50 protein-coding genes and 2 tRNA genes (1 of these 52 running past the window's edge) are annotated in these 55739 nt (G+C 62.4%); 31 read left to right on the top strand and 21 right to left on the bottom strand.

From position 1 onward, the window contains the following. A protein-coding gene (locus ABD654_RS04465; RefSeq protein WP_425552715.1) for a mechanosensitive ion channel family protein crosses the window boundary here: on the top strand, positions 1–1625 show its 3' portion. The gene continues 814 nt to the left of window position 1, outside the view; 1625 of the gene's 2439 nt are visible here — the last part of the coding sequence; its start codon lies off the left edge, out of view; its stop codon occupies positions 1623–1625. Here the strand turns inward: ABD654_RS04465 and ABD654_RS04470 are convergent. Both ABD654_RS04470 and ABD654_RS04475 read right to left on the bottom strand, forming a co-directional pair. Further along, positions 1542–1973: a hypothetical protein gene (locus ABD654_RS04470; protein WP_344702665.1), complete on the bottom strand. Its 432-nt coding sequence runs from the start codon at positions 1971–1973 to the stop codon at positions 1542–1544. The two genes, ABD654_RS04465 and ABD654_RS04470, sit on opposite strands and share 84 nt — an antisense overlap. Before the next feature lie 64 nt (positions 1974–2037). After that, a complete protein-coding gene (locus tag ABD654_RS04475; protein WP_344702667.1) occupies positions 2038–2874 on the bottom strand; it encodes a J domain-containing protein in 837 nt (278 codons plus the stop codon). 187 nt (positions 2875–3061) lie between these two features. Between ABD654_RS04475 and ABD654_RS04480 the strand changes: the two genes are divergently transcribed. Then, positions 3062–4477 carry a hypothetical protein gene (locus ABD654_RS04480; protein ID WP_344702669.1) on the top strand — a complete coding sequence of 472 codons (1416 nt, stop codon included), beginning with the start codon at positions 3062–3064 and terminating at the stop codon, positions 4475–4477. Positions 4478–4500: 23 nt separating this feature from the next. Here ABD654_RS04480 and ABD654_RS04485 read toward each other — a convergent pair whose 3' ends face one another. The 7 genes from ABD654_RS04485 to ABD654_RS04515 all read right to left on the bottom strand — a co-directional run bounded on the left by ABD654_RS04485 (position 4501) and on the right by ABD654_RS04515 (position 9536). After that, positions 4501–5628, bottom strand: coding sequence for an aminotransferase class V-fold PLP-dependent enzyme (locus ABD654_RS04485; RefSeq protein WP_344702671.1), 1128 nt, complete (start codon positions 5626–5628; stop codon positions 4501–4503). A gap of 110 nt (positions 5629–5738) precedes the next feature. Next, positions 5739–6509 carry a deoxyribose-phosphate aldolase gene (gene deoC, locus ABD654_RS04490; RefSeq protein WP_344702673.1) on the bottom strand — a complete coding sequence of 257 codons (771 nt, stop codon included), beginning with the start codon at positions 6507–6509 and terminating at the stop codon, positions 5739–5741. A 39-nt stretch (positions 6510–6548) separates the two neighbouring features. Then, positions 6549–7217, bottom strand: a complete 669-nt coding sequence (gene tenA / locus ABD654_RS04495) for a thiaminase II (RefSeq protein ID WP_344702675.1) — start codon at positions 7215–7217, stop codon at positions 6549–6551. A 62-nt stretch (positions 7218–7279) separates the two neighbouring features. Next, positions 7280–7630, bottom strand: a complete 351-nt coding sequence (locus ABD654_RS04500) for a DUF4870 family protein (RefSeq protein WP_344702677.1) — start codon at positions 7628–7630, stop codon at positions 7280–7282. Positions 7631–7692: 62 nt separating this feature from the next. Next, the gene (locus tag ABD654_RS04505; protein ID WP_344702679.1) at positions 7693–8622 is read right to left on the bottom strand and encodes a lysophospholipid acyltransferase family protein; all 930 of its coding nucleotides are present in this window, start codon (positions 8620–8622) and stop codon (positions 7693–7695) included. A 4-nt stretch (positions 8623–8626) separates the two neighbouring features. Further along, entirely contained in the window at positions 8627–9016 is a 390-nt protein-coding gene (locus ABD654_RS04510; protein ID WP_344702681.1) for a DUF4870 family protein, read from the bottom strand. A 124-nt stretch (positions 9017–9140) separates the two neighbouring features. Then, the gene (locus ABD654_RS04515; RefSeq protein WP_344702683.1) at positions 9141–9536 is read right to left on the bottom strand and encodes a VOC family protein; all 396 of its coding nucleotides are present in this window, start codon (positions 9534–9536) and stop codon (positions 9141–9143) included. Positions 9537–9747: 211 nt separating this feature from the next. Here ABD654_RS04515 and ABD654_RS04520 point away from each other — a divergent pair, with 211 nt between their 5' ends. Beyond that, entirely contained in the window at positions 9748–10740 is a 993-nt protein-coding gene (locus tag ABD654_RS04520; RefSeq protein ID WP_344702685.1) for a lipid A deacylase LpxR family protein, read from the top strand. Between the two features lie 28 nt (positions 10741–10768). On the opposite strand, the gene yghU is transcribed toward ABD654_RS04520, so the two are convergent. Further along, complete coding sequence (gene yghU, locus ABD654_RS04525; RefSeq protein WP_344702688.1) at positions 10769–11629, bottom strand: glutathione-dependent disulfide-bond oxidoreductase; 861 nt, start codon at positions 11627–11629, stop codon at positions 10769–10771. A gap of 282 nt (positions 11630–11911) precedes the next feature. Between yghU and ABD654_RS04530 the strand changes: the two genes are divergently transcribed. From ABD654_RS04530 to ABD654_RS04540, 3 genes are all read left to right on the top strand, one after another. After that, the gene (locus tag ABD654_RS04530) at positions 11912–12340 is read left to right on the top strand and encodes an OsmC family protein (RefSeq protein ID WP_344702690.1); all 429 of its coding nucleotides are present in this window, start codon (positions 11912–11914) and stop codon (positions 12338–12340) included. Between the two features lie 197 nt (positions 12341–12537). Beyond that, positions 12538–13332 (top strand): MotA/TolQ/ExbB proton channel family protein, encoded by a 795-nt coding sequence (locus ABD654_RS04535; protein WP_344702694.1) that lies wholly within the window; start codon positions 12538–12540, stop codon positions 13330–13332. Positions 13333–13334: 2 nt separating this feature from the next. After that, positions 13335–14186, top strand: a complete 852-nt coding sequence (locus ABD654_RS04540) for a flagellar motor protein MotB (protein WP_344702696.1) — start codon at positions 13335–13337, stop codon at positions 14184–14186. A 77-nt stretch (positions 14187–14263) separates the two neighbouring features. Here the strand turns inward: ABD654_RS04540 and ABD654_RS04545 are convergent, their stop codons facing one another. Continuing rightward, positions 14264–14575 carry a YqfO family protein gene (locus tag ABD654_RS04545; RefSeq protein ID WP_344702698.1) on the bottom strand — a complete coding sequence of 104 codons (312 nt, stop codon included), beginning with the start codon at positions 14573–14575 and terminating at the stop codon, positions 14264–14266. Positions 14576–14714: 139 nt separating this feature from the next. Here ABD654_RS04545 and ABD654_RS04550 point away from each other — a divergent pair, with 139 nt between their 5' ends. From ABD654_RS04550 to ABD654_RS04570, 5 genes are all read left to right on the top strand, one after another. After that, entirely contained in the window at positions 14715–15554 is an 840-nt protein-coding gene (locus ABD654_RS04550) for a fructosamine kinase family protein (protein ID WP_344702700.1), read from the top strand. Positions 15555–15671: 117 nt separating this feature from the next. Further along, positions 15672–17126 carry a TolC family outer membrane protein gene (locus tag ABD654_RS04555; RefSeq protein WP_344702702.1) on the top strand — a complete coding sequence of 485 codons (1455 nt, stop codon included), beginning with the start codon at positions 15672–15674 and terminating at the stop codon, positions 17124–17126. Between the two features lie 110 nt (positions 17127–17236). Further along, positions 17237–18499, top strand: a complete 1263-nt coding sequence (locus ABD654_RS04560; protein ID WP_344702703.1) for an efflux RND transporter periplasmic adaptor subunit — start codon at positions 17237–17239, stop codon at positions 18497–18499. Continuing rightward, positions 18499–21678: an efflux RND transporter permease subunit gene (locus tag ABD654_RS04565; RefSeq protein ID WP_344702705.1), complete on the top strand. Its 3180-nt coding sequence runs from the start codon at positions 18499–18501 to the stop codon at positions 21676–21678. Before ABD654_RS04560 ends, ABD654_RS04565 begins: the two co-directional genes overlap by 1 nt. 224 nt (positions 21679–21902) lie before the next feature. Further along, complete coding sequence (locus ABD654_RS04570; protein ID WP_344702707.1) at positions 21903–22556, top strand: hypothetical protein; 654 nt, start codon at positions 21903–21905, stop codon at positions 22554–22556. Positions 22557–22567: 11 nt separating this feature from the next. On the opposite strand, the gene ABD654_RS04575 is transcribed toward ABD654_RS04570, so the two are convergent. Further along, positions 22568–23203: a TetR family transcriptional regulator gene (locus ABD654_RS04575; protein ID WP_344702709.1), complete on the bottom strand. Its 636-nt coding sequence runs from the start codon at positions 23201–23203 to the stop codon at positions 22568–22570. 90 nt (positions 23204–23293) lie between these two features. Between ABD654_RS04575 and ABD654_RS04580 the strand changes: the two genes are divergently transcribed. Beyond that, positions 23294–24337, top strand: a complete 1044-nt coding sequence (locus ABD654_RS04580; RefSeq protein ID WP_344702712.1) for a succinylglutamate desuccinylase/aspartoacylase family protein — start codon at positions 23294–23296, stop codon at positions 24335–24337. Here ABD654_RS04580 and dusA read toward each other — a convergent pair. After that, complete coding sequence (gene dusA, locus ABD654_RS04585; RefSeq protein ID WP_344702716.1) at positions 24315–25331, bottom strand: tRNA dihydrouridine(20/20a) synthase DusA; 1017 nt, start codon at positions 25329–25331, stop codon at positions 24315–24317. The two genes, ABD654_RS04580 and dusA, sit on opposite strands and share 23 nt — an antisense overlap. Positions 25332–25549: 218 nt before the next feature. On the opposite strand from dusA, the gene ABD654_RS04590 reads away from it, so the two are divergent. The 3 genes from ABD654_RS04590 to ABD654_RS04600 are packed head-to-tail and all read left to right on the top strand — an operon-like array spanning position 25550 to position 28194. Then, positions 25550–26383, top strand: a complete 834-nt coding sequence (locus ABD654_RS04590) for a redoxin family protein (RefSeq protein WP_344702718.1) — start codon at positions 25550–25552, stop codon at positions 26381–26383. A 44-nt stretch (positions 26384–26427) separates the two neighbouring features. After that, the gene (locus ABD654_RS04595) at positions 26428–27582 is read left to right on the top strand and encodes a L,D-transpeptidase family protein (RefSeq protein ID WP_425552720.1); all 1155 of its coding nucleotides are present in this window, start codon (positions 26428–26430) and stop codon (positions 27580–27582) included. Positions 27583–27594: 12 nt separating this feature from the next. Further along, positions 27595–28194 (top strand): hypothetical protein, encoded by a 600-nt coding sequence (locus ABD654_RS04600; RefSeq protein WP_344702720.1) that lies wholly within the window; start codon positions 27595–27597, stop codon positions 28192–28194. Here ABD654_RS04600 and ABD654_RS04605 read toward each other — a convergent pair. After that, complete coding sequence (locus tag ABD654_RS04605) at positions 28179–28715, bottom strand: helix-turn-helix domain-containing protein (RefSeq protein ID WP_344702722.1); 537 nt, start codon at positions 28713–28715, stop codon at positions 28179–28181. The two genes, ABD654_RS04600 and ABD654_RS04605, sit on opposite strands and share 16 nt — an antisense overlap. A 221-nt stretch (positions 28716–28936) precedes the next feature. Here ABD654_RS04605 and gltX point away from each other — a divergent pair, with 221 nt between their 5' ends. From gltX to ABD654_RS04620, 3 genes are all read left to right on the top strand, one after another. Continuing rightward, positions 28937–30418: a glutamate--tRNA ligase gene (gene gltX / locus ABD654_RS04610; protein WP_344702724.1), complete on the top strand. Its 1482-nt coding sequence runs from the start codon at positions 28937–28939 to the stop codon at positions 30416–30418. Between the two features lie 136 nt (positions 30419–30554). Next, positions 30555–30630 (top strand) — tRNA-Ala (locus tag ABD654_RS04615). A 48-nt stretch (positions 30631–30678) separates the two neighbouring features. Beyond that, a tRNA-Glu gene (locus ABD654_RS04620) sits at positions 30679–30754 on the top strand. A gap of 588 nt (positions 30755–31342) precedes the next feature. On the opposite strand, the gene gltA is transcribed toward ABD654_RS04620, so the two are convergent. After that, on the bottom strand, positions 31343–32629 hold the full coding sequence (gene gltA, locus ABD654_RS04625) for a citrate synthase (protein WP_344702726.1): 1287 nt from the start codon (positions 32627–32629) through the stop codon (positions 31343–31345). A 473-nt stretch (positions 32630–33102) separates the two neighbouring features. On the opposite strand from gltA, the gene sdhC reads away from it, so the two are divergent. The 9 genes from sdhC to sucD all read left to right on the top strand — a co-directional run bounded on the left by sdhC (position 33103) and on the right by sucD (position 44906). Further along, complete coding sequence (gene sdhC, locus ABD654_RS04630) at positions 33103–33480, top strand: succinate dehydrogenase, cytochrome b556 subunit (protein WP_344702728.1); 378 nt, start codon at positions 33103–33105, stop codon at positions 33478–33480. After that, entirely contained in the window at positions 33474–33821 is a 348-nt protein-coding gene (gene sdhD, locus ABD654_RS04635; RefSeq protein ID WP_344702730.1) for a succinate dehydrogenase, hydrophobic membrane anchor protein, read from the top strand. Before sdhC ends, sdhD begins: the two co-directional genes overlap by 7 nt. A gap of 3 nt (positions 33822–33824) precedes the next feature. Further along, positions 33825–35600: a succinate dehydrogenase flavoprotein subunit gene (gene sdhA, locus ABD654_RS04640; protein ID WP_344702732.1), complete on the top strand. Its 1776-nt coding sequence runs from the start codon at positions 33825–33827 to the stop codon at positions 35598–35600. A gap of 26 nt (positions 35601–35626) precedes the next feature. Continuing rightward, entirely contained in the window at positions 35627–36337 is a 711-nt protein-coding gene (locus ABD654_RS04645; RefSeq protein WP_344702734.1) for a succinate dehydrogenase iron-sulfur subunit, read from the top strand. A 240-nt stretch (positions 36338–36577) separates the two neighbouring features. Then, positions 36578–39406, top strand: coding sequence for a 2-oxoglutarate dehydrogenase E1 component (locus ABD654_RS04650; RefSeq protein ID WP_344702736.1), 2829 nt, complete (start codon positions 36578–36580; stop codon positions 39404–39406). Between the two features lie 54 nt (positions 39407–39460). Continuing rightward, entirely contained in the window at positions 39461–41074 is a 1614-nt protein-coding gene (gene odhB, locus ABD654_RS04655; protein WP_344702737.1) for a 2-oxoglutarate dehydrogenase complex dihydrolipoyllysine-residue succinyltransferase, read from the top strand. Between the two features lie 108 nt (positions 41075–41182). Beyond that, positions 41183–42622 (top strand): dihydrolipoyl dehydrogenase, encoded by a 1440-nt coding sequence (lpdA, locus tag ABD654_RS04660; protein ID WP_344702738.1) that lies wholly within the window; start codon positions 41183–41185, stop codon positions 42620–42622. A 245-nt stretch (positions 42623–42867) separates the two neighbouring features. After that, positions 42868–44034, top strand: coding sequence for an ADP-forming succinate--CoA ligase subunit beta (gene sucC, locus ABD654_RS04665; RefSeq protein ID WP_344702740.1), 1167 nt, complete (start codon positions 42868–42870; stop codon positions 44032–44034). Beyond that, the gene (sucD, locus tag ABD654_RS04670; protein ID WP_344702742.1) at positions 44034–44906 is read left to right on the top strand and encodes a succinate--CoA ligase subunit alpha; all 873 of its coding nucleotides are present in this window, start codon (positions 44034–44036) and stop codon (positions 44904–44906) included. The genes sucC and sucD overlap by 1 nt, the downstream gene beginning before the upstream one ends. Before the next feature lie 102 nt (positions 44907–45008). On the opposite strand, the gene ABD654_RS04675 is transcribed toward sucD, so the two are convergent. The 5 genes from ABD654_RS04675 to ABD654_RS04695 all read right to left on the bottom strand — a co-directional run bounded on the left by ABD654_RS04675 (position 45009) and on the right by ABD654_RS04695 (position 50570). Continuing rightward, positions 45009–46949, bottom strand: coding sequence for an exoribonuclease II (locus tag ABD654_RS04675; protein WP_344702744.1), 1941 nt, complete (start codon positions 46947–46949; stop codon positions 45009–45011). A 79-nt stretch (positions 46950–47028) separates the two neighbouring features. Further along, positions 47029–48087, bottom strand: coding sequence for a YcjF family protein (locus tag ABD654_RS04680; protein WP_344702747.1), 1059 nt, complete (start codon positions 48085–48087; stop codon positions 47029–47031). After that, positions 48084–49481 (bottom strand): YcjX family GTP-binding protein, encoded by a 1398-nt coding sequence (locus ABD654_RS04685; protein ID WP_344702749.1) that lies wholly within the window; start codon positions 49479–49481, stop codon positions 48084–48086. The genes ABD654_RS04680 and ABD654_RS04685 overlap by 4 nt, the downstream gene beginning before the upstream one ends. Before the next feature lie 4 nt (positions 49482–49485). Then, the gene (locus ABD654_RS04690; RefSeq protein WP_344702751.1) at positions 49486–49683 is read right to left on the bottom strand and encodes a hypothetical protein; all 198 of its coding nucleotides are present in this window, start codon (positions 49681–49683) and stop codon (positions 49486–49488) included. Next, a complete protein-coding gene (locus ABD654_RS04695) occupies positions 49680–50570 on the bottom strand; it encodes an aldose epimerase family protein (protein WP_344702753.1) in 891 nt (296 codons plus the stop codon). Before ABD654_RS04695 ends, ABD654_RS04690 begins: the two co-directional genes overlap by 4 nt. Before the next feature lie 241 nt (positions 50571–50811). On the opposite strand from ABD654_RS04695, the gene ABD654_RS04700 reads away from it, so the two are divergent. The 4 genes from ABD654_RS04700 to ABD654_RS04715 all read left to right on the top strand — a co-directional run bounded on the left by ABD654_RS04700 (position 50812) and on the right by ABD654_RS04715 (position 55131). Continuing rightward, entirely contained in the window at positions 50812–51048 is a 237-nt protein-coding gene (locus ABD654_RS04700; RefSeq protein ID WP_344702755.1) for a GlsB/YeaQ/YmgE family stress response membrane protein, read from the top strand. 124 nt (positions 51049–51172) lie between these two features. After that, on the top strand, positions 51173–53206 hold the full coding sequence (locus tag ABD654_RS04705) for a DUF1266 domain-containing protein (RefSeq protein ID WP_344702757.1): 2034 nt from the start codon (positions 51173–51175) through the stop codon (positions 53204–53206). 83 nt (positions 53207–53289) lie between these two features. Further along, the gene (locus tag ABD654_RS04710) at positions 53290–53916 is read left to right on the top strand and encodes an NlpC/P60 family protein (RefSeq protein ID WP_344702759.1); all 627 of its coding nucleotides are present in this window, start codon (positions 53290–53292) and stop codon (positions 53914–53916) included. A 30-nt stretch (positions 53917–53946) separates the two neighbouring features. Continuing rightward, complete coding sequence (locus ABD654_RS04715) at positions 53947–55131, top strand: MFS transporter (RefSeq protein ID WP_344702761.1); 1185 nt, start codon at positions 53947–53949, stop codon at positions 55129–55131. A 77-nt stretch (positions 55132–55208) separates the two neighbouring features. On the opposite strand, the gene ABD654_RS04720 is transcribed toward ABD654_RS04715, so the two are convergent. Further along, complete coding sequence (locus ABD654_RS04720) at positions 55209–55697, bottom strand: FKBP-type peptidyl-prolyl cis-trans isomerase (RefSeq protein ID WP_344702763.1); 489 nt, start codon at positions 55695–55697, stop codon at positions 55209–55211. Between the last annotated feature and the right edge of the window lie 42 nt (positions 55698–55739).

Here is a 55739-nt window from a genome sequence, read left to right on the forward strand (position 1 = left end):
GCGCGCTGATCGCGCTGGGTGATGCGCTGATTTCCAGCCGACTGGTCGGCATGCTGGGCGAGGACTTTTCCAGCCTGGTCTCGGTGCTGGCCAACATGCTGGCAGCGCTGGTGGCGGCGCGCTTTATTATCAAATTCAAGCGCCCGATTCGTCATTTGATCTGTAATCGCCGCTATCGTCAGCGCCGGGACGCAGGTACCGCCATTGAGCTGAGCCGGGCGCTGGGCGGGCTTTGGCATATTCCGGCGCTGCTGCTGGTGGGCGGCTCGCTGCTGGCGATTTTCATCAGCGTGGGGGATGTGGGTACAGCGCTTGCGCGCTCGATTATCTCGGCGAGCCTGCTGGTGCTGACGCTGGTGGTGACCGGGCTTTTGCGCCGTCACGGCGAGCGGCGCCAAAAGCGCCGGCGTCCGCCGCGCTACCGGGAATATCGCCGCCGTCTGGCGCGGGTGGGCTTTGTGCTGGCACACATCTGTGCCTGGATGGTGTTTGCTGAGCTGTTCATGCAGGTGTGGGGCAGCTCGCTGTTCGGCATTGCCCGGGACGGCGTGGCCGGCGCGCGTATCGGCCAGGCCCTGGTAAGCCTGGGGGCTACGGTGCTGATTGCCTGGCTGGTGTGGATCTTTGCCGACACCGCCATTCAGCGGGCGCTGGTGTCCTCGGCGCGCTCCCAGGGCCGGCGGGTCAACCAGGCCCGGGCCCAGACCATCACGCCTATGATCCGCAACGTGATTTTTGTCACCATCCTGGTCATTGCCGGCATCGCCGGGCTGGCCAATCTGGGCGTTAACGTAACGCCGCTGCTGGCCGGTGCCGGTGTGATCGGTCTGGCCATCGGTTTTGGCGCCCAGACTCTGGTGCAGGACTTGATTACCGGGATTTTTATCCTGATCGAGGACTCATTGGCGGTAGGTGATTTCGTCGAGATCAACGGCCACATGGGCACCGTTGAAGGCTTGACGCTGCGCACCGTGCGCCTGCGCGACCTGGACGGCATTGTGCATATCATCACCTTTAGCCGTTTTGACTCCATTCACAACATGTCGCGCCAGTTCGGCATTGCGCTGATGAAGATTCGCATTCCATACACCATGCGCATCGACGACGCCATCACGCTGATGCAGGAAACCGCCCAAGAGCTGCGTAACAACCCCATGATGCGCCACTACATCTGGGCGCCGCTGGAAATGCAGGGCATTCACGCCTTTGAAGACGGCTGCCCGATTCTGCGCATGCGCTTTCGTACCGCGCCGGAAATGCAGTGGGACGTGGCCCGGGCGTTCAATCTGCTGCTGAAACAGCGTATGGAAGCCCAGCAGGTGGATCTGGGCGTGCCGCGCATCAGCTTGAGCATGGAAGCCAGCTCCGAGCGCTGGGATGACGAAAGCTCAAGCCGCGACGAAGTGACAGCGCTGGACGATACCGTGTCCAGCGAAGCGCCGGCCGGTGCCAGTGAGCAGGCGCCGGAGCAGACCCACCGGCCCACGCCGCCTCGCCCCGCGCCCAAGCCCACAAGGCAGGAGAAGGCCCGCGAACAGGCGCTATATCGCACCCAGCCGCAGACACAGGGCGAGCCCGCCGGCGAAACCCACGCAGGCAGCGGCGATGAGGGCGACGGCAGCTAGCCAGGGGCCGCCCAGGCGTTGCCAGCGGCTGTAGCGCACGGCGGCCTGGCGTACCCGCCGGCGCAGTGCTTGGTGCTGGTCAACGGCCTCGCCCGGTGAGCGGGCAAAATCATGGGCGATACTTCCCTGCCAGTGGGCGCCGTGGCAAAGGCCCAGGCGTGCGCGCAGCCGGCCGATATCGGCGAGCGTGGCGTGCAGCGCGTCATACTCCTGGCGATGTTCAGCCACCGTCAGTACGGCGCTGGCGTCTTTTTGCAGGGCCCGGTTGGAGCAGGCCTCCAGCGCCTGGCGAATCTGGGTGTCGGTGGCGTCCGGCGGCAGGGACAGGCGCTGATACAAATCTCGCATGGGCGGGCTCCGTGTCGGTGTTGATGGCGCCAGGCAGCGTGCGGCAACGCGGTCAGGCGCCGTGTCAGGCAGGCGTGCGCTGCATAAGGTAATCATAGGCCTTTTTGATGCGCTGAAAACGCTGCGACGCCCGGGCTGTGGCCTGCTCGCTTTCGGCAAAAAAACGGTCGGGATGATGCAGCTGGGCCATGCGCCGATAGGCACGGCGAATATCGCGCCGGCTGGCCCCCGGGTCCAGTCCGAGAATCGCCAGTGCTTGCAGGGTGCGATCCGGCGCCGCGGCGGACGCGCGGCCGTGCCGTTCGCGCCGTTCGCGCTCTTTTTGCTGATGCTGGCGGGCCTGTTCCTGCTCCTGCTCCTGCTCGCGCTGCTGCTGCGCGCGGGCCTGTTCGGCGTCTCGCTCGGCCTGGCGCCGGTAGTAGGCGGTGTTGCGCGCGCGCCAGTAGGCCTCGCGGCTGGGGTCGTCCGGGGGTGGCAGGGCGCTGCCGGTGAGCGCCTGGAAAAGCGTTTCCAGCATGGCCGGCGGGATGCCAAGCAGGTCGGCCAGAAAGCGAAGAATGTAGTGGTTGGCAGGCGACAGGCGGCCGTTTTCCACGGCCAGTGCGATGGCCTTTTGAATGATGCCGTGCCCCTGCTCGGCGCTACATTGGCGGTGCAGCACCTCGGCGGCGAGCTGTACGGCGTGGGTGTCGCGCTGGCCGGCAATGCGCAAAAGCGGGGCCAGATCATGCCCGTGGGCAAGCCCTTCAGCCTTTCGCGCCAGCCGCCAATAGCGCTGATGCGGGGTGAGCGTGGTGCAGTGATCAAGCACCCAGGCCAGCAGCAAAAGCGTTGCCGTATCCGCTTGTTGGTGGCTTTGTAGCAGCACCAGCTCAAAGGTTGAAAAGCGGGCAATCGGCATTCCCTGGCTCCCGGCGATCATTGGCCAAAACCGTAGTCAAGACCGTAGGCAAGGCAGTAGATAAAACAGTAGGCAAGACGCGAATAGTCGGCAATGGTGGCGTGACCGGCGGCGGATGGCAAGTCTGCCGAGCGGCGGATGGCCCGCCGATAACCGACAAGCCCGCTAACCCACAAGAGAGGCCCAAGTGGTTCACGTAGAGCGTAAAGACAGCTTTCAACTGCGTTTGTCGCGGTATCTGAAAGAAGAAACGTCCCACACGCTTGACGTGTATCTGTTTGTGCCCGGCGAGCTGGGGCTTAGTACGCGGCTGATCGCCGAGGAAGTGTTTTATCACAGCGCCATTCATACCGCGCGCACCTATTACAGCGACGAGCACCATCTGCCGCTGGTGCATAGCCGGCTTGCCAGTCGTAACCGCCTGGACAGCGCCTCCTACCGTTTGAGCCTTAGCCTTTATGCCTACCAGTACGTAGAGGCGCTGGAGCGCACCACGCGCACGCTGCTGGACAGCGCGCGCAAGCTTAAGCAGGCGTCGACGGCCGAGGAAGACGCGCCGACCAAAGCGCCCAGCACAGAGGCGTTTGCCCAGTCGCTGCGTGAAATGCAGGCGCTAAGCGACGGTATTCTCAAGCGGCTGCGGCGTAACCGCCCCAAAGACGAGCGGCTGTATAAATACTTTGCCAATATCGATAATTACGTGTCGTGGTTTACCGAACAGCAGCTTTTAGCGCTGGTCGCCCACATGCCGCGCCGCGCGGCGCTTACGTCGCTGAAGCGCGAGCTGATTGCCATCTGCGAAAGTGAAAGCGACTACCGCCGGGCCCAGCAGTATAACGCCGAGCGGGTAAGGCAGGACGCGACGCGGATGTCGAACAAGATGCGCCTGCTGCGCCGGCTGATCGAGCATCCGATTACGCTAAGGCAGCGCACCCGAGAGCTTGGCAGCGGCGAGCAAAAGGCGGTCAAGGCGCTGGCAACGGCGGTCGCCATGGCGTTTGTATCGTTTGGCGTGCTGCAGGTGCGCGATCAGCTGGGTGATATTACCGTTTTATTCATCCTGGCAATGGCGGTGCTGTATGCCATGCGCGAGGTGTTCAAAGACGACTTGCGCAATACGCTGTGGCACTGGCTGCGCAAGGGGCGGCCCAAGTGGCGGCGGGAGTATCGCGACGCTACGCGCAACGAGCCGGTCGGGCGCCAGCTGGAATGGTTTGATTACAAGCGCTATGCCGCGCTGGATAGCGACGTGCGCGATATGCGCCGGCGCAAGGTGACTCAGCGTGAAGAAATGGTGCTGCACTACCGTTCCCGCTCGCGGATGTCGCCGACGCGCTTTTTAAGCGGCTACCGCCATACCCGGGAAACCCTGACGCTGGACATGTCGCTGCTGACCCAGCTGATGAGCCGCAGCGCCCATCACATATATCGGCTTAAAAACGGCCAGGCCGTGCGCGAGCGGGTGGAGCGCCGTCATCTGTTCAATCTGGTGGTGCGGCAAACGGAAAACCACGGCCGCGCGCGTCTGGCGCGCTGGAAGGTCGTGGTCAGCCGGTCAGGCATCGTCGATGTGGAAAAGGTGGCTGACAGTGACGATGCCTGAGCGGGTCGGTCAAAGCCGGGGAGCTATTCCTTGAGGGCGTCCAGCGCGCGTTCCAGATGGCGTACGCTGCGCTCGGGGTGGTGCAGTTTGTCCAGCCCGAACAGGCCAATGCGGAAGGTCTGGAAATGTTCGCCTTCGTCGCAGGCCAGTGCCACGCCGCCGGCGACCTGTACGCCCTGCTCGGCGAGCTTGGCCGGCAGGCCCGGGTCTTCGGTATAGCACACCACCACGCCCGGCGCATCGAAACCGTCGGCGGCCACGCTGATAAAGCCGTGGCGCTTGAGCATGGCGCGAACCGCCTCGCCGACCACCTGCTGTTCTTGCTTGACGCGGGCAAAGCCGTAGTCGCGAGTCTCGAACATGATATCGCGCAGGGTCTGCAGCGCATCGGTGGGCAGGGTCGCGTGGTAGGCGTGGCCGCCGTTTTCGTACGCCTGCATGATGCCGTGCCACCGGGCGAGATCGCAGGCAAAGCTTGTGCTCCGGGTCTCGGCCAGGCGCTTTTCGGCGCGCTCGGAGAGCATCACCATGGCACAGCAGGGCGAGCCGCTCCAGCCTTTCTGCGGCGCGGTGACCACCACGTCGATGCCCAGATCGGCCATGTCGACCCAGAGGGTGCCGGCGGCAATGGCGTCGAGCACGAACAGGCCGCCGACTTCGCGGGTGGCCTTGGCCACCGTGCGCAGGTAGTCGTCGGGCAGCTGCATGCCGGCGGAGGTTTCCACCTGAGGCACAAAGACCACGGCGGGTTTTTCCGCGCGGATGCGTGCGGCGGCTTCGTCAGCGGGTACGGGCAGAAACGGCGAGCGCTCGTCGCCGGGAACCTGACGGCGGGCCTTGAGTACGGTGTGCTGCTCGGTCAGCCGGCCCTGCTCGATGATCTGGGTCCAGCGGTAGCTGAACCAGCCGTTGCGGATCACCAAAACGGACTGATCGGTAGCGAACTGGCGGGCGACGGCTTCCATGCCGAACGTGCCGCTACCCGGCACAATCGCTGTGGCGTGGGCGCAGTAGACGTCTTTCAGCGTGGCGGAAATGTCGCGCATGACGCCTTGAAAACGTTGCGACATGTGATTCAGCGCGCGGTCGGTATAGACCACGGAATATTCCAGCAGTCCTTCCGGGTCGATGTTGGGCAGCAGGCCGGCCATGATGCTCTCCTGAGTGGCTGCGCGCCGGCGAACGGCGCGCTGGATAAGGGATAATGCAAGAATACGAGCAATGCCGCCCCGGGAAAAGAGAGACCGGGGCGTAGATGCCGTCAGGCGATGTCGGAAGCGCCTGCCAGCGTGGATACCAGATGAGGCAGCAGCGTCGTGGCGCCCAGGCGGAAATGGCGCGGGGTCATCCATGCCGGCCCCATGATGTCGCTTGCCAGCGTGAGGTAGACGGCGGCGTCTTCGGCGGTATGGATGCCCCCGGCGGCCTTGAAGCCCACGTCCTGCCCGCTGTTCTTGATGGCGTTGAGCATAACGGTTGCGGCCTCGGGCGTGGCGCCCACGCCGGCTGTGCCGGTGGCGGTCTTGAGAAAGTCGGCGCCGCCTTCAATGGCAAGCTCGCAGGCGCGCTTGATCAGCGCCGGGTCTTTGAGCTCGCCGGTTTCAAGGATGACTTTCAAAAGCGCCTGGCCGCCGCACGCTGCCTGGCACATTTCGACAAACTCCAGGCAGGTCTCTTCGTCGCCGTCGAGCAGGGCGCGCCAGGGCAGCACCACGTCGACTTCGTCTGCGCCTGAGGCCACCGCTTCGCGGGTTTGTCGCGCCGCGGCCATGATGTCGTCGTTGCCGTGGGGAAAGTTGGCGACCGCGGCGATCTTGACCTCGCCGTTGAGCTTGTGGGCGGTCAGCACGCGCCGCGCGGCCACCACAAACTGAGGATACACGCACACCGCGGCCGGGTGGCCGAAAGGCGTTTTGGCCTGCTGGCACAGCGACTCGATATCGGCGTCGCTATCCGCCGCCGCAAGGCGGGTCACGTCCAGCAGCGCCAGCGCCTGGCGCGCGGCTTGAAGCAAGTTGATCGAAGCAGGCATGGGAGTCTCACTGGTTGATGTTAGGTAGCAGACGGCGGGCTATTCGGCGCGATCAAGCCCCATCTGCCAGAAATCGATTTCCAGACGCGTGGCGTCGTTGAAGATGGTGGTAAGCTCGGCAAAGCGCGCCGGGGATACTTCGCTCAGGCGTTCGTTGAGCCAGGCAACCTCGGCCTGCATGGCCTGCTGGAACTCGTCGCTTTCGTACATGGCGATCCAGGCGTCAAAGGGGTTGTCGGCCCCGCGCCGGGTGAAAGGCTGGGCGTTGAGCCAGTTGGCGATCTCACCGTAGCCGACCAGGCAGGGCGAAAGCGCTACGTGCAGGTCGAGCAGATCACCGCGGCTGCCGGTATCCAGCACGTAGCGGGTGTAGGCCAGGGTGGCGCGGGCTTCGGGCAGCGCGGCCAGTTCCTGCTCGCTGACGCCCCACTGGCGGCAGTAGTCGATATGCAGACCCAGTTCGATATCGATGATCGCCTTCATGCCCTCCAGCGCCTGGCGCAAATCGGCAAGGGTGGGGCTTTTGTATGCGGCCAGCGCATAGGCGCGGCCGAAATGAATCAAAAACAGATAGTCCTGCTTTAAATAGTGGCGAAAAGCGCCGTCTTCCAGCGTGCCCGCACCCAGCTGGCGGACGAAATCATGCTCGATGTAGGCGCGCCAGTTACGCGGGCAGGCGCGGGTCAAATCGCTGAACTGATACCCCATGTGTTGCAGTCTCCCTGTCTATTCATCTGTGCCGGGCAGCGGCCCGGGGCGGCGCGCCCAGCTTACCAGAGCCAGCTGCCCGGGCGTGCCGGCGGCAGGCCCCGGCGCACGGCGATAAACCCGGTGATGCAGCGCACGACCAGCCATACCGCCAAAAGCGGCCACAGGATGGCACCCAGTGCAAAGACGCTCAAGGCGAAGACGGCACAGAAATACAGCGTGCCGATCCAGAACGTGCGGATCAGGTAGCGATAGTGGGCCTGAAGCCAGGGGGCGGCGCCCTTGCGGTAGACGTAGGCGATGATTACGCCGATCAGCAGCGTCACGTTGGCCGTCACGATGCCGCCGAGAAACAGGGCGTAGACGATTTGCGGCGTACGCGTGTTCACGTATGGGGTATCGAGGTTGGTCATGCGGGCGGTCTCACATGCAGAAGGTCTCAAATAGACGGCAGCGCGTCGGCTGCGCTATGGCGTCAATACAGCTGGAAATCACGGTAGTCGGCGCGTCCCTGCTGCTCTTCGATGACTTTGCGGTAGCGCTTGTATTCCCATTGATACTGCGCCGGGTCAAGGCGGATGGCGGCTTCCACGCAGGCGTTGACGCCGGTGGCGGAGGTGACGTCGTCGGTGCTGTAGACGCGTACGTCGGCGTCAAGAAAATGGATGGCAAACCCCTTGCCGGGTACGCGCCGGGCCACGCCGGTCACCACGCGCGCCTGAGTGCGGGCGACCAGCCTGGGCAGCAGCGTAGCGGTGTAGGCATCGCGGTGGAAAAACGGCGCAAACACGCCGCTGCCCCAGCCGGGTTCCTGGTCGGGCAGAATGCCCACGGCTTCGTGGCGTTTGAGCGCTTTGAGCAGTGCGGCTACCCCGCGGGCGTTGGTGGGCACAAGCGCGGCGCCCTGGCGCTGCCGGCCGTGGCGGATGATCGGGTCCAGCGCGGTCATTTTGGGCGGCTCATACATGGCGGTGAACGGGAAGTGGCTCGACAGCCAGAAGTTGAGCACCTCCCAGTTGCCGAAATGCGGGGCGAGCACGATCACGCCGCGGCCGTCACGTCGAGCGTCGTCGAGCTTTTCGCGGCCGTGCACGGCGATGATGCCGGCGGCTACGCGCGCTGGCGGTGCCATCCAGGCGTGCCCCAGCTCCAGCATGGTGGCGGCGGAGTGGCGCAGGCTGCGCCGGGTCAGCGCGCGGCGCTCCCGGGCAGCAAGCGCGGGGTAGACGACGGCCAGATTGCGCCGGGTTACCTCGCGTTCGCGCCGGCTGAAGCGGTAGACCAGCGCACCGGCCAGGCGTGCCAGGCGCCACAGGCGAGCGAGCGGCCAGCCGGCCAGCCGCTGCCACAGCCAGGCAACGGCGCCGGCGCGGGTACGGCGTGGCGGAAAAGAGGGATAAGGCATGGTATTACAACAGCCAGCTATGTACGTTGTGCGGTGCGCGCTTTTCCTGCAGGCCCTTAAAGCCCTTTACGCAGCGCACGATCAGCCATACTGCAAGTGCCAGCAGCAGCGGAAAGCCGATCAAGACCAGCGTCAGAAGAGTGGCAACCAGCGCGTACAGCAGCCCTATCCAGAAGGTGCGGATCTGATAGCGATAGTGCGCATCCAGCCAGTCCGGGCCGTCACCGCGATGGAGATAGGCGATGATCACGGCGATAATGGAGGTAAAGCCGACGACAAAGCTTGCCAGATACAGCGCATATACCACCGTTGCCAGGGTGGTGTCCGGCGAGCGAGGCGCTTGCCGTGCCCCCGCGTCTTCGCGATACACCGGTTGCCGGGTATCTTCATCCATGTGCCTACCTCGTCGTGTCTTGATCGTCTGCGTGCCGGCGTTGCTGGTCGTGTCCTGGCGTCTCGCCCGGCCTGTGCCGGCCATATTACCCCGGTGCGCGGCGCGGTGCATCGGCCCGGGGCGCCTAGGTTTTTTCTGCCTGCCGTACCGGGCGGGCAATTTCCAGCAGATTGCCGTCGGGATCGCGCAGATAAAGCGACTGGATAGGGCCGTTGGCGCCCTGGCGATCGACCGGGCCCAGTTCGACATCAATGCTCAAGGCGTCAAGGTGCTGGCGAAACGCCTCCAGCGGCAGCTGGCAGCGCAGGCACAGATCCAGACTGCCCGGCGTAGGCGTGGCCGAGGTGGGCGCGATATCGGTATCGGTCTGGTGCAGGCGCAGCGCGGTGTCGCCAAGCATCAGATCAACGCGCTGGGCGTCGCGATAGCGTACGTCAAGCCCCAGCACGCGGGAGTAGAAATCCACAGCGCGGGTCATGTCGGTGACGGTTACCACCAGATGGTCCAATCCTGAAAGCATGGCACTTTCCTTACGTCAAACGTCTTAAGGCGAAAACGGATGACGTCAAGAATACGCTGACGGGGTATGAAGACGCAAAAGCCGTGCCATGTGTGAGCGCGCAGAACGGCCACACCGGCGCGAAAAGGGCCCGGCAAGGCGCTGAGCCGGCTAAGGACTTTTGCATCCAATCATGATTTACTACGACGTTTTATTTTTCAAGGAGCAGGGTATGAAGCAAATGTGTAGCGTCAGGCAGGCGTTGACGCTGGTAGCGGCGGGGCTGGCCATGGCCGGTCTGCCGACTGCGGCCCGGGCGAGCGATGCCTTTAGCCTAACGATTGCCAACGACGGCACGGTCAGCACCGATGACGGCCACTATACCAGCGGCGTCACGCTGCGCTACGATTTTACACCAGCCCCCGAGCACTGGACCCAGCGGGTTGGACGGGCCTTGCCTGACGAACTGGTGCAGCGCACTCAGCGGGCCGAATATCGGCTGGCGCACCGCATTTACACGCCCAACGATATCGAGACATCCGCGCTGATCGAGCGTGATCGCCCCTATGCCGGGCTGATGCTGGGCGGCGTGTCGCTGTTTGATAGCCAGGCGACAGCGTACGGCCATACCGCCACAGACCTGCATTTGGATGTAGGGGTGGTTGGGCCGTCGTCGCTTGCCGACAGCATTCAGCAGGAAGTGCATCGCCTGGTCGGCAGTGATCGCCCCCAGGGCTGGGAGCATCAGCTCGACGACGAGGCCATTGTGAATCTGGGCCTGCGCCGCCAGTGGTGGCAAAAGGCGCCTTTTGCCGGCAAGCAGCTGGCGTCCGGCCCGCTGGTCACCGCGGCGCTGGGCAATTTGCGCACCCATGCCGGCATCGGCTATAGCGTGCGCTTTGGCGATGCCGCGCGCAGCATTCCCAGCCTGGCGCCCAGCCCGTCTAGCAGCGCCGGCTTTCTCAACGAAAGCGGCGTTAACTGGTATGCGTTTGCCGGGGTGGAAGGCTATTACGTGGCCCACAACCTGCTGCTTGACGGCAACACGTTTTCCAGCAGCCACTCCGTTGACCGGCGCGAATGGGTCGGCGACGTGACAGCCGGATTTGCTGTTGGCTGGGACGCATGGCAGATGCGTTTTGCCGCCGTTCAGCGCAGCCGGGAATTTCACGGGCAGCAAGATCCCGATCGCTTTGCTGCGCTGACGCTGAGGACAGCGCTCTAGCCAAGGCCAGGCGCTGTCGGCGGCAAGATCAGCCGATCTTGTCCTGGGTTTTGTGTTCAAAGTCGCTGGCGCTGTGGCGCTCAAGCAGCTGTTCGTGGGGCTCGCCGAAGGCGCGGTTCACCATGCAGCCGCGCTTGACGGCGTCGCGCTCGGCGATATCCCGGGCCCAGCGCATGACGTGCTGATAGTCATGGGTCTGGAGAAATTCCGCGGCGTCGTAAACGCGGCCCAGGGCCAGCTGGCCAAACCATGCCCAGCTGGCAATATCGGCAATGCTGTAGGCGTCGCCGTTGAGGTAGCGAGTTTCGGCCAGCCGCCGGTTGAGCACGTCCAAAAGGCGCTTGGTTTCCATGGTGTAGCGGTCGATGGGGTATTTCATCGCCTCCGGGGCGTAGGCGTAAAAGTGGCCAAAGCCGCCGCCTACAAAGGGTGCGCTGCCCATCTGCCAGAATAGCCAGCTGAGCGTTTCCGTGCGCGGCGCTACAGCCCGGGGCAGCAGGGCGTCGAACTGCTCGGCCAGATATAAAAGAATCGTGCCGGACTCAAACACCCGCTGGGGCTGGGCCTGGCCGTAATCGAACAGGGCCGGAATCTTGGCGTTGGGGTTGGCCTCGATAAAGCCGCTGCTGAACTGTTCGCCCTCGCCGATATCGATCCGCCAGGCGTCGTACTCGGCGTCGTGGCCCAGGGCCAAGAGCTCTTCGAACATGATGCTGGCCTTGACGCCGTTGGGCGTGGCCAGCGAATACAGTTGAAAGCGGTGTTCGCCCACGGGCAGCGCCTTGTCGTGGGTCGCCCCGGCAGTAGGACGGTTGGTGCCGGCAAACTTGCCGCCGTTATCGGTTTCCCACTGCCAGACACGCGGCAGGGTGTAGGATGTATCGTGCATTATGGTCTCCTTGCAGCGGCTCTGTATCGATCACAACGAGCGGTATCACAGCCTGCAGTATTACAACAGGGGAACCATTACGTCGGGCATCGTGTGATCGCGGTACGAAAGGCATAACATACGCGCGAAAAAGCCGCAAAAACATCGCCAGGCGTTTGCGCCGCCTTGATAAAGCCCGACCTTCGCTGCAGGATGAAAACGCCGGACGCCGTTTTCTCGCAGCGCTGACCTGGGCGCGAGAAGGCGGACGTCAATCGACGACTAACGCTGAGGAGTATCGCTATGGATCGTCACGCAAGCGCACACTGGGAAGGTGGACTGAAAGACGGCAAGGGCACGGTTTCAAGTGAAAGCGGCGTGCTCGACGCGCGCCCGTACAACTTCGGCCAGCGTTTCGCCGATGAAAAGGGCACCAACCCCGAAGAGCTGGTGGGGGCCGCCCACGCCAGCTGTTTCTCCATGGCGCTGTCGTTGGTGCTGGGCGAAGCTGGCTACACGCCGGACGCCGTTGACACCCGAGCCACGGTCACTATCCAGGAAAGCGACGACGGCTTTGAGATTCCGGCGGTTCACCTGGATGTGACGGCCACCGTGCCCGGCGCTGACGATGCGGCCTTCCAGAAGGCGGCTGAAGGCGCCAAAGCGGGCTGCCCGATTTCCAAGCTGTTCAACGCCAACATCACCATGAACGCCACGCTGAATAACGCCTGAGTGTGACGCGGTGCCGGCTGACGAGCCGGCTACACGTAAAGCCCTGATCGCCTCAGGGCTTTTTTGCGCCAGGCGATTGCGGCCCGCAGTACAATCCCCGGGTGCTGCCGTGCTAGTGTTTCACGCATTGGCTCATGCGGTTATGACCCATCTGCGTTCCGGCGACGGCCGTTGAACGCGACTATTCAGGAGAGACTGTGGATCTCGCAACGCTAATAGGACTGCTGGGGGCGGCCGTGCTGGTCAGCGCCTCGGTTATTATGGGCACCTCGCCCGAAGTGTTTCTCAACCCTACAGGGCTTTTGCTGGTGGTGGGCGGCACGCTGTTTGTGGTGCTGGCCAAATTCAGCATTACCCAGTTCAAGTTTGCCTTCAAGGCGGCGGCTCGGGCGTTCAAGTTTCAGCTGCCGAGCACCCAGGAGAGCATCGATGAGCTTATCGAGCTGTCAAAGCTCTCGCGTAAACAGGGGCTTTTGGTGCTGGAAAGCCAAGAGGTCAACTCGCCGTATCTGGCCAAAGGGCTGCAGATGCTGGCGGACGGCTTCAGCGCTGAGATGATAAAGGAGATGATGGCCAAGGAACGCCTTTTGACCCTGGAGCGCAACGAAGCCGGCGGGCGGGTGTTTTCCGCGTTTGCCGAGGTGGCGCCGGCCATGGGCATGATCGGCACGCTGGTAGGGCTGGTGCAGATGCTGGCCAACATGGACGATCCGTCAAAGATCGGCCCGGCCATGGCAGTGGCACTGTTAACCACGCTCTACGGGGCGATGATCGCCAACATGATTGCCAGTCCCATTGCCGACAAGCTGTGGCTGCGCATGAACCAGGAAGCCAAGATGCAGCAGCTGTGGATCGATGCGGTGTTGGCGATCAAGGGCGACAAAAACCCGCACGTGCTCGAGCAGATGCTGGCGCTTTATTTGCCCCCGGAAAGCCGCGCCCGTGACGAGGACGCCGAAGCCGCTGCCAACCCCACCGGAGGGCGGGGCTAGCCATGAGCAAAAAGCCGTCGATGGACATTCCGCAGTGGATGATTACCTATGCGGACCTGATGTCGCTGCTGCTGTGCTTTTTCGTGCTGCTGCTGTCGTTTTCCGAAATTGACGCGGAGAAATTCCGTCGCATTGCCGGCGAGCTGTCCCAGGCCTTCGGCGTGCAGCGTGACATTGAAGCCATGCAGATTCCCAAGGGTACCAGTGCCGCGCTGGACAAGTTTTCCCCGGCGGTGCCTGATCGCACCTTGCTGGATGAAATTCGCCAGCGCACCATGGAGGAGCGGCCGCAGCTTGAAGCCATGCGTCAGATGCTGGAAACCCATCACCGGGAACAAACGCAAGAGCTGGCGCAGCAGATCAAATCGCTGCTGGAGGCCTCGGGCAACAGCGATGTCACCCAGGTTGAGGTAGACGGCTTTCGGGTCGTGATCCGCATCGAAGAGAGGGGAACGTTCATGTCGGGCTCAGACCGAGTGACCGGCTCGTTTGCCACGCTGCTGGAAGACATGGCCGAAGTGTTTGCCGGGCTGCCGGGCAATATCGCGATTGGCGGGCATACTGACGACGTGCCCATCAATACCGAGCGCTTTCACAGCAACTGGGATCTTTCTGCCCTGCGCGCCGCCTCGGTGGCCAATATCTTGCAGAAAAACCGGGCGCTGTCGCGACAGCGCCTGGTCGTTCAGGGGTTTGCCTCCACGCGCCCGCGTGCGTCCAACGACACGGCCGCCGGCCGGGCGAAAAATCGGCGGGTAGAGATTACCATTGACCTCACCGAGGCAACCGAGGAGCGCGGTACCCAAGGGATTAACACGCTTGGTGAAGCGTCTTCCGCCCCGGCCGAATCGTAGCGGCAAAGCCGAAGCAATAACGTTGAATCAGGGCGTACGCTGCTGTCTGTGAAGCGAGACAACACCGCTCGCCGGCTTTATATATCCGCCAGCTGCCAGACATCAAAGGCCGGCTCTTCGTACGGGTGGGCAAGCCTGAGTGCCGCGACGGCGGCGTGGATAGCGTCGTCGGCGCACACCAGCTCTATTTTGAGCTCCTCGACGTGGGTTAGCGCATCAACGCGGCCGATGTGCGGCTCGGCGCCGGCCAGCGGGCGAAACTGCCCGGTGCCCCGGGTTTGAAAGCAGCACGCCTCGTAGTGGCCCAAACGCCCCGCGCCGGTTTCAAACACCGCTTCCTTGACGCTTTCTGCCGCGTCGACGGGCACATAAAACGCCAGCTTGTACATATCGCCTCCCGGCATGGTTGAGCAATGACGACTATCTTGCCAAAAAAGCGGGGAGAAAAGCGACGCCTGTCACGCCCGGCCGCGGATAAAAATACCGCGGGCCACTTGCGATTTCGGCGTCGAGCACAAGGAGAGCACCATGGAAAGCGGACTGCGCGCCCTGCTGGAAGAGCAGGGACTTGCCGCCGATGAAGCATCCATTCGCCTGATCAGCGCCGCGGACAGCAACGCCGTGTACCGGCTGACGACCGCGGAAGGCGACGTTATCGCCAAGCGCGATGCGCCCGAGCGGCTGGAAGGTGAAGCCGAGGGCCTGGCTGCGCTGGCCCGGGCGCAAAGCGGGCTGGTGGTGCCCGAGGTGCTGGGCTGCGGACACGGCTGGCTGTTGACCGAGGCGCTGGAAACCGCCGCCAGCGGTGACGCTGCTGCGCTGGGCACGGGCCTGCGGCGTCTGCATCAGACGCCTCGGCAGCAGCACGGCTGGCATCGCGACAACGCCTGCGGGCAAACGCCTCAGCCCAACGCTTCGCTGCCGGACGGCCGCGCTTTTCAGCGTGACCGGCGCCTGCTGCCGTTGGTGGACGCATGCACCCGGCAGGGCCTGCTGGACCAGGCAACAGCGGATCGCCTGCGCCGCCAGGCAAACGCGCTGGAAGACTGGCTGGCACCGGCGGCTCCCCGGCTGATACACGGTGACCTGTGGGCGGGCAACGTGCTGTATACGCCTTGTGGCCCTGGCGTGATTGACCCGGCGGTATACGCCCACTACCCGGAAGTGGATATTGCCATGCTGACGCTGTTCGGTGCGCCCGGCCCGGCCTTTTTCGAAGCGTACTGGCAAGGCAGTGCGCCGGACGACTGGCCGCGGCGGGAAGCGCTGTTTCAGCTTTATCCGCTGCTCAATCACCTGCTGCTGTTCGGTGCCGGGTATCTCGGCGGCGTACGCCGTGCGCTTTCCCGTCTGGAGTGCGCCGGCTAGCGGCGGGGCCGGGTATCGCTGCGTAAAAGCGCTGTGCTTGCCATGCTAACATGCGATAATGTATGTAAATTCCGGCTCAAAGCCGATCTGTAACCATCATGTAACGAGGAAGACGCCATGCTGCGACAGCCCCTCTCTTCTGTTCTGGTTTCGGTGCGTCGCGCGCTGTTGCCTTCGTTAGTGGCGGCGGCCTGGGCAACGCCTGCCCTGTCGGCGGATCTGCTGACCATTGCCCAGGACGCGCTGGACAATAACGCAGCGTTAGGGGCCGCCCAGGCCACCACCCGGAGTACCCGAGCCGCTCGGGACGCCGAGCAGGGCAATCTGCTGCCGCAGCTCAGCGCCCAGGGCAACGCTGCCCATAGCGAGCAGTTCGAGCGTCAAGAGCAGAGCCGGCGCCGGCCCGGAACGGCCGGCACCGGGGCCGCCGTAGACGACAGCATCAACAGCGTAAGCCTTAGCCTGGAAGCCACCCAGGCGCTGTTTGATGCCATCAACAGCCGCGAGGTGGAAAGAGCCGAGCGTCAAGTCAATCAGCAGCTTTACCAGCTGGCCGCCACCGAGCAGGAAGTGCTGATTAACGTGGCCTCGGCCTATTTTGAGATCCTGCGCGCCTACGAAATCCTGGAAGCCCGCCGCGCCCAGGAGCGCGCCATCGGCCGCCAGCTGGAGCAGGCCCAGGAGCAGTTTGACGTTGGCCTGATCGCCATTACCGAAGTTGAAGAGGCCCAGGCCCGCTTTGACCAGTCCCGGGCCGAGCGTATCGCCGCGCAAAGCGATCTGCAGGTGCGTTTTGAAGCCCTGGAGCGTTTGACCGGCAAGCGCTACGCAAGCATTGAAGCGCTGCAGGACGACGTGCCCATTCAGGCGCCGACTCCGGCCGACCGCCAGCACTGGGTTGAGCTGGCCGTGGAAAAAAATCCCCGAGTACTGGCCAGCCAGGCCGGCGTTGAAGTCAGCCAAAGCGACGTAGCCATTGCCCGTGCCAACCGCTTGCCGACGGTCAACGCTTTTGCCAACTATAACTACGACGATAACGACGCCGACGGCGTGGAAGGGCACAGCGCCGAAGGCCGGGTCGGTGTGCAGTTTAGCCTGCCGCTTTACACCGGCGGCACCACCACGGCCAGAATCCGCCAGAACACCTACCGGCTGGAATCCACGCAGTATGACTTTGAAGACCAGCGCCGCGAAGCCGTCCAGCAGGTGCGTTCGCGCTATACCCAGGTGAGCAATAACGTCTCCACGGTAGAGGCGCGCCGCCAGGCCATTGTGTCCAACCAAAGTGCGCTGGACGCTACGCGGGCCGGCTATGAAGTGGGCACGCGCAACATTGTGGACGTGCTCAACGCCGAGCAGAATCTGTATAACGCCATGGCGGACTACGCCAGCGCCCGCTATGACTACGTGATCAACCTGCTGACCCTGCGCCAGCGCTCCGGCGTGCTCGACGTCGATGCGCTGAACGAGGTGAACGGCTGGCTGGGCAAAGACAGCGTCAGCTTCACGCTGCCCGAAGAGAACGCGGATAGCGTCACCCGCATCGGCAAGCGGCCTACGCGCACGCCCTGAGCGATCCACGTGCCACCGGGCAACCCCGGCGGCACGTGTATTTACATTCAACCATGTATGGTTGTAGGCTTCGCCCATTCTGTCAGGGCGTTAACGGATACAAGGACATCATGAAAACATCGTTGAGTAGCGTGGGCCGTACGGCACTCGCCGTGGCGGCCAGCGTATTGCTGGCCGCCTGCGGTAGTGAAGAGCCGTCGGAAAATGGCCAGCAGCAGGGCAGCCAGCAGCAACCCCGGCCGGTGGAAGTCACAACGCTTGAGCGTCAAGACATCGCGCTGGATAAATCCTATCCGTCGCTTCTGCGCAGTGACGATGCCGTTACGCTGGTGGCCCGGGTCAGCGGCACGCTGGAAGACAAGCTCTTTGAGCCCGGCGAAATGGTAGAAAAAGGCGCAACGCTGTACCAGATCGAGCCGGACCGCTATCAGGCAGCGGTCAACCAGCGCGAGGCAGACCTGCAAAGCGCCCGGGCCACGCTTGCACGCGCCCAGCGCGACGCCGAGCGCTTTGAACGCCTGCTCAGCCAGAATTCGGTAAGCCGCCAGCAGTACGATCAGGCCCTGGCCGACCGGCGCGTTGCCCAGGCAAGCGTAGCCCAGGCGTCCGCGGCGCTGGAAAGCGCGCAGATCGATTTGGACTACGCAGACGTTCAGGCACCGGTATCCGGCATGATCAGCCTGAGCCGGATCAACGTTGGCAACCTGGTCAACCCGGGTACTGAACTTGCCACCATCACCCCGCTTGATCCGCTGGAGGTGCGCTTTCAGCTGCCCCAGCGCGACGCCTTTGAGCTGCGCCGCCAGCTACAAGACGGCATGGTGATTGAAGATATCGGTGCGCGCCTTGAACTGCCCGGCAGCGCCAGTGCGCTGACCGGCAAGCTGGACTTTCTCGGCGCTACCGTCGACGAGGCCACCAGCACCGTGCAGGCCAACGCCAACTTTGCCAACCCTGACGCCCGGGTGCTGCCCGGCCAGTACGTGCGCGTATACCTGGAAGGGCTAAAGCGCTTTGACGTACTGGCGGTGCCGGAAATTGCCCTGACCCAGGGCCTGATGGGCCCGCAGGTCTTCGTGCTCGACGACGATAACGCCGCTCGGGCGCGCACCGTTGAGCTGGGCGAGCTGGCCGGCCCCTGGCAGGTGTTAAACGGCGGCGTGGAGGCCGGTGATCGCGTGATCGTCGGCGATCCGGCCGGCATCACGCCGGGTACGCCGATCAAGCCCCAGCCGTTTGACGGCGATGCAGCGGCGCTGATGCAAGCGTCAAAAGCGCAGCAGCAGGCCCAGGGCCAGCAGGCACAGGGTAACGGTGCCAGCACCGATGGCACATCGTCAGAGGCCGCGTCGGGTGGCGAGGACGCGTCGTAATGAATTTTTCCAACTTTTTCATCAAGCGGCCGATTTTTGCCACGGTCATCGCCATTATTCTCACCGTTGTCGGCATAATGAGCATGCGGGTGCTGCCGATCGAGCAGTACCCAAGCATTGTGCCGCCCACGGTATCGGTCAGCGCGCAGTTTCCCGGCGCCGACGCCGAAACGGTAGCGCAAACCGTCGCCGCGCCGCTGGCCGAGTCGATCAACGGCGTCGAGGACATGCTCTACATGACCTCGACCAGTGCGGACAACGGCTCAATGAGCCTGTCGATCGCCTTTGACATCGGCACCGACGGTGATATCAACACCATCAACGTCAACAACCGCGTGCAGGGGGCGCTGTCGCAGCTGCCTGAAGCGGTGCAGGATCAGGGCGTTACCGTAGAGCTGCGCTCAAGCTCGATTCTGATGCTGGTCTCGCTGATTTCCCCCCAGGGCGACTACGACCGGGTCTATCTGCAAAACTACGCAACGCTGAATATCCTCGACGAGCTTCGCCAGGTGCCCGGCGTGGGCGAGGCCGAAGTGCTGGGCGGCGGCGAGTTCGCCATGCGCGTATGGATGAACCCCAACAAGCTGGCGCAGTATGATCTGACGCCGGCGGAAGTCGCCTCGGCCATTCGCGCCCAGAATACCGAGGTGCCGGCGGGCAGCCTGGCGGCCACGCCGCAGAGCGAGCCGCGGGCGTTCACCTACACCATTACCGCCGGCGGGCGACTGAACAATGTAGATGATTTTCGCAACATCGCCCTGCGCACCAACCCTGACGGCTCATCGCTGACCCTTGACGATGTGGCGCGTATTGAGCTGGGAGCGTCGTTTTACGGCGTCGAGGCGCGCCTTAACGGCGGCACGATGGCGCCGATTATCATCAACCAGCAGCCCGGTGCCAACGCCCTGGAAACCTCAGGGGCGGTCAAAAGCACCATGGAGGAGCTCAAAAAGCGCTTCCCCGAAGGGCTTGACTACGTGGTGCCCTACGATACAACGCTGTTTATCGATGCCTCGGTGGAAACCGTGGTGCACACCTTTATCGAAGCCTTCCTCATCGTTGGCGTGATTCTGTTTATTTTCCTGCAGAACTGGCGCTTTACGGTGATCGCCATGTCGGTGGTGCCGGTTTCGGTGCTTGCGACCTTTGCCGGTTTTTATATTTTCGGCTTTTCCATCAACCTGCTGACGCTGTTTGCGCTGGTGCTCTCGATCGGCATCGTGGTGGACGACGCCATACTCGTGGTGGAAAACGTCGAGCGGGTGCTTGGCGAGGAGGACCTGACCGTGCGTCAGGCCACCGTGCGCGCGATGCAGGAAGTCGGCGGGCCCATCATTGCCACTTCGCTGATCATGGCGGCGGTGTTTGTGCCGGTGGCTTTCCTTGGCGGCTTTACCGGGCAGATCTATCAGCAGTTCGCGTTGACCGTGGCCATTTCGGTGATGTTCTCGGCGCTGATGGCGCTGACGTTTACCCCGGCGCTGTCGGCGATTTTCATCAAGCGCAAATCAGACGGTGAAGAGTCCAAGCTAAATCGCGCGCTGCACACGCCGCTGCGGCTTTTTGATCGGCTCTTTGCCGGCATTACCGCGGTGTACATGGCAGTGGTCAAGGTACTGGTGCGCTTTTGGGGGCTGGCGCTGCTGCTGACGGTGCTCGTCGGCGGTGCTACCTGGTGGCTGTATGAAAGCACGCCCGCCTCGCTGGTGCCGGAGACCGACCAGGGCATCGTGCTGGCCAGCGTCTCGCTGCCGGATTCGGCGTCGCTGGCGCGCACCCGGGACTATATGTCACGGCTTTCCGAGCGTATCGAGGCGATTCCCGGCGTGGAATATTCCTCGGCGGTAGCCGGCTACGACATGCTCTCAAGCGCGGTCAACACCGCACGCGGCATCATGTTTATCAACATGGTGGACTGGGCCGAGCGTGACCTGACGGCAGAGCAGCTGGTCGGCAAAATCATGCAGCTGGGCGCCGAGGTAGAAGGCGGCACGGCCAGGGCGTTTAACGTGCCGCCGATTATCGGGCTGTCGACGACCGGGGGCTTTACCGGCTATCTCCAATCGTTTGGCGGTGCGTCGTCCAAGGAGCTTTATGAAGCTTCAATGAAGGTGATGCAGGCGGCCAACCAGCATCCGGGGCTAAGCCAGGTCTTTACTACCTTTAGCGTTAACGTGCCGGGCTATCGCGCCGAGATCGACCAGCAAAAAGCGCTGAGCTACGGGGTATCGCTGCCGGCGCTGCACTCCACGCTGTCGAATACGTTCGGCAATGGGTTTGTCAACTATTTCAGCTACCAGAACCGTAACTTCCAGGTGTATCTGCAAAACGAAGACGAGTTTCGCAAGACACCGGACGATATCAACAACGTCTACGTGCGCGGCGGCAACGGTGAGCGTATTCCGCTGGCCGAGTTTGTAACGCTGAAGCGTCAGGTCAAACCGTCAGTGGTGTCACGCTTTGGCGTGTACCTGGGCGCGCAGTTCCAGGGCCAGCCGGCAGAGGGCTACAGCTCCACGCAGGCCATCGACACCATGGAACAGATCGTTCAGGAAACGCTGGGCGACGGCTGGGGCATGGGCTGGACCGGTACGGCCTATCAGGAATCGACCCAGGGCAGCGCGGCGGCTCTTGCCATCGTCTTTGGCATGCTCATGGTGTTTTTGATCCTGGCGGCCCAGTACGAGAGCTGGTCGCTGCCGCTGGCGGTGCTGACCGCGACGCCCTTTGCCCTGTTTGGCGGCATCGGCGGCATTGCCCTGCGCGGGCTGGACAGCAGCGTGTACGTGGAAATCGGCATGCTGGTGGTGGTTGGCCTGGCGGCGAAAAACGCGATCTTGATCGTGGAATTCGCCGAGCTGCAGCGCAAGGAGCTGGGCAAATCCATTCGCGAAGCCGCGATCATCGCCGCTGAGCTGCGTTTTCGCCCCATCGTCATGACGTCCTTCGCGTTTATTCTGGGTACGCTGCCGCTGGCGCTGGCGACCGGGGCAAGTGATACCAGCAGCCACCATATCGGCACTACGGTGTCGGTGGGCATGGCAACGGTTGCCATTGTGTCAAGCTGCTTTGTACCGACCTTTTACGCCATGATTGCCAGAGTGGCCGACTGGATGCACCGCAAACGCGGCGCCCAGTCGCACGACCACGCGGAACAAAACGGCAATGCGTCAGCGTAACGGCTGAAGGGCTACCCGGCGTAAACGGACCGGGTGTTGCAGCAAGAAAGAGCACCGGCTATATGGCCGGTGCTTTTTATGGTATGAGTGGAATAAAGCAGGCTAAGGTGTATCGCCGATTCGCGGCCTATGCTGACGGGGCCTGTCGCGGCAGGGACAGCCGAGTGCTGAGAAAGCGGCCAGGCGATGGGGATCCGCCAAGCGATGGAAAGAGGGGGTAAGGAATGGAAGGGGGTAGCGCACTGTTTATCAGCTTTCCGATGGTGCTGTTCACCTTGCTGGTGGTGGTATTGGGGCTTTATTGGCTGCTCGTCGCTGTGCGGTTGGCACCGCTTGAGCTGTTTGAGCGCGACAGCCTGGGATACGAACATACTGCCAGCACGCTGGTATCGCTGGGATTTGGCGGGGTGCCGGCCACTTTTGCGCTTAGCGTGCTGATTCTGCTGGCCGGACTGGTGACGCTGGCCGTGGAATTTTTGCTGCTTAGCCGGCTGTCGCTGGGACTTTTTCGCATACCCGTGGGCATCGCCGTGCTGTGGGGCGCCTTTGCGCTGGTATCACCGCTGGCCGCGCGCCTGTGCCACAGGGTTCATCGCTGGTTCCACGGTCAGCGTCGTACGCTGCTGGGAGAGGTTGTAAAAGTCATCGATGAGCCGGATGCCGATGGCTGGGCCGGCGCCGTTTTGCTCAGTGACCCGGGCTGTGAGGTGCGCCTGCACGGCAAGCCGCAAAGTGATGCGGCCGCAAATGCAGGCGAGCATCGCGTGCTGGTGAAGTTTCTCCCCGGGGAAAACGCCTATCGCAGCGTGTCCCAAAGTGCCTACTGCAGCGCGCGGGTTCATGCCAAGCGCCTGCTGCTTAGGCGCAAGGCGCGCTAGCACGCTGTGTGCTAGCCGGTGGCCGGCGGGGCAGGGGCGTGCTGCATGAGCGCAAGCTGTGTTTCGACCAGGCGCGCGCCTTCACGATAGATGGAGTAGCGTTCGTGGTTGCGCAGCCAGTCGTGAAACAGCCCGGCCAGCATGGCCTGCATCAGCTGGGCGGCAATGTCCGCAGCCAGGCACGGCCGCAGCTGGTTGAGCGTCTCGGCCATATGAAAGTACTTGCTCAGCGCACCGCAGGTTTCTGCGGCCATCTCGTTTTGCATGGTGAGCGGGTCAATATCGCCAAAGGTCTCGCAGTGGTGCAGCAAAATGGCGTGTACGCGCCGGTAGCGGGGCTGTTCCAGATGGATAAAGCCGCTCAGGCAGGCCAGCCGCACCGCTTCCAGCGGCTGCTGGTCGACGGTTGTATCATCGAGCTTGTCTACGAGTTCTTCAAACGGCAGCCGCACGCGCTGGAGCATGGCATGGAACAGGTCGGCCTTGTTCTTGAAGTGCCAGTATACGGCCCCCCGGGTCATGCCTGCGTGACGGGCAATCTGGTCAAGCGAAGTGCGGGCAACGCCGTGCGCCATGAACATGTCTTCGGCCGCATCCAGCAGCGCTTCCCGCGTGGCGGCCGCTTCGGCTTTGGTTTTTCGGGCCATGAGTAAGCAACCTGAGCAATAAAGACAGCCGCCGTAGTTTACCCGATTGCCGGCTGTTTTACATTCAAAAGTGTATGGATGGCGCCAACCATGACAAGCCCCTCTTCGCCGGCGCGTGCGCCTTTTCATCTGGGTCAGGAAAGCGTCGCACCCGGCACGCGCCGGCAAATCGACGTGCCGGTGGCACGGCTTTATACCCATACGCCGCTGCATATTCCGGTGGAGGTGGTACACGGGCGCAGAAGCGGCCCGGTGCTGCTGGTGTGCGGGGGGATTCACGGCGATGAAATCAACGGCGTGGAAATCGTCCGCCGGCTGCTGCACGTGAAATCCATTGCCGCTTTGCGCGGTACGCTGATTGCCGTGCCGGTGGTCAACGTTTTCGGCTTTTTACAGCAAACGCGCTACCTGCCCGACCGGCGCGACCTTAACCGCTGCTTTCCCGGCAGCGAAGCGGGCTCGCTCGGCGGGCGTATTGCTGCGCTGTTTCGCCAGCAGATCGTCGATCACGCCACCCACATCATTGATTTGCACACCGGGGCGCTGCATCGCACCAATTTTCCGCAGATCCGTGCGCGGCTGACGCCGGGCAGTGACACCGAACGCATGGCCGATGCCTTTGGCGCGCCGGTGGTGCTCAATGCTGAGCTGCGCGACGGTAGCCTGCGCCACTACGCCCAGCACCGACATATCCCGGTGTTGACCTATGAAGCCGGGGAGGCGCTGCGCTTTGACGAGTGGGCCATTGGCCCGGGGGTTAGCGGTGTTCTGCGCGTTATGCGCCGGCTGGGCATGCTGACCGGAGAACATCGCCGTCGTCGCCCTGCACCGGCCGAAATCGCCAACGGTTCGGGCTGGGCTCGTGCGCCCATTGACGGCATTCTGCGCCCGCGCGTGCGTCTTGGCGCGCGCGTGGCCCGAGGTGATCTGCTGGGCCGGGTGGCGGATCCCTTCGGCAATGACGAAGGGGAGGTGAGAGCGGTTGCCGACGGTATTGTGATCGGCACAAGCCGCTTGCCGCTGGTCAACGAAGGCGAGGCGCTGTTTCACATTGCCCGCTTTGATGCCATTGAGGAGGCGGAAACCGCCATAGAAACGTTTCAGTCGACGTTTACACCGCCGCCGGCGTTTTAACTCGCTTTGTTTTGATCTGCCCCAGCGCGTCGTCGTAAACGCTCAGGCCGGCGCCTTCGCGGTGGGCGTTTTCCGACAAATGCCGGCGGAACTGGCGCCCGCCGGGGCAGCCCTGAAAAAGTCCCAGCGTATGGCGTGTGACGTGGTTGAGCTTTGCGCCTTCGTCCAGCCGCCTGGCGATATAGGAGCGAAACGCCCGCGCCGCGTCCATGCGAGTGGTCGCCGGGTTGGCGGCCCCGTACAGCCGCCGATCCACGTCGGCCAGAAGCCAGGGATTCTGGTAGGCTTCGCGGCCGACCATGACGCTATCGACGCGCTCCAGCTCGCCGGCGCAGGCGTCGAGGGTTTTCAGCCCGCCGTTGAGGCCGATATGCAGCGTCGGATGGCGCAGCTTAAGGCGGTGCACTCGGGCGTAGTTGAGCGGCGGCACGTCGCGGTTTTGCTTGGGCGAGAGCCCCGCAAGCCAGGCCTTGCGCGCATGAACCGTGAATATTTCGCCGCCGGCATCGGCTACGGTGGTGATAAACCGCTCCAGGTCTTCCTCCTCGTCCTGGTCGTCAACGCCGATGCGACATTTCACCGTTACCGGAATGGACACCGCTGCTTGCATGGCTTTTACCGCGGCGGCCACTTTTTCGGGGTAGGCCATCAGGCAGGCGCCGATCAGGTTGTTTTGCACCCGGTCGCTTGGGCAGCCGACGTTTAAATTGACCTCGTCGTAGCCCCAGGCCTCGGCAATCGCCGCGCACTCGGCAAGCTCGCCGGCGTCGCTTCCGCCCAGCTGCAGCGCCAGCGGGTGCTCCACAGCGTCGTAGCCCAGAAAGCGCTCCCGGGGCGCGCCGTACAAAATCGCCCCGGTGGTGACCATCTCGGTGTACAAAAGCGCGCGGCGGGTCAGCGTACGCGCCAGGGCGCGGTAGTCCCGGGTCGTCCAGTCCATCATCGGCGCCACAGAAAAGCGGCGGGCGGCATTGGCGGGGTACTCGGTGGTCATGGGCATGAGCATGTATCTAGGCGTGCGCGAAAGGGCGTCAAAAAGGGGCGGGCGGCTATTCTACGCAATAAAGCGTCAACGGCACAAAGCCATAGTGCTCCTGGGCCGGCGCTGTCGTTTTTAGGCGAGGTCTTTTTCCGGGTAACCCACGCTTAATTTGGGGTGGCTAGCATGACCGGCCTTGTATTCTGGTTATATCGCCGTTGAGAGGGGGATAAATGTTATCGCTGACGCTGGGGCCGCTGGCCGTTTCCGTGGGGCAGGCACTGATTGTGCTGGCCTTTCTGGTGGCGCTGATCGCCGGGAAAGTTTCCGCCGGGCGACGGGACGTTGCCATCAGCGATACGATTATCAATCTGGCGCTGGTGGGCGTGGTGGCCGCGCGGCTGGTGTTTGTCGGGCGTTATTTCGACAGCTATGGGCTTGATCCGCTGGCGTGGGTTGACGTTCGTGACGGCGGGTTTGATCCTGTGGCCGGGGTGTTGGCCATAGGGATTTGGGGCATGTATCTGGGCTGGCGGCGTCGCGCGCTGCGCCGGCCGCTGTTCATGGCCGCGTTTGCCGGGCTGCTTGCCTGGGGGCTGACCGGCGGCGCCATGCGTCTGATGGAAAACCAGGCCAGCCGGCCGCCCAAAGCGCGGCTGGAAGCGCTGGACGGCACTTCAATTCGTTTGCCTGAACTGCAGCGCCAATCCGGAGGCAAGCCGATGGTGGTGAATCTCTGGGCCACCTGGTGCCCGCCGTGTCGCAAGGAAATGCCGATGCTGGAACGTGCCCAGCAGCAGCGTACGGATGTGCTGTTCGTGTTTGCCAACCAGGGCGAGGCGGCGCCTACGGTGCGCGATTTTCTCGACCATCAGGCGCTGGCGCTGGATAATGTCCTGCTGGATCGCAGCGGCGCCGTCGGCGAAATAGCCGGCTCGGCCGCACTGCCGACCACGCTGTTCTATAGTGCCGACGGTGCGCTGGTAGACAGCCACTTGGGCCAGCTGTCCCGGGCGACGCTGCGCCGTGCGCTGCGTCGCGCCGCGGCGGACGGGCAAAGCCGGTGATCTGCGGGCGCGCGCGGGGTGTGCAGCACTGATACACTGATGCCATGAAACGTTCTGAACAGCATCTGGCGGCGCTGACCTGCAGCGCTGGCAGGTTTTACAACCACGGCAAGACGATATTGATCATGCGTTCTCATTGTTTTTTCAGCGCCGCTTGGCGTTTCCGCGTGCTTGCGCTGGGCGCGGTACTTTTTACCGTGTCCGCGGCGGCCATGGCCAAGGCGCAGCCTGAAGAGGCGCTGCCGAAAGGCCATTATGCCCTGCCGGAAAACGGCAATATGGTGGGCGAGGCGTATCGCGTCACGGTAAAAAAAGACGAGACGCTGCTCGATATCGCCGCTGAGCACCAAGTGGGCTACGAAGAAATTCGCCGGGCAAATCCGGATACCAGCCTTTGGGTGCCCAAGCCGGGTAGCCAGGTGACGATCCCCGCGCGCTATATACTGCCTCCTGTCCGCCGGGAAGGGCTGGTCATCAATCTGGCGGAGCTGCGGCTGTACTATTTTCCTGACGCCGCTCAGAGCGAGACACCGATTGTCGAGACCTATCCCATCGGCATCGGCCGCGAGGGCTACACCACGCCGCTGGGCGTCACCAAAACAACCATGAAGCTGAAAGATCCGGCCTGGTATCCTCCTGATTCCATCCGCCAGGAGGCGGCCGAAAAAGGCGATTCGCTGCCCTCGGTGGTGCCACCGGGACCGGATAATCCGCTGGGCACGCGGGCGATCCTGCTGGATTTGCCCGGCTACTTGATCCACGGCACCAACCGCCCGGACGGCGTGGGCATGCGTGTGAGCCACGGCTGTATTCGCCTGCGCCCCGAGACGGTGCAGTCGCTCTTTACGCGCGTGGGGGTAGGCGAGCGGGTCAATATCATTGATATGCCGGTCAAGATTGGCCGCGACGGCAAGCGTCTTTATGTGCAGTCTTATCCGCTGGAGGAGCAAAAGGCAGGCATGGACGCGTTCATCGGTGCGCTGGAAAAAACCCCCGGCACAGAGCAGGCCGTGTTGGACTATACGCGCCTGGCGGCAACGCTTGACGCCGGCAGCTGGCAGCCTACGCCCTTGGCACCGCTGCCCGAGGCGGTGATCGAGCCCCGAAAGCAGCCGCGTCACTGGTTTGATGCGTTTCGCAGCTGGCGGCAGTCAGTTGAAACGTCATATAAGACACCTGAACAGCGCGGGGACGCGTAAACGGAGGCAGCCATGCTCATGCGGCGTATACGCATCTGGCCTTTACGGATGCTGACCACGGTACTGTTGCTGACCGCGGTACTGTCGGCCTGTGGTGGCAGCGAGGACGCAGCGCCCGATACTTCGCCCACGGCCGACGAGTCGGTGGTACAGGCAGAGCCTGCGCCGCCGCCGCAGGACGTGCAGCCGCTGACGGCTACGCTGCGCGCGGAGGTGACCATGCGCCCGGATCGTCGGCTGATGGTGGCCGGGCATACAAACCTGCCCGACGAGGCACAGCTGGTGGTGGTTATTGAGCGAGAGGCCAGCGGGGCTCGCTGGCAGGAACGCGCGCAGGTTCGCAGCAGGCAGTTTCAGGCCGGTCCGCTGGGGTTTGGCAGCGGCGTACCGGACGGTAGCTACAGCGTGCGAGTGCAGCTGTCAGAGGCCAGCGTGCAGCCGCTGACGGTGCGTCGTCGCATCGGCGATGACGGCGAGTGGCTGGAAGGCGAGCTGGTGCGCGATGCGCCCCACGGGCTGGGGCGTATCATTACCTATACGCGAGACTTCTCGATTGGGAGCATGCCCAAGCGTAGCCAGCGTGAAATCGGTGTGCGCTATTCCCAAGAGTAGGCGCGCTGCCAGTGTGCCAGCAGCACCGCACAGAGCGGCGTGTGCGTTGGCGGCGGCTGGCGGTAATGCGCCAGGTCAACGCGGTCATCCCGGCGCACCAGATAGTGGCCGGCATGCCGAAAGGCGGCGGCCGGGCCGAACAGCGCCAAATCTTTCTGAGCCAGCGGCGCGAAACAAGTATCGGCAGCCGGGGTTGCCATAAAAGCCGGCCCGCTCCAGGGTACATCCAACGGTATGCCGTCTGTATGCGTGGGGGTTACCCAGTGCTGCTCCCAGGGCAGCGGGCCGGTATGGGTCAGCACTGCGAGCGACGCGCCGTTTTTCCCTTCAAGCAGCATCGACAGCGGGCAGCTCAGAGCCTCGGCCAGGGCCACCAGGCGTGCGTGACCGATTTGTCGAATGGCCCCGGACTCCCAGTAGGAAACTGTCACGTCGGAGACACCCACGCGACGGGCAAGAGCGGCCTTGCTGAGCCTGGCCGTAAGCCTTAATTGCTTGATGCGAGCGCCTAGAGGTTCCATACGTCGTCCTGTTGATGAGCCTGACGGTCGTGTGTAGCAACGACATGGTAGGCGATTGTGCCCTAACGCGCATCCTGATAAAGCCCATACCCGCTGACGAGGCGTTATCCTTTTATGCTCGGCTGCGAACTGCGCCACTGTTGGTTGCGGCCGCGGTGCGTATAATGGCGCCACGTTTTTGTCTACGACGCTCACCCCTTTGTGACACTAAGGATTTCACCATGACCGTACGTACCCGTATTGCGCCGTCGCCCACGGGCGACCCCCACGTTGGCACCGCCTATGTGGCGCTGTTTAACCTGTGTTTTGCGCGCCAGCACGGCGGTGAGTTCATCTTGCGCATCGAAGATACCGACCGTGTGCGTTCAACCGCGGAGTCCGAGCAGATGATTCTCGATTCGCTGCGCTGGCTGGGTATCGAGTGGGACGAAGGCCCTGATGTCGGCGGGGCGTACGGTCCTTATCGGCAGAGCGAGCGCGGCGATATCTACGCCGAATATACCCAGCAGCTGCTGGATGCCGGGCACGCTTTCAAGTGCTATCGCACCGCGGAGGAGCTCAATGAGCTGCGCGAGGCGCGCAAGGCCGCCGGCATGCACCTGGCGCTTAAGCCCGATGATCTGGCGCTTGATGCTGACGAGCAGCAGCGCCGCGCCGACGAGGGCTGGCCCTTTGTGGTACGTATGCAGGTGCCCAAGGAGGGCGTATGCGTGGTTGACGATATGCTGCGCGGGCGTATCGAGGTGGACTGGGCACAGGTCGACGCTCAGATTCTGCTGAAATCCGACGGCATGCCCACCTATCATCTGGCCAACGTGGTTGATGATCATTTGATGGCTATTACCCACGTGCTGCGCGGCGAAGAGTGGATCAATTCAGCGCCCAAGCACCAGCTACTGTACGAATATCTGGGCTGGGATATGCCGGTGCTGTGCCACATGCCGCTTTTGCGCAACCCGGACAAGTCCAAGCTCTCCAAGCGCAAAAACCCAACGTCGATCAACTATTACCGTCGCATGGGCTTTTTGCCTCAGGCGGTCACCAACTATCTGGGCCGCATGGGCTGGTCGATGCCTGACGAACGGGAAAAGTTTACGCTGGCAGAAATGATCGAAGTCTTCGACATTTACCGGGTGTCGCTTGGCGGGCCGGTGTTTGATCGGGAGAAGCTGACCTGGCTTAACGGCGTATATATTCGCGAGGATCTGGACGACGACGCCTTTTTGCAGGCGCTGCGCGACTGGGCGTTCAACGAGGCCTACGTCAAGCAGATTTTGCCCCAGGTGCGTCCGCGCGTAGAGACGCTGTCTCAGGTAGCGCCCTTGGCCGGGCATTTCTTCTCCGGCCTGCCGGCGATCACTGAAGCTGCGTTCGACGGCGTCAAGCTTGAGCGCGAGACGCTGGTCAAGCTGCTGCAGTTTCTGGTGTGGCGTTTGGAAACACTGCCCGCCTGGCACAAGGAAGCGCTGCTTGAAGAGGTGAAATATCTGGCCGGCCATTTCGACCTCAAAATGAAAGAATTTCTGGCACCGGTGTTTATTGCGATCACAGGCTCTAGTGCGAGCACTTCGGTTATGGACGCCATGGCGATTCTGGGCTCCGACATGACCCGCGCGCGGCTGCGTCACGCCATCAGTGTGCTGGGCGGCGTGTCGAAAAAGCAGGCCAAGCGTCTGGAAAAGGCGTACCGCGACCTTGGCTGACAGAGCATCAGGCCGGGCCTTTTATGGAGGTCTCTTTATAGAGGCATAGAGCAGCAGGCGCCGCAAAAATAGCGGCGCTTTTTTGTTGACGTGGCCAAAAAGCATACGTATTATACGCTTCGTCTTCGAGACATGTGGGGCCTTAGCTCAGCTGGGAGAGCGCGACACTGGCAGTGTCGAGGTCAGCGGTTCGATCCCGCTAGGCTCCACCATTTTCTTCCCCGAAGCACCTTGCTTCCTGCCATATTCGGCACGACTGCGTCCCATTCGTCTAGTGGTCCAGGACACCGCCCTTTCACGGCGGTAACAGGGGTTCGAACCCCCTATGGGACGCCACTTCTGTCTTGACTGCCGCTGCTTTGCTTTCCTTTATTTTTTCCGCCTGGGCTTCCGGCCGGCTTTTGCGTACCTGACGGTATGGACCTGACGACGCCCTATGGCAGCTTTCCCATGGCGCCGTGCCGGCGGGGCGGTATGCTGGTGCTTGCCTGATTCGTGATACCTTGTCGCGCATCAAAAACAAGGATTTTTGCGGCGTTTTCCCCTTGACTTGTCCACTTCGTCTGTTCCGCTCTCGGCTGCTGTGCACAACTGCCTGTTATTGCCCGAAGAAAAAGATTGCTATCTTTATTTTGTTATAAAACAACGACTTGCTGCAGGTTAAAAAGTGATCAATTTGAGGCAGAGCCGCTCTTAATGCCGACTGCGGGACGTTTTCTAACGGTTGTAAACAGGGTTATCCACAGTTAGTGTGGAAAACCCTGTTCAGCGCCGTCGTGAGGAAAAGTCAAGGCCTATTCGGGCGTTTTCAGATGTTTTGGCAAGACCGATATGCCAAGGCGCTGGCCATAAAAAAGGCCACCCGAAGGTGGCCTGATACGCAACCGGCAGCGGCAGTGGATGCCGCGCGGGAACCGCCGCGATTTAGTTTTGCGGATAGTCGCGCTGGTCGTTGCCGATGTAGAGCTGGCGTGGCCGGCTGATCTTGTAGCTGTCGCTGAGCATTTCGTGCCAGTGGGAAATCCAGCCGATCGTACGCGATACCGCAAAGATCACGGTGAACATGTTGGTCGGGATGCCCATGGCCTTGAGCACAATGCCTGAGTAAAAATCGACGTTGGGGTAGAGCTTGCGCTCGATAAAGTATTCGTCTTCCAGCGCGATCTGCTCCAGCCGCTTGGCGATCTTGAGCTGGGGATCGTTGGCGTGGCCAAGCTCGGCGAGCACTTCGTCGGCGGTTTCCTTCATGACGCGAGCGCGGGGATCGAAGTTGCGGTAAACGCGGTGGCCAAAGCCCATGAGCTTGAACGGGTCGTTTTTGTCCTTGGCCTTGTCGATGAAGCGCTGGATGTTTTCTTCAGAGTCGTCGCCGATCTCATCAAGCATTTTCAGCACGGCTTCATTGGCGCCGCCGTGAGCCGGGCCCCAGAGTGCAGCGATGCCGGCACTGATGCAGGCAAAGGGGTTGGCGCCGGTCGAGCCGGCCATGCGCACGGTGGACGTCGAGGCGTTCTGCTCGTGGTCAGCGTGCAGCATGAAGATGCGGTCCATCGCCTTGGCGTATACCGGATTGACCCGGTAGGTCTCGCTGGGCGTGGCAAACATCATGTAAAGGAAGTTTTCGGCGTAGCTCAGCTCGTTGCACGGCGTATTGAACGGCTGGCCGATGTTATACTTGTACGCCATGGCAGCGATGGTTGGCATCTTGGCAATCAGGCGTACGGCGCTGATGACGCGGTCTTCTTCCTCGGCGATGTTCATGTGGTCGTGATAGAAAGCGGCCAGTCCGCCGGTCACGCTGCACAGAATCGACATGGGATGCGCATCGCGGCGGAATCCCTTGAAGAAGTTGTTGATCTGATCGTGAACCATGGTGTGGTTACGGATGCGTGCCTGAAAGGCAGCGTACTGCTCGTCGTCGGGCAGGTTGCCAAACAGCAGGGTGTAGCACAGCTCGACGAAGTTGGAATGCTTCGCCAGCTGGTCTATCGGGTAGCCACGGTGAAGCAGCACGCCCTGTCCACCGTCGATGTAGGTGATGGCCGACTTGCAGGAAGACGTTGCCATGAAGCCTGGATCATAGGTAAATAGCCCGTTGGCGCCCAGGCTGCGAACGTCGATGACGTCGGGCCCCAGCGCGCCGGAGTAAACCGGTAGCTCAATCGCCTGATCCATACCGTCTACGGTCAGTGTTGCTTTCCTGTCAGCCATGCAGGCCTCCTTTCGAATTCGGGTGGGACGTACGGTGTTGCTGTTGCTTGCCGCGCCGGCGAAAAGGCCGCTCCACTATAAAAGGGCCCCAAGGATTGTCAATTAGCGATCAGGCCAAACAGTACGTGAAAAAAGTAGAATGGCTATACGCAAGCTGTAATATCGAACAGTTTTTGTCTATGATTGGGCCTGTGCCGTTAGCGCATCGCCTGCCCATGTAACGCGTGGTGCAAGCAGATCACGCAGCACGGTGTAGCAGCGACGACCGCGTGGCAAATTTCTTGCACGATGGTCGAGTAACGCCGGGTTTGGTTTGTCAGTCAGGTGTCGGATTTATATAATTTGCATACCACGCTGCTGGCGAAAAGGCGGTGTGTCCGACTTGGCAACGGCCGAGCCCTACCAGCAACCACTGCCCGCCCGGGCAAATGCCTGACCGCCGCCGAGCGGGCCAAGAGAGTGTGTATAGAGCCGTGAATAGCAAACGACCCGTAAACCTCGATCTTACAACGTTCCACTTTCCTTTGCCGGCGCTGACGTCGATCGTGCATCGCATTACCGGTATCATTATGTTTGTGGGCCTGATCTTCGCCTTTTGGGCGCTTAGTGTCTCGCTGTCTTCGCCTGCCGGCTTCGACGCGGCGAGCAGCGCGCTGGCCCACAATATCTTGGCCAAGCTGATTGCTTGGGGACTATTGTCGGTTTTGGCGTTTCACTTCGTGGCCGGCATCAAGCATATGTTCATGGATGCCGACATCGGCGTCACGCATGAAGGCGGCATCCAGAAGGCGCAGGCTACCGTAATTGTCAGCGTCGTTCTGATCATTCTGGCAGGAGTATGGGTATGGTAACCAGTATCACCAGTTTTGGCCGTAACGGCGTCTCTGACTGGCTCATGCAGCGCGTATCCGCTGTTATTCTTGCCGTGTATACGGTGTTTATGGTGGCTTATCTGCTGCTGCATCCTGAGCTGGACTATTACACCTGGAGCGGTCTGTTCGAGCAGACCTGGATGCGCATCTTTTCGCTGCTGGCCTTTGTCTCTCTGGCCGCCCACGCCTGGGTAGGTCTATGGACTGTGACCACCGATTATCTCAACGCTACCTATCAGCGCGTAGGTGTCCAGATGCTTATCATTCTGGCCATCTTTGTCTACCTGGTATGGGGCATTCAACTTCTGTGGGGAGCCTGATTCATGTCTAACCTGCGTAGCCTGACATTTGACGCCATTATCATCGGTGGCGGCGGCTCCGGTTTGCGAGCGGCGCTGGAGCTTGCCAAATCCGGCAAGCAAACGGCGGTGCTGTCCAAGGTGTTTCCCACGCGTTCGCACACGGTTTCGGCCCAGGGCGGCATCACCTGCGCGATCGGCGCTGCCGACCCGGAAGACGACTGGCGGTGGCACATGTATGACACCGTCAAGGGCAGCGACTACATCGCCGACCAGGACGCGGCGGAGTATCTGTGCTCTGAAGGCCCCAAGGCCGTATTCGAACTTGAGCACATGGGGTTGCCGTTCTCACGCTTTGATAACGGCCGTATTTATCAGCGCCCCTTCGGCGGCCAGTCGAAAAACTTCGGCGAAGGCGGTCAGGCAGCGCGCACCTGTGCCGCGGCTGACCGTACCGGGCACGCGCTGCTGCACACGCTTTATCAGAACAACATCAAAAACAACACGACCTTTCTCAACGAATGGTACGCGGTTGATCTGGTAAAAAACGAAAACGGTGACGTGGTGGGCTGTATTGCCATGTGCATCGAAACCGGTGAAGTGGTGCACGTCAAGTCCAAGGCGACGGTGCTTGCCACCGGCGGTGCCGGACGTATCTACGCCTCGACCACCAATGCGCTGATCAACACCGGCGACGGCATCGGCATGGCGCTGCGGGCAGGTTTCCCCATGCAGGACATGGAAATGTGGCAGTTCCACCCCACCGGCATTCACGGCGCCGGAACCCTGGTCACGGAAGGCTGTCGCGGCGAAGGCGGCTATCTGATCAACAAAGACGGCGAGCGCTTTATGGAGCGCTACGCGCCCAACGCCAAAGACCTCGCCAGCCGTGACGTTGTTGCCCGCTCCATGGTCATGGAGATGCTTGACGGCCGCGGCGCCGGCGATGACGGCGATCACGTCTTCCTCAAGCTTGATCACCTGGGCGAAGAAGTGCTCAACAAGCGTCTGCCGGGTATCTGCGAACTTTCCAAGACCTTTGCCCACGTTGACCCGGTCCACGAGCCCATTCCGGTTGTGCCGACGTGCCACTACATGATGGGCGGCATTCCTACCAATATCCACGGCCAGGCGATTAAGCAAGACGACAACGGCAATGATCAGGTGATTAACGGCCTGTTTGCCTGCGGCGAAGTTGCCTGCGTATCCGTGCATGGGGCTAACCGTCTGGGCGGCAACTCGCTGCTGGATCTGGTCGTTTTTGGCCGTTCAGCGGGCAAGTTCATCGAAAGTGCGCTCAACGAAGGCGTCGAATACCTCGATGCCAACGAGTCCGACGTTCAGGCGGCCATGAAGCGTCTGGATCGCTGGAACGGTTCTGCGGAAAACGGCGAATCGATTCCGGAGCTCAAGCGCGAGCTGCAAGAGATCATGCAAAACGATTTCGGCGTGTTCCGCGAAGAGCAAAAAATGCAGGAAGGGGTCAAGCGCCTGGAAGCCCTGCGCGAGCGTATCGACAACGCCTACCTGCCGGACAAGTCCAACGCCTTCAACACCGCGCGGGTCGAGGCGCTGGAGCTGGATAACCTGATGGAAGTGGCCGAAGCCACGGCGATATCCGCCCTTGAGCGCAAGGAAAGCCGGGGGGCTCATTCGCGCTACGACCACCCGGACCGTGATGACGTCAACTGGCTCAAGCATTCGATCTACTGCCCCAAAACGAAAAGCCTCGGCAAGCGTGACGTCAATTTCAAGCCCAAGACCGTCGATACGTTCGAACCGAAGATTCGTACCTACTGATACGCCGCAGACGAGAGGGAGTCACGATGTCACATCTCCAGGTATCGATATACCGCTACAACCCTGAGACCGACGCTGCGCCGTACATGCAGGAGTTTCAGGTCGACACCAAAGGCCGCGATGTCATGGTGCTGGACGTTTTGCACATGATGAAAGAGCAGGATGCCACGCTTGCTTTTCGTCGTAGCTGCCGGGAAGGGGTGTGCGGCTCTGACGGTATGAACATGAACGGCAAAAACGGTTTGGGCTGCATCACGCCGCTTTCCGAAGTGGTAAAAAACGACAAGCTCACCTTGCGTCCGCTGCCGGGATTGCCGGTGATCCGCGATCTGGTCGTGGACATGGCGATCTTTTATAAGCAGTACGAGCGCATCCAGCCCTACCTGCAAAACGACGAGCCGGTGCCGGCTATCGAGCGGCTGCAGTCGCCGGAAGACCGTGAAAAGCTTGACGGTCTCTACGAGTGCATTCTGTGCGCCTGCTGCTCTACGGCCTGCCCGTCTTTCTGGTGGAACCCGGACAAGTTTGTCGGCCCGTCAGGGCTTTTGCAGTCCTACCGCTTTCTCGCCGACTCTCGAGATACGGCGACCCGCGAGCGGCTGACCGATCTGCAGGATCCGTTCTCGGTATTTCGCTGCCGCGGCATCATGAACTGCGTGGCGTTTTGTCCCAAAGGGCTCAATCCCACGCGTGCCATCGGCAAAATCCGTGAAATGCTGATCGCCGAGGCCACCTAGCCCGGGGTTGGTCGTCAGCCTTGTGCTGCCGGTGACTGAGGCGTGCAGCGCCGTGGCGTATGCGACTTGAGTTACGTGACTTAGCACGCTAAGTTGCAAACGACTACTTAAACCGTAGCGCATGGCTTGTTATCATGGTTCATCAAACGGTGCGACGCCACGTCGCACCGTTTTACGCCATCGCGATGTCGCCGCGCCCGGCGCAGCGATACCACCCCATCAGTGCAGGGTGACCGAGAAATGCAACAAGGCATAATGGAGTTGATGTGGCGCTCGTCCCACGTGAGCGGCGGTAACGCTCACTATGTGGAAGCGCTATTTGAGCAGTACCTCGACGATCCCGACGCTATTCCCGAGGAATGGCGTCGCTATTTTGACGAGCTATCGGAGCTTGACGGTGACGCCGTCCAGGACGTGCCGCTCTCACCGGTGCGCGAGCAGTTTTACAAGCTGGGTCAGGCGCAGCGCTCTGGCGCTGTCCCGGCAGATGACGGTGTGAGCAAAAAGCAGGTCAAGGTACTGCAGCTAATTAATGCGTACCGTTTCCGCGGACACCAGAAAGCCAATATTGATCCGCTGGGCCTGCGCGATCCTGCCCCTGTTCCCGATCTTGACCTGTCATTCCATCAGCTGTCCAAAGCTGACATGGATACCGAGTTTCAGACCGGTTCGTTTTTTTTGGGCCTTGATAAGGCGCCGCTTCGGGATATCGTCGACGCGCTGGAGCGCACCTACTGCCGCTCCATCGGCTGCGAATTCATGCACATCGTCGATACCGAAGAAAAGCGCTGGCTCCAGCAGCGTTTTGAATCGGTACGCAGCGCACCGACGTTTCGCAATGAAGCGCGCCGGCACGTGCTTGAACGGTTGACCGCCGCAGAAGGGCTGGAAAACTACCTGGCTTCGAAATACCCCGGGACCAAGCGCTTTGGCCTTGAGGGCGGCGAAGCCTTTATTCCCATGGTGGACGAGCTCATTCAGCGCGCAGGGGGCTACGGTGCCAAGGAAATTGTCATCGGAATGGCCCACCGCGGTCGCCTGAACCTGCTGATCAATATTCTGGGCAAGAACCCGGCCGACTTGATCGACGAGTTTGACGGCAAAAAAGTCATTGAACGCGGCTCGGGCGACGTCAAGTATCACCAGGGCTTTAGTTCCAACGTCATGTCACCGGGTGGCGAAGTCCATCTGGCGCTTTCGTTTAACCCCTCGCATCTGGAAATCGTCGCCCCGGTAGTGGAAGGCTCGGTGCGTGCCCGCCAGGATCGTCGCCAGGACCCCAGCGGTGAAAAGGTCGTGCCGATCAACGTCCATGGGGACGCATCCCTGGCCGGGCAGGGCGTGGTGATGGAAACATTCCAGATGTCCCAGACCCGCGCGTACCGCACCGGCGGCACCGTGCATATCGTGATCAACAACCAGATCGGGTTTACCACCTCACATCCGGAGGATGCGCGCTCCACGGAGTACTGCACCGACATCGCCAAGATGGTGCAGGCGCCGATTTTCCATGTGAACGGTGACGATCCCGATGCGGTCATCCATGCCACCCAGGTAGCGCTTGACTACCGCCACCAGTTCAAGAAAGACGTAGTCATTGATCTGGTTTGCTACCGCCGTCGCGGCCATAACGAGGCTGACGAACCCTCCGGCACGCAGCCGATGATGTATACCAAGATCAAAGACCATCCCTCGGCACGCGCTTTGTATGTCGAAAGGCTGGTGAAGCAGGGTGTTATCGGCGAAGACGAAGCCGCTTCGATGGTGGAAAAGTACCGCGACGACCTGATGGCGGGCAATCATGTGGCAAATGCCCTGGTGCAAAAACCCAACGAAGCGCTTTTCGTCAACTGGCAGCCCTACATCGGCCATGAATGGACCGGCTACGCCGATACCTCCTTTGACATGCAGCGCCTGCAGCAGCTGGCCAAGCGCATGTGCGATATTCCCGAAGGCGTCGGGGTGCAGCGCCAGGTAGAAAAAATCTATGCCGAGCGGCGCAAGATGCAGGCCGGCAAGCAGGCCGTCAACTGGGGATTCGGTGAAACTCTGGCCTACGCCACGCTGCTGGATCAGGGCCATCCGATACGGATTACCGGCCAGGACACCGGGCGCGGCACGTTCTCTCACCGCCACGCCGTGGTGCACAACCAGAAAGACGGCAGCACCTATGTGCCGCTGCAAAATATCAGCGACGGCCAGCCGCGCTTTACCATCCATGACTCATTTCTATCCGAAGAGGCCGTGTTGGCCTTTGAGTATGGCTACGCAACCACCGCGCCCAACGATCTGGTGATCTGGGAGGCGCAGTTTGGCGATTTCGTCAACGGCGCCCAGGTCATGGTGGACCAGTTTATTTCCTCCGGTGAAACCAAGTGGGGGCGGCTGTGCGGGCTGACCATGCTGCTGCCTCACGGCTATGAAGGCCAGGGGCCGGAGCACTCCTCGGCGCGTCTTGAACGGTTCTTGCAGCTGTGTGCAGAGAACAATATGCAGGTCTGCGTGCCGACAACGCCGGCACAGATTTTCCACCTGCTGCGTCGTCAGGTGATACGCCCGCTGCGCAAGCCGCTGGTGGTGATGTCGCCCAAGTCGCTGCTGCGCCACAAAGCGGCCACCTCAAGCCTGGAAGATTTGGCGTACGGCAAGTTCCACATGGTGATTCCTGACCAGGCAGACTTGGTGGCCGAAGAGGTAACCCGCGTGGTGCTGTGTGCCGGCAAGGTCTATTACGATCTGGTCAGCTGGCGTGAGGAAAACGAGCGCTACGACACGGCCATTATTCGCATAGAGCAGCTTTACCCCTTTGCCCAAGACGCCTTGCTGGACGTGCTGCAGGTTTATCAGCACGTTGAAGATATCGTCTGGTGCCAGGAAGAGCCGCTGAACCAAGGGGCCTGGTACCCCAGTCAGCATCATATGCGCGCCGTTGCCGAAAGGCTGCGTGAAGGGCTTGGCGGCAGGCTCAAATTTGCCGGCCGTGCCGCATCTGCCGCGCCGGCAGCGGGGTATATGTCCGTGCATGCCGAACAGCAGCGCCAACTGGTGGAAGACGCCTTCAACCTGTAAGCGCCCGTCCGGTTGATGAATCTACCGGTTTAGCGAACACATTAGGGGAACGATATGGCTATCGAGATCAAAGCGCCGAATTTTCCAGAGTCCGTAGCGGAAGGCACGGTGGCTACCTGGCATAAAAAGCCCGGTGATCGCGTTGAGCGCGACGAACTTGTCGTGGAAATTGAAACCGACAAGGTCGTACTGGAAGTGGTCGCGCCGCAGGCAGGCACGCTAGGCGATGTTCTCGCCGATGAAGGGGACACCGTCGAGTCCGAGCAGGTGCTGGGTAATCTTGACGAAACTGCGTCCCAGGGCGGTAGCAGCAAGCAAGGCGACAAGGCATCGTCCAACGATGCAGGTGCCGATACGCCGAGCGCAGAGCAGAAAGCGGATACGCAAAAGACCGACGGCGGCCAGCAGCATGATATCAAGGCGCCCTCTTTTCCTGAGTCGGTACAGGAAGGCACGGTAGCCGGCTGGAAGAAAAAGGTCGGCGAAGCGGTCAAGCGCGATGAAGTGCTGGCCGAGATCGAAACCGACAAGGTCGTGCTCGAAGTGGTTGCTCCGGCCGACGGCGCGCTTACCGAGATCAAGGCCGAGGCCGACAGCCAGGTCGAATCCGAAGAGCTGCTGGCTGTATTTACCGAAGGAGCCGGCAGCGCAGACGGCGGCGATGCCCAGCCGCAGGCAGCGGCCAGCGACGATGCTGAAAGTGAGGGCAGCGCCAACGAAGAGCTCGACGGCAAGATCCTGGCGCCGGCAGCGCGCAAGATGGTCGCCGAGAACGATCTTGACGCCTCGCGCATCAAGGGAACCGGCAAGGGCGGACGCATTCTTAAAGAAGACGTGCAAAAAGCGCTGAACGACGGTAGCGCCAAGAAGGCATCCGGCGGCGAGCAGAAAGCCAAGGGCCAAGCGGCATCGAAGGCGAACAAGCCAGACGCCGCAGCCCAGGCAGCGCCGGCCCCGGTGGAAGGCCAGCGTCCGGAAAAGCGCGTGCCCATGAGCCGGCTGCGCCAGACCGTCGCCAAGCGTCTGGTCGAGGCCCAGCAGACCGCGGCCATGCTGACCACCTACAACGAGGTGGACATGAGCGCGATCATGGCGCTGCGCGCCGAGTACAAGGAAAGGTTCCAGAAGGCCCACGACGTCAAGCTCGGTTTCATGAGCTTTTTCGTCAAGGCAGCTTCCGAGGCGCTCAAGCGTTTCCCCGACGTCAACGCCTCCATCGACGGCAAAGAGATCGTCTACCACGGCTATCAGGATATCAGCGTTGCCGTGTCGACCGACCGCGGCCTGGTAGTGCCGGTGCTGCGTAATACCGACCAGATGCAGATGGCCGACGTGGAAAAAACCATCGGCGATTTTGGCAAGCGCGCCCGCGACGGTAAGCTGGGCATCGATGAAATGCAGGGCGGCACCTTTACCATTACCAACGGCGGCATTTTCGGCTCGCTGCTATCCACGCCGATTCTCAACCCGCCGCAGACGGCTATCCTGGGCATGCACAAGATCCAGGAGCGGCCCATGGCAGTAGACGGCAAGGTCGAGATACGGCCGATGATGTATCTTGCGATATCCTATGACCACCGTATGATCGACGGAAAAGACGCCGTGCAGTTTCTGGTGGCGATCAAGGAGCTGCTGGAAGATCCCGCGCGCCTGCTGCTCAACGTATAAGCCTGCATCTGAGAGCAAGCAGATAGGATACTGACGCGCCAAGAAACTTCATTTACGATTGTCATCGCCCCGGGTGCGGGGCGAGGCAGCCCGGACAAAGGAGCCGAAATGGCTGACAAGTTTGATGTGATCGTTATTGGTGCCGGCCCCGGCGGCTACGTCGCCGCTATTCGCGCAGCGCAGCTGGGGCTGAAAGCCGCCTGCGTAGAAAAGTGGCAAGACAAGCAGGGCAAGGTCGCACACGGCGGCACCTGTCTGAACGTGGGCTGTATTCCGTCCAAGGCGCTGCTGGAAGCCTCGCACAAGTTCGTGGAAGCCCGCGATGATTTTGACGAGCTGGGCATCGTCGGTGGCGATGTGTCCATGGACGTCAAGAAAATGATGGCGCGCAAGGACAAGATCGTCAAAAACTTGACCGGCGGCATCTCGGGGCTGTTCAAGGCCAACGGCGTGACCGCCCTTAACGGCACCGGCAAGGTCATCGGTAACAAGCAGGTGGAAGTCACCGACTTTGACGGCAAGACGGCGACCTACGAAGCCGACAGCATTGTGGTGGCGGCAGGTTCCGTGCCGGTAGAAATTCCGCCAACGCCGCTGACCGAAGGGCTGATCGTTGATTCCACCGGCGCGCTGGAGTTTGAAGAAACGCCCAAGCGTCTGGGCGTGATCGGGGCCGGCGTTATCGGCCTGGAGCTTGGCAGCGTGTGGAATCGCCTGGGCGCTGACGTGACCGTGCTTGAAGCCATGAATGACTTTCTGCCCATGGTCGACGCCAGCATCGCCAAGGAAACCCAAAAGCAGCTTAAAAAGCAGGGCATGGACATTAAGCTGGGTGCCAAGGTCAGCGGCTCAGAGGTCAAGGGCGAGGAAGTCGTCGTCAAGTATGAAGACGCCGACGGCGAGCAGGAAATGACCTTTGACAAGCTGATCGTGTGCGTAGGCCGTAAACCCTACACCAAAGGCGTCATTGCAGACGGCGTTGACGTTGAGCTTGATCCGCGCGGCTTTATTACCGTGGACGATCAGTGCCGCACCAGCGTGCCGGGCGTCTATGCCATCGGCGACTGCGTGCGCGGCCCGATGCTTGCGCACAAGGCGTCTGAAGAGGGCATCATGGTGGCCGACATCATCGCCGGGCACAAAGCCGAGGTGAACTACGACGCCATTCCCAGCGTTATCTATACCGCGCCGGAAGTGGCCTGGGTAGGCATGACCGAGCAAAACGCCAAGGATCAGGGCATCGAGGTTAAAACGGGCGCTTTCCCGTTTGCCGCCAGCGGTCGCGCCATGGCGAACAATGCCACCGAAGGCAGCGCCAAGGTCATTGCCGATGCCAAAACCGATCGTATTCTGGGCTTGCATATTGTAGGCCAGCACGCCGGTGAAATGATTGCCCAGGGCGTCATTGCTATGGAGTTTGGCTCCAGCGCTGAAGATCTGGCGCTGACCTGCTATGCCCATCCGACCATGTCCGAGGCGGTCCACGAAGCGGCTCTGGCCGTTGACGGCCATGCCATCCACATGGCCAATCGCAAGAAACGTAAATAATCCAACCCAGAAAAATCAGCACCGCCTGCGGGTGGTGCGCTGCTTTGGCGTCTTTGTACTATGCGTCGTCGTACTATGCATCGTCGTACTACGCACCGCTGTACTATGCATCGTTGTATGACGCACCGCTTACTGCGCATCAATGCACTGAGCATCAATGCACTCAAGCGCGATCGTCAAAGCGCGGGGATGGGGGGCGAGCGTCGCCCATCGTTTGAATCACATGCAACCAATGGCATGAAGCGATGAACCTTCACGAGTATCAAGGCAAACAGCTGTTTGCCGACTACGGCCTGCCGGTGTCCAAGAACTTTGCCGTCGACACCCCGGAAGACGCGGCAGACGCTTGCAAAAAGATCGGCGGCGAGCAGTGGGTGGCCAAAGCCCAGGTGCACGCCGGTGGTCGTGGCAAGGCGGGTGGCGTCAAACTGGTCAAGACTCCGGAAGAGGCGAAAGCCTTTGCCGAGCAGTGGCTTGGGCAAAACCTGGTGACCTATCAGACCGACGCCAAGGGCCAGCCGGTTTCCAAAATCCTGGTAGAAAACGCCACCGATATCGCCTCAGAGCTGTATCTGGGGGCGGTGGTTGACCGCACAACGCGCCGGGTCGTGTTCATGGCGTCCACCGAGGGCGGCGTGGAAATCGAACAGGTCGCCGAGGAAACGCCGGAAAAAATCATCAAAGCGGAAATCGATCCGCTGGTCGGTGCTCAGCCCTACCAGGCACGCGAGCTGGCGTTTGCACTAGGGTTGGAAGGCGCCCAGATCAAGCAGTTCACCAAGATTTTTCTGGGGCTTTCCAAGCTGTTCCACGACAAGGACCTGGCACTTCTGGAGATCAACCCGCTGGTGATTACCGGCGAAGGCGATCTGCTGTGCCTGGACGCCAAGGTCAATCTGGACGGCAACGCGTTGTACCGCCATCCGGACCTGCAGGCCATGCGTGATCCGTCCCAGGAAGACGAGCGCGAAGCCGACGCCGCGAAGTGGGAGCTGAACTACGTCGCGCTCGACGGCAACATCGGCTGCATGGTCAACGGCGCCGGTCTGGCCATGGGCACCATGGACATCGTCAACCTCAGCGGCGGCAAGCCGGCCAACTTCCTCGACGTGGGCGGCGGTGCCACCAAGGAGCGCGTAGCCGAGGCGTTCAAGATCATTCTCTCGGATGACAACGTCAAGGCGGTGCTGGTCAACATCTTTGGCGGCATCGTGCGCTGCGACATGATTGCCGAAGGCATCATCGGCGCCGTTGAGCAAGTAGGCGTCAACGTACCGGTGGTCGTGCGCCTGGAAGGTAACAACGCCGAGCTGGGTACGGAAAAGCTGGCGTCAAGCGGTCTTAACATCATCGCCGCGACCAGCCTGACCGATGCGGCACAGCAGGTCGTCAACGCGGCGGAGGGCAAGTAATGAGTATCCTCATCGACAAGCATACCAAGGTCATCTGCCAGGGCTTCACCGGCGGCCAGGGCACCTTCCACTCCGAACAGGCCATTGCCTACGGCACGCAGATGGTCGGCGGCGTAACCCCGGGCAAGGGCGGCCAAGAGCATCTGGGGCTGCCGGTATTCAATACGGTAAAGGAAGCCGTTGCGCAAACCGGCGCGGATGCCAGCGTGATCTACGTGCCGGCGCCGTTTTGCAAAGACTCGATCATTGAAGCGGCCAACGGCGGCATCAAGCTGATCGTGTGCATTACCGAAGGTATTCCTACCCTCGATATGCTGCAGGCCAAGGTGAAGTGCGACGAGCTGGGCGTGACCCTGATCGGTCCGAACTGCCCGGGCGTGATCACGCCTGACGAGTCCAAGATCGGCATCATGCCCGGCCATATTCACCAGCCGGGCCGTGTGGGCATTATTTCGCGTTCGGGTACGCTGACCTATGAAGCGGTCAAGCAGACCACCGACCACGGCTTTGGCCAGTCCACCTGTGTAGGCATCGGCGGTGACCCGATTCCGGGCTCCAGCTTCATCGATATGCTCAAGCTGTTTGAAAACGACCCCAAAACTGAAGCGATCGTCATGATCGGTGAGATTGGCGGTACGGCAGAAGAAGAAGCGGCGGCCTACATCAAGGATAACGTCTCCAAGCCGGTGGTTTCCTACATTGCCGGCGTGACGGCCCCTCCCGGCAAGCGCATGGGCCACGCCGGGGCGATCATCGCCGGCGGCAAGGGCACCGCGGATGAAAAATTCGCCGCGCTGGAAGACGCCGGGGTCAAGACGGTGCGTTCGCTGGCAGGCATCGGCGATGCGCTGAAAGCCGTGACCGGCTGGTAAGCACAGCACTTTCGTTCGCCGTATAAAAAACCGCCCGGGCCTTTTCAAGGTCCGGGCGGTTTTGCTGTGTGAGCGAAAAGCCGGCGTCGGCCGAGCGGCCGCTTATTCCGCCGGGCGGGCTACCAGCGAGCGGGTGTCTTCCCGGGCTTCGACCAGATCCACGCGCACGCTGTCGCCGAGTTTGTAGCGTTCGACGTCTTCGATCTGGATGCGGCCTTCCTTGTCGTCGATGACGACCTTGCGCCGGTCGCTGTGCATCAGCGGCGCGGGGACAAAAGCGGTGGCGCCGTTGTCGACCAGGCGCACGCGCATGCCGCCGCGGTTGATGGCGATAATCTCGGCATCAAAAGTCGTCTGAGCTTCGGCGTCCGGGGTCAGGTAGCGCACATAGAGCCAATCCTTGACGTCGCGCTCGGCCATGCGGTTGAGCCGGCGGCGCTCGGTAAGCTGGTCGGTGAGCGCTTCGCTGGCTTCGGCCGGCGCCTGCTCGCCTTTGAGCACGTGCTTGATCAGGCGGTGATTGACCATGTCGCCGTATTTACGAATCGGCGAGGTCCAGGTGGCGTAGGCGGCAAGCCCCAGGCCAAAGTGCGGGCCGGGCAGCGCGGACATGCGAGTAAAGCCTTGAAAGCGGCGCAGGCGCACGTCGAGCCACGCGTCTTCGCGACCTTCGAGCTCGCGCTTGAGTTCTTTGTAGCGCGGAAGCTCAAGCAGAGCATCGGTGTCGACGTTGATGTCCTGCTCTGCGAGAAACGCCTGGGCGTCTTCGGCCTTTTCCGGCTCAAAGGCGCGGTGCACGTTGAAGATGCCGTGGCCCACGTGGGTGGCAAGATAGTCCGCGCAGCAGGCGTTGGCGGCAATCATCGATTCTTCGATCATGCGGTTGGCGATGCGCCGCTCTTCGATGTGAATGCCCAGCACGTTGCCGGCAGCGTCCAGCTCGAACTCATAGTCGGGGCTTCCGCTGAATACCAGCGCGTGCTCTTCGCGCCAGCGCGTGCGCGCCTCGGTCAGCTCGCGCAGGGCGGTAAGCTGCGGGGCAATCGCGTCGGCCGGCGCCCAGTCGCCTTTGCCTTCGAGCCAGTCGGAGACGTTGTCGTAGGACAGGCGGGCATGCGAGGTCGCCTCGGCGGCGAAGAAGCGGTAGTCGCCCAGGCTGCCGTCGGCGTTGATATCGAGCGTACAGGCCAGCACCGGGCGCTTTTTGCCTTCCCACAGCGAACACAGATCGTCGGCCAGCTGCTCGGGCAGCATGGTGACGTTCTGCCCCGGCAGATAGACGGTAAACGCGCGTACCCGGGCTTCCTTGTCGGCGGCGTGTTCCTCGCCCACGTAGGCGGTGGGGTCGGCGATGGCGACGGTCATGCGCCAGCCGCCGTCGTCGCGGGCAACCACGTGCAAGGCGTCGTCCATGTCCTTGGTGGAGGCGCTGTCGATGGTGAAAAGCGGCGTGGCATTGAGGTCTTCGCGCGTCAGGCCTTCGTCGTGCAGCGGCCACTCACTGCCGGCATCGGGGCATTCCTGCTCCAGCGCATGGCGGGCCAGGGTCACGCGCCACGGCACGGCCGGATTGTCGCGCTTGGCGACCAGCTCGTCGATCTGGGCGAAGAAGCTGCGGTCGTCTTTTTTCAGCGGATGACGCACCAGCCGGGCGACCACCCAGTCGCCGTCGGCAATGCTGTTTTCGTCCAGACCGCGCTTGATGCGCGCTTTGATCACATTGCGGATTGACGGGTGATCGGGCACCACGGCCAGGCGGCCTTCGCGCTTTTGCACCCGGGCAACAAAGCGCTCAAGGCCCTGCTCGATGAGCGTTTCCGGTTCGACGGAGGCCTTGTCGCCGTTTTCGTGAATCACCGCTTCCACGCGGTCGCCGTGAATGACCTGCTTCATTGCAGGGGGCGGAATAAAGTAGGAATCGCCGTCGTCGGTTTCGAGGAAACCAAAGCCGCGGTCGGTGCCCTTGACCAGACCTTCGGCGCGGGGCGTGGTATCACGAAGCTGTTGCTTGAGCTGAGCAAGCGAGGAGTTGTTCTGCAACATTAGGCTCAATCGGTTGGCAAGAATAGGCTGCCACTATACGGATTCGAAGCGGTGGCGCCAATCACGACGGTAGTCCAGCTCAAGGCGGGGGCGTTTTCTCGCCCGGCTGAGGCGAGGCGTCCAGCCGGCGCAGCTGATGCCAAAGCTCCCGGCGTAAATCGCCAATTCTTGGCTGCTGGCCCGGGGCAAACGCCAGCGGGCGGCACAGGCGCATGGCGCGCAGCCCCAGACGAGCGCTCAGCAGCCCCACCGAGAGCCCTTGCCCGGCGCGGGCGGAAAGCCGGCCGGTCATGTCCAGCGAGAGCATGTCCATGCCGGCCTCGCTGGCAAGCTCGCTGGCGCCGGCAAAGGCCATGTTGGCAAGCACCGTCTTGAACAGGCGCAGGCGGCTGGCATAGCCCAGCTCCAGCCCGTACAGCCGGCAGATGCGATCGATCATGGCCAGGTTGCGCCACGCGACCAGCGCCATGTCCACCAGCGTCAAGGGGCTGACGGCGACCATGACGGCGGTTTCCCCGCACATGCGCGAGATCAGCCTGCGCGCCTCGCGGTCCCGCGGGGCAATCAGGTGATGGTCAAGCAGCGCGAGCGTTTCGGTACCGCTGTGGTGGGGCTCGCGGGCGGCATGAAACGCCGCCCAGTGCGGGTCGTCATCGGCGAGGTTGAGCTGGCTTTGCAGCCGGCCGGCCAGCTCGCTGGCCTGGCGTGGCGAGCGCTGGGGTAGAGCGGCCAGGGCGCTGCGCAGTTTGGCGTGGCGCTTGAGGCGCCCAAGGCGGGTCAGCTCGCCAAGCATGGCAGCGGCGCCCAGCCCGACCAGCGCCAGGCCGAAAAGCTGCCAGGCGGCGTCCAGCCAGCGGGCGCCGCTAACGGCGTCGGGCAGGCCGGTAACCAGCTCGGCGGTCCCCAGTGCGGTGGCGCCGGAAAGCGTGAGCAAAAGCCCCCAGCGGCGCTTGCGCGGCGCGCCGAGACTTTCTTCAGGCAGGGCATCGCGGCTGGCGGTATCGTGGGGTGTCGGCTTTTCCTCGGCGGTGTCGTCGAAGCGGTAGGCGCCGCGCAGCGTATCGTGGCGCTGGGTTTGCGGCTTGGCGACGCTGTCACCGCCAAGGGCAAAGTGCCGGCGTGGCCTGGGCGAGCTCATGTCAGTTTGTCTCCGATCAGCCAGTCGATGGCGGCGTCCATGCGAATGTGCGGCAGCGCCTCGGCCGTCTTTGGCATAGGGCGAAAATGCGGAAAGTCAAAGCCCTGACGCTGCCAGAAGGCGGCGTCCGGCAGCGCGGCGGGCACGTCGCCGGGGTAGACCAGCACCTCTTCGCCCTCAAGCGTGGTGCCGCGCAGCGCCGGCAGCTGGGTTCTGCCCTGGCTGACGGTGCGCGTCTGGGTGGCGCGGATGGCGGCAAGCGAGAGCGCCTTGACCGGCACGTCGGCAAAGCGCAGATCCTTGAGCGGCTCCTGCAGCAGGGTGTTGAGCAGGGTCACAAGGTTGTCGTGCTGTTCGGGGGTGACGTGGTCGGCCTTGGTGGCGGCCACGGCGAGCCGGTCGATGCGCGGGGTGAATAGCCGGTTAAGCAGGCTGCGCTTGCCGTAGCGAAAGCTTTGCATCAGCTCGCCAAGGGCGCGCGACAGATCTTCAAAGCGCTCTGGCCCGGCATTCAGTGCGCCGAGCACGTCCACCAGTATGATCTGGCGGTCAAAGCGGCGAAAGTGATCGCGATAAAACGGCTGCACCACTTGTTTCTGGTAGTAGCGAAAGCGTGCGGCAAGCGTGGCGTAAACGCTGGAATCGGGCAGGGCGTTCAGCGCTTCTCGGGACTGCTCCAGGTGCGGCAGGGGGAAAAACTGCAGCACCGGGGCGCCGTCGAGTTCGCCGGGAAGCAAAAAGCGGCCGGGCTGCAGGTGCGAAAAGCCGCGCTGCTTGGCGCGTCTAAGGCCTTTGGCGTAGGCCTCGGCGAGTTCGGCAAGCACGGCCTCGTCGGCCTCTGCCGCCGGGTCAAGCGCCTCGGCGGCAGTGAGCCATTCAGCAAACAGCTCGCGGCGCTGTTCACCCTGGGCGTAGGGCCGGGTCTGGCACCACTGGTAGTAGTCTTGGTCCAGCAGCGGCAGGTCCAGCAGCCATTCGCCGGGGTAGTCGAAAAGGTCCAGCGTCAGATGCGAGGTGGTACTGCGCAGCCAGCCGCTGCGCGACGGACGATAGCGCAGCTCCAGGCGCAGCTCGCTGATGCCGCGGGTAGGGGCAGGCCAGCGCGGCGGGGTGGCGTTCAGCGCCTGCATGGCGGGATCGTAGGGAAAGCGCGGCACGCCCAGGTCCGGCTGGTTCAGGCGCTGGGCACCCAGCAGGCGACCGTCGCGGGCGGCAGGCAGCAGATCCAGGCGAGCTTCCACGCCGGCGTGGCGCAGCTGGTTGACCAGCGAGGTCAAAAACGCCGTTTTGCCCGCCTGGGAAAGGCCAGTGACGGCCAGACGCAGCTGGCGATCGCGGCCGCGCTCCAGCAGGTTGCCAAGCTCTCGGCCGAGGGTTTCGTGTACGGCAGCCACGCCGCTATTCCGCCCCTGTTACGGTGTTAAGCAGCTGATACCAGAACGGCAGCGTTGCCACGATAAATCCGAGCGCAGTAATCGCATAGCCCGGCCAGCGGCGGTGAGAGCGCTGGGCGAGCAGCAGCCCGCCGACGCCCAGTACCATGCCGATAATGTTGAAGACCATGGAGAACGCATCGATCCACAGCGAAAGGTTCATGCCGAGTCCTCCGTTGTTGGGCGTGTGAGGGTTGTGCCCAGCAGGTGTTGGGCGCCGGGCACCAGCCATACCGGGTCCAGCCGGGTATTGGCCGCTTCAACGCAGACAAAACCGCGCGCCGCGGCGGCGGGGGTGTCATCCAGCGGCGTTTGACCGGGGTGCCAGACGACGGTGGAGTCGCTTTGCTCTTTGGCCACGCGCAGAAGGCGCCGGCCGTCGTCCACGTCAACGGCGGCGTTGCTGTGATAGATGCGGTCCACGGCGCCACCCAGCGCCAGAACCCCCTGCTGTTCGCCTTCGGCAAAGCCGCGATGCTTGTCCAGATAGCGGGCACCGGCAAGGCCTTCCAGCCGGCAGGCAAAGGCATCGCTCACCGCCACATAGGTGTGCAGGGCAGCGCTGGTCTTGACCGGGGCGTCGCCGACGTTTTCGCTGATCAGCTCCACGTGCAGGCGCCGGGCGTTGGCTTGAATGACCGCCCGGGCATTGAGCCGGCCGTGCAGGCGCTGCTCCGGCGACAGGTGCACCTCGATGCCTTCTTCGTGCTCGTCAACGCCGTCCAGCCGCCAGGGGGCCAGCCGCGCCGTGCCGTGGAAAGGCCCCGGTCGGTCGGGGTGCTCATCAGCGTAGCGCTCGTCGCCGAACCACGGCCAGCAAAGCGGTATACCGCCGCGCAAGGGGGCCGGCGGCGGCGCAGGTGTGGGCGTCAACCACAGCCAGGGGGCGGTGTCGCCTGTGGGTTGAAAGTGCACCACCTGGGCGCCGGTAAGCGCCACGGCCAGCTGTCCCCAGTCCTGGTTGAACAGCACCAGCTCGCGCCCTTGCCAGGTGAGAGTTTGCTGGCCATCGGTTGTTTCAAGCCGCTGCTGAAGCGAGTCGGGGATCATGGAGCGTCCTGGTGATCGTCGTGAAGTGAGTCCCGCGCGCCGCACAGAAAAAAGCCATCGCGAAAATAGCGTGCATGAGCCCTGTGTGGCGATGCGGGGCATTGATCGGTGGCGTGTATGCAAGGCACCTTAAGTCGTCTGCTATGGTAAGACAAGCAAGATACGCGGTGCACCTTTCGCGTTGCCGTGATCTTGTTGATAACGATAATTCTCTTGTTGATAACGATAAAAGGAGAGGCCCATGGGACTGTTAGCGTGGTTGATCATCGGCGGTCTGGCCGGCTGGATTGCAGGCAATCTGATGCGCGGCGGCGGTTTTGGTATTGTCGGCAATATTGGTGTCGGGGTGGTCGGCGCCATTATCGGCGGCTTTCTGTTTGGCCTGGTCGGGCTGGAGGCCGGGGGATTTGTTGGCTCGCTGGTGACCGCCGTGGCGGGCTCGGCCGTGCTGCTGTGGGTCGTGAGCAAAGTGCGGTGACCGCGGGCTGGCGTTTTGCGCCTCATGTGTGATCACGCTTTCCGTTCTCTTGCGCGTCCCGTTACACTAAGCGCCGTTGTGTGCCGGCCGCTTTGGCGGGCCCGTGGTGCTATAGGGGAATCTTTTGCTCGACGCGTTACATGCCTGGTGGGGCCAACAGCTAACACTGTGCACGGCAGATGCTGCGCCTTGCGCGCTGCCCGCTGAGGCACACAAGAATCTTTCGAGCCTGGGTATTGCCTGCCCTGACGCCTATGGCCGCTGGCCTGCCGCCGAGCTGTGGCTTGCTCAAACCTGGCAGATTAACGCCCGCGAGGCGCTGATAGAGGCCATGCTGTGGCTGGCCGCCCAGGGTGAGCGCCAGCGCTGGGATGTGGATGCCGCCGCGCTCAAGGCCATGAACGTGGCCAAACGCAGGGAATGGCAGCAACAAACGTCAAACCACAGCGCCCCTTACGCCGCGCTGCTGTGCGAATGGGTCGCCGCAGGCGAGCCGCTGGAGTGGGCGGCGTGGGACTGGCTGCGTCTGGCAGAGCTGGCCTGGGCCGGCGGCGGCTGTGGTTTTCTCAGCGAGGCTGAGGTGGCGCACTTTGCCGGTCACGCCGCTGATCTTTTGCACCGGCGCTATGACGACTGGCAACAGGTGCTCTGTGCCTATCTGCGCGGTCTTGGCCTGTTCAGCGGCACGGACTGCCGGGGTGCGGCGCATACGCTGCCGCCGCCGGCGGCGCTGAACGCCCCGGAGCAGCCGTGGCAGCACGCCCTGGCGGCACTGCTGACGCCGCCAGGCCTTGCCGCCTCGCGCGCGGCCATGCGCGATTACCGCGCCACGCTTGGCCACTGGCTGCAGGCGCTTGCCGGCGTGCGCGACCCGGCGCTTATGCTGCGCCAGCGCGAGCCGCGGCTACCGCTGCCGGAACAGCACCGCGCGGACGCCGAGCGCTATCTCAAGGATGCCCTGGAGCTTTACGCCGACGAGGGCGCCGAGGCACTGGGGCGCTATTGGCTGCCGGCCGAGGCGCACCATCTCAACCAGATGGCAGCGGACGCCGCTCACGGCGTTTACCCGCCGTCGCGTACGCCGTTTGGCCGGCCATCGCGTGAGGCCTTGGCGGAGCGCGGCCGGCTGGGCCAGGCCAGCCGCTACGCCGCTACCGTGCATATGGCGGAAAAGTTCGCGTTTTATCTGCATACCGCTCTGGATACCCGGCGCTTCGACGAGGCGGCGCTTTTGACCATGGCGCAGTCGCTGAAAAGCTGCCTGTGTCATTTTTACACCACACCCACGCGTCTGCTGGAAGCCTGGCTGGCCTGGGAGCGCTGCCTGCCCGAACCCGACCAGGCCGGGCTGTGCCACGATATCGCTTGGCATCTGCACGATCCGGGCAGCGTGTTCCACTGGGTAGACTGGCAGCCCGGCGCGTGGTGCGAGCCTCACCCGCGCCCGTCGCTGCGTCATTTTACCGCCATGGCGCTGGTAGGGCCGCTGAACAGCACCACATGGCGCCAGCCGAGCCCGGAAAGCCGTCGCGAACGCGAGGCGCTGGTCGCCTGGATGGAAGAGCACTACCAGCTGCATAGCGCCGATGAGCTGCGCGGGTTTATCGATTACATGCTGGAGGCCGGCGACCGCCAGGACTATCAGATCAACTACGCGCCCTATACGCTGAACCGCGAGCGCCTGGAAGAAGAGATCGCGATTTCACAAACCGGCGCCAGCCCGCTGGAAGAGCGCCATCACGTGCTGCGTCTAAAGCGCGTGCGCGATAACGAAGACGGCTGCAACGAGCGTGATATGGCCGCCTGGGATATCGCCCAGACCGTGGATTTAGCCATTGCCGGTCGCGAGCTTGGCTGGCTGGATGCCCGCGGGCTGACGGAGGTGCTGGAGCGTGCCTACGTGCTGGCTGAAAACCATTACGGCGGCTGGCAGGAGTACGCCGACGGCCTTTACGCCGGTTTTTCCTTTTTCATGGGCGAGACTGACGAGCGCGAAAGTTTTCTCGCCGGGCTGCGCCATGCGCTGGTGGCCTGGTGCTGCGGCGCACCGGTGCTGGCGGGCGTCTGGGCCAGCCTGGATTTTCCCGGCAGCCGGCCGCGCCATTTTGCACCGCTGCATATTGATACGCTGCCGGGTGATCGGCAAACGCTGCATTGAGCCGGGGAGGGCTGGCCTGCCAGAAGCGGGCTATCGCCGGCTGCGGCTGCCGGGCCTTTTATTTTGCTGAAGTAAGGACTGCCATGGCTGTGGTGTCATGCTATTTCTCTGGAGTGGTTCGCTATGCCTGTGCGCTGGCGCTGGCTGTGATACTGGCCGGATGTGCGAGCAGCGGCGGAGCCGGTGGCGAGCCGCCGGGAGACGATTTTGCCTCGTCGCTGCCGGGCGTGCCCGGCGACGACGAAGCGCTGATGTCGCCGGTGGACAATCCCGTCACTCAGCTGTCGCGTCTGCGAAACCCGCCGCCGCTGGTCATACGTCGGGCGCTGTTAAAGCAGCACAAGCGCTGGTCAGGCACGCCGTATCGGCTGGGCGGCACCACGCAGCGGGGAATAGACTGTTCGGCCCTGGTGCAAAACGTCTATCAGGATACGTTTGCCGTGTCTCTGCCGCGCACCACCCGCGGGCTGGTGAACAAGGGGCATGCGATCAAGCGTCGCCACCTGCGCGCCGGCGATCTGGTGTTTTTCCGTCCGCCGGGCAGTCGCCATGTGGGCATCTACGTGGGTGACGGCTATTTTCTCCATGCCTCGGTCTCGCAGGGCGTTACCATTTCGGCGCTGGATAACACGTATTGGCAGCGCTACTACTGGCAGTCGCGCCGCACGCTGGAGCGTCCGCAAATGGCTCGGTTAAGCCGTGTGCTGTAACGCCTGGGCCCTCGGGGTGAGTCGCTTTTTATGATCCGCCTTTATACGCCGGCCTGGTGGCGGGCCACGCTCGCGCTGTGTTTGGGCTCCTTTCTCGTCTTTATCAACCTCTATGTGCCTCAGCCGCTGCTGCCCGAGCTGCACCGAACCTACGACGTCTCCACGCTTGCGGTCAGTTTTGTGATGTCGGCGGCAACGCTTTCGTTAGCGGCGGCGCTGCTGGTGTTCGGGCCGCTGTCAGACGCTGTCGGGCGCGAAGGGATCATGCGCTACAGCCTGCTGCTGGCGGGTATCGGGTCTATAATGCTGGCGTTTGCGCCCAGCTTTTCTGCTTTGCTGGGGTTGCGCCTGCTGCAAGGCTTTGTGCTCGGCGGCCTGCCGGCGGTGGCCATTGCCTGGATGGCGGATACGTTTGATAAGCCGGCTCTGGCCGGTGCTGTGGGGCTTTATATTGCCGCGAACTCGCTGGGCGGTATCAGCGGGCGCGTCGTGGGCGGCGCGGCGGCGGATCTGGGCGGTGCGTCGGCGGCTTTTATAGCCGTGGGCTGCATGACCTTGGCAGGCAGTGCCGTGTTCTGGCGACTACTGCCGCGCAGCCAGACCTTTGTGCCGCGGCCGTTCCACCTGCGCACCGCCGTCGTCAGCCTTTATCAGCACCTGCAAACGCCGGTGTTGGTGGGTGCCTATGTGCTGGGCGGTATCAATTTCATGGTGTTTATCAACCAGTACAGCTACATCACCTTCCGGCTTTCGCAGGCGCCGTACGGCCTGGCAGCGAGCAGCCTGGGGCTGCTGTTTTTGACCTATCTCAGCGGTACTGCGGCGTCCATGCTGTCCGGCCGGCTAGCCGGACGCTTTACGCCGGCAAGCTGCATGATAGCCGGCGTTGCCATCTTGTGTGTGGGCACCGCCGTGACCCGGGCCGATTCGCTGGCGCTGATTATTCTGGGGCTTGTCGTCAACGCTTTCGGTTTTTTCCTGACGCATTCGCTGGCGTCTGCCTGGGTTGGGCGCAACGCAGGGCATGCAAGAGGCAGCGCCTCGGCGCTTTATCTGGTGTTTTATTACACCGGAGCCAGCCTTGGCGGCTTTTGGCTGGAGCCGTTTTGGCTGTGGAACGGCTGGGCCGGGGTAACGCTGGGTTCGTGGGTGCTGTTTGCGGTGACGTTCGCCATTGCGGCCTGGCTACGCGTCGTCGAGCGACGCCAGCGATAACCGGCGATAACCGGCGATAAAAAAAGCGGCCCCGCTGGGGCCGCTTGACTTGCGATGTCCGGTAGACAAAAGCGCGTTTAGTGCTCGGCGTTGCCTTCGCCTTCGCCGTGCACGTGGCCGTGCTCGATTTCTTCAGCGCTGGCTTCACGGACGCTGGCAATTTCCACGTCAAACGTCAGGTTTTGACCGGCCAGCGGGTGGTTGCCGTCAACCACTACGGTGTCGCCTTCCACCTTTTTGACGGTGACCATCAGCGGGCCGCCTTCGGTTTGCGCCTGGAACTGCATGCCCGGCTCAACGCTTTCTACGCCCTGGAAAGCGTCGCGCGGTACTTCCTGCATCAGCTGTTCCTGAACCTCACCGTAGCCTTCTTCCGGCGTTACGCTGACGTTGAGCTTTTCGCCGGCAGAGGCGCCTTCCAGCTGCTTTTCCAGGCCCGGGATGATGTTACCGGTACCGTGCAAATACGTTAAAGGTTCGCGACCTTCGGAGCTGTCAAGCACGTCACCAGCATCGTTGGTCAGGGTATAGTGAAACGCGACGACCGAGTTTTGCGCAATTTGCATGAAAGAACCTTTCGGTGAGTGCATTGGAGTCGTGTCGGCAAA

This window comes from Halomonas cibimaris (genome assembly GCF_039537045.1).
Taxonomy (GTDB): Bacteria; Pseudomonadota; Gammaproteobacteria; order Pseudomonadales; family Halomonadaceae; genus Vreelandella; species Vreelandella cibimaris.

Excerpts from the sequence above, each read along its gene's own strand:
- yghU (WP_344702688.1), bottom strand. The coding sequence starts at position 11,629 with ATGCACGATACATCCTACACCCTGCCGCGTGTCTGGCAGTGGGAAACC.
- ABD654_RS04560 (WP_344702703.1), top strand. The coding sequence starts at position 17,237 with ATGAAAACATCGTTGAGTAGCGTGGGCCGTACGGCACTCGCCGTGGCG.
- ABD654_RS04720 (WP_344702763.1), bottom strand. The coding sequence starts at position 55,697 with ATGCAAATTGCGCAAAACTCGGTCGTCGCGTTTCACTATACCCTGACC.
- sucC (WP_344702740.1), top strand. The coding sequence starts at position 42,868 with ATGAACCTTCACGAGTATCAAGGCAAACAGCTGTTTGCCGACTACGGC.
- lpdA (WP_344702738.1), top strand. The coding sequence starts at position 41,183 with ATGGCTGACAAGTTTGATGTGATCGTTATTGGTGCCGGCCCCGGCGGC.
- ABD654_RS04645 (WP_344702734.1), top strand. The coding sequence starts at position 35,627 with ATGTCACATCTCCAGGTATCGATATACCGCTACAACCCTGAGACCGAC.
- ABD654_RS04715 (WP_344702761.1), top strand. The coding sequence starts at position 53,947 with ATGATCCGCCTTTATACGCCGGCCTGGTGGCGGGCCACGCTCGCGCTG.
- ABD654_RS04470 (WP_344702665.1), bottom strand. The coding sequence starts at position 1,973 with ATGCGAGATTTGTATCAGCGCCTGTCCCTGCCGCCGGACGCCACCGAC.
- ABD654_RS04485 (WP_344702671.1), bottom strand. The coding sequence starts at position 5,628 with ATGGCCGGCCTGCTGCCCAACATCGACCCGGAAGGACTGCTGGAATAT.
- ABD654_RS04570 (WP_344702707.1), top strand. The coding sequence starts at position 21,903 with ATGGAAGGGGGTAGCGCACTGTTTATCAGCTTTCCGATGGTGCTGTTC.
- ABD654_RS04710 (WP_344702759.1), top strand. The coding sequence starts at position 53,290 with ATGGCTGTGGTGTCATGCTATTTCTCTGGAGTGGTTCGCTATGCCTGT.
- ABD654_RS04605 (WP_344702722.1), bottom strand. The coding sequence starts at position 28,715 with ATGGAACCTCTAGGCGCTCGCATCAAGCAATTAAGGCTTACGGCCAGG.
- ABD654_RS04530 (WP_344702690.1), top strand. The coding sequence starts at position 11,912 with ATGGATCGTCACGCAAGCGCACACTGGGAAGGTGGACTGAAAGACGGC.
- sdhD (WP_344702730.1), top strand. The coding sequence starts at position 33,474 with ATGGTAACCAGTATCACCAGTTTTGGCCGTAACGGCGTCTCTGACTGG.
- odhB (WP_344702737.1), top strand. The coding sequence starts at position 39,461 with ATGGCTATCGAGATCAAAGCGCCGAATTTTCCAGAGTCCGTAGCGGAA.
- ABD654_RS04555 (WP_344702702.1), top strand. The coding sequence starts at position 15,672 with ATGCTGCGACAGCCCCTCTCTTCTGTTCTGGTTTCGGTGCGTCGCGCG.
- sucD (WP_344702742.1), top strand. The coding sequence starts at position 44,034 with ATGAGTATCCTCATCGACAAGCATACCAAGGTCATCTGCCAGGGCTTC.
- ABD654_RS04575 (WP_344702709.1), bottom strand. The coding sequence starts at position 23,203 with ATGGCCCGAAAAACCAAAGCCGAAGCGGCCGCCACGCGGGAAGCGCTG.
- tenA (WP_344702675.1), bottom strand. The coding sequence starts at position 7,217 with ATGGGGTATCAGTTCAGCGATTTGACCCGCGCCTGCCCGCGTAACTGG.
- ABD654_RS04580 (WP_344702712.1), top strand. The coding sequence starts at position 23,294 with ATGACAAGCCCCTCTTCGCCGGCGCGTGCGCCTTTTCATCTGGGTCAG.
- ABD654_RS04520 (WP_344702685.1), top strand. The coding sequence starts at position 9,748 with ATGAAGCAAATGTGTAGCGTCAGGCAGGCGTTGACGCTGGTAGCGGCG.
- deoC (WP_344702673.1), bottom strand. The coding sequence starts at position 6,509 with ATGCCTGCTTCGATCAACTTGCTTCAAGCCGCGCGCCAGGCGCTGGCG.
- ABD654_RS04595 (WP_425552720.1), top strand. The coding sequence starts at position 26,428 with ATGAAACGTTCTGAACAGCATCTGGCGGCGCTGACCTGCAGCGCTGGC.
- ABD654_RS04590 (WP_344702718.1), top strand. The coding sequence starts at position 25,550 with ATGTTATCGCTGACGCTGGGGCCGCTGGCCGTTTCCGTGGGGCAGGCA.
- ABD654_RS04550 (WP_344702700.1), top strand. The coding sequence starts at position 14,715 with ATGGAAAGCGGACTGCGCGCCCTGCTGGAAGAGCAGGGACTTGCCGCC.
- dusA (WP_344702716.1), bottom strand. The coding sequence starts at position 25,331 with ATGACCACCGAGTACCCCGCCAATGCCGCCCGCCGCTTTTCTGTGGCG.
- ABD654_RS04600 (WP_344702720.1), top strand. The coding sequence starts at position 27,595 with ATGCTCATGCGGCGTATACGCATCTGGCCTTTACGGATGCTGACCACG.
- ABD654_RS04475 (WP_344702667.1), bottom strand. The coding sequence starts at position 2,874 with ATGCCGATTGCCCGCTTTTCAACCTTTGAGCTGGTGCTGCTACAAAGC.
- ABD654_RS04500 (WP_344702677.1), bottom strand. The coding sequence starts at position 7,630 with ATGACCAACCTCGATACCCCATACGTGAACACGCGTACGCCGCAAATC.
- ABD654_RS04690 (WP_344702751.1), bottom strand. The coding sequence starts at position 49,683 with ATGAACCTTTCGCTGTGGATCGATGCGTTCTCCATGGTCTTCAACATT.
- ABD654_RS04675 (WP_344702744.1), bottom strand. The coding sequence starts at position 46,949 with ATGTTGCAGAACAACTCCTCGCTTGCTCAGCTCAAGCAACAGCTTCGT.
- ABD654_RS04510 (WP_344702681.1), bottom strand. The coding sequence starts at position 9,016 with ATGGATGAAGATACCCGGCAACCGGTGTATCGCGAAGACGCGGGGGCA.
- sdhA (WP_344702732.1), top strand. The coding sequence starts at position 33,825 with ATGTCTAACCTGCGTAGCCTGACATTTGACGCCATTATCATCGGTGGC.
- ABD654_RS04700 (WP_344702755.1), top strand. The coding sequence starts at position 50,812 with ATGGGACTGTTAGCGTGGTTGATCATCGGCGGTCTGGCCGGCTGGATT.
- ABD654_RS04695 (WP_344702753.1), bottom strand. The coding sequence starts at position 50,570 with ATGATCCCCGACTCGCTTCAGCAGCGGCTTGAAACAACCGATGGCCAG.
- ABD654_RS04545 (WP_344702698.1), bottom strand. The coding sequence starts at position 14,575 with ATGTACAAGCTGGCGTTTTATGTGCCCGTCGACGCGGCAGAAAGCGTC.
- ABD654_RS04505 (WP_344702679.1), bottom strand. The coding sequence starts at position 8,622 with ATGCCTTATCCCTCTTTTCCGCCACGCCGTACCCGCGCCGGCGCCGTT.
- ABD654_RS04540 (WP_344702696.1), top strand. The coding sequence starts at position 13,335 with ATGAGCAAAAAGCCGTCGATGGACATTCCGCAGTGGATGATTACCTAT.
- gltA (WP_344702726.1), bottom strand. The coding sequence starts at position 32,629 with ATGGCTGACAGGAAAGCAACACTGACCGTAGACGGTATGGATCAGGCG.
- ABD654_RS04565 (WP_344702705.1), top strand. The coding sequence starts at position 18,499 with ATGAATTTTTCCAACTTTTTCATCAAGCGGCCGATTTTTGCCACGGTC.
- ABD654_RS04650 (WP_344702736.1), top strand. The coding sequence starts at position 36,578 with ATGCAACAAGGCATAATGGAGTTGATGTGGCGCTCGTCCCACGTGAGC.
- ABD654_RS04680 (WP_344702747.1), bottom strand. The coding sequence starts at position 48,087 with ATGAGCTCGCCCAGGCCACGCCGGCACTTTGCCCTTGGCGGTGACAGC.
- ABD654_RS04515 (WP_344702683.1), bottom strand. The coding sequence starts at position 9,536 with ATGCTTTCAGGATTGGACCATCTGGTGGTAACCGTCACCGACATGACC.
- gltX (WP_344702724.1), top strand. The coding sequence starts at position 28,937 with ATGACCGTACGTACCCGTATTGCGCCGTCGCCCACGGGCGACCCCCAC.